Below are 57,671 nucleotides of genomic sequence, written 5' to 3'. Positions count from 1 at the left end.
ATGGCCGCTTACCTATCCTTACAGGAAGGCGGGTTGATGATGGGTCCGGTAAAAAAGCTGCTATGCGAGGAGTGCTGGGAGGAAGTCGATGCGACGTACGAGACGCGTCATCATGTCGAGGATGTCCGAGGCGTGACGGTTGAAGCTGATATCGAGCACTTGATTTGTCCAAAATGCGGGACCTCTATCGGATGGCCTCCTCTGGTTGATAAAGGGCTTGAAAAGCTTTATCGCGCTTATCGCGATAAAGCAGGCATCATGCAGCCCGAGGAAATTGTGGCACTACGGAAGAAGTACGGGTTCTCTCAGCGGGTGTTTGCGGCGGTTCTTGATATCGGCGTAGCTAGTTTGCAGCGCTACGAGCGCGGGTGCCTCGCTTCCGATTCTCATGCTCGGCTGTTGGCCGATGCGCGCGACCCGCGATTCTTGCTGAACTGTCTGGAGCGGGGTGCCCGCAAGCTTTCCGATGGGGAGCGAGCGAAAGCTTTCGATATCGTGCGGGAACGCGGCATATCCCACATCGACTACGCGGTGATTCGGTTCGACGCGATGGACGGGATCGCGCGGAGCGAAGGACTTGATACCGGCATGCGTCTGTTCGACCCCGATCGTGTTCGCGAGACGGTGGTTTACCTTGCCGGGCACGTGCACAGCCTGTACCAAACCAAGTTGAATAAAGTTCTGTTCTACCTTGATTTCGCGGCGTATCGTGAAGTTGAGGTAGGGTTCACGGGCTTGCGCTACGTCAAGGCGCCGTTCGGTCCGACGCCTCATCAATTCGAGCTTTTGATGGCGGGGTTGATCGACGGAGGGGCGCTCTCGTTGCGCGAGCAGGATAACGGGCAGGTTGTTGTCGCTGAGCGCAGGGCGAATCCAGCCTTGTTTTCTGCGTCGGACGTGAGTCTGCTTGAGGGAGTCTGCTCGTTTGCTAACGGGTTCGCTTCCGTCCCCGCATTGTCCGAGTTCTCTCATGGTGAACGCGGTTGGCGCGAAACGGAGGTTGGCGATCTCATATCGTATGAGTTTGCCGCCGATTTGCGATGGGGAGAGGGAGGATCGCGCTGAAGATCGAGGCGTTTCGATCTTGTGGGCTGCCGTTCGTCGCTGCGGTTATGGGAAACGCGCAGGGTTGCCGTCTCCCGGTTTCCGACGTGCTATGATTGCTCCTGATGTAAATTTGTCATCATCCTACGAGGAGGCATTCATGAGCGTCATCATCGATGTGTTCGGTCGCGAGATTCTCGACTCGCGCGGCAATCCGACCGTGGAAGTTGAGGTCGTGCTGGAGGACGGCTCGTTCGGCCGCGCGGCTGTGCCGTCGGGTGCTTCGACTGGCGCGTTCGAGGCTGTTGAGCTGCGAGATTGCGATAAGGGTCGCTATTTGGGCAAGGGGACGCTCGATGCGGTCGCTCATGTGAACGGCGAAATCGCCGACGCCCTGATTGGCGTGGAAGCCGACGACCAGCGATTTGTCGACGACATCATGCTGGAGATCGACGGCACCGACAACAAGGGCGCTCTGGGCGCAAACGCCATCCTGGGCGCGTCCCTGGCCCTGGCGAAGGCTGCTGCGGAATCCGCTGAGCTCCCCCTTTACAAGTACGTCGGCGGCGTGAACGCGCATCTGCTCCCCACGCCCATGATGAACATCCTGAACGGCGGCGCGCACGCTGACAACAACGTGGACTTCCAGGAATTCATGATCATGCCCGTTGGCGCCGACTCGTTCGCAGAGGCCCTGCGCTGGTGCGCCGAGATCTACCATACGCTGAAGAAGGTTCTGCATGACGCCGGCCTTGGTGGCGGCGTGGGCGACGAGGGCGGCTTCGCCCCCAACTTCAAGACGAACGAGGAGCCGCTCGAGTACGTGGTGAAGGCATGCGAGGCCGCTGGCTACAAGCCCGGTTCCGACATCATGTTCGCCATGGACCCCGCCTCGACCGAGCTCTACGATGCCGAGAAGCAGAAGTACGTGCTGGCTGGCGAAGGCCGCGAGCTGACGAGCGCCGAGATGGTCGACTATTGGGAGGCGTTGGTTAACAAGTATCCCATCATCTCCATCGAGGACGGCATGGCTGAAGAGGATTGGGACGGTTGGAAGCAGCTGACCGAGCGCATCGGCGACCGCGTGCAGCTGGTGGGCGACGACCTGTTCGTCACGAACTCCAAGCGTCTTGCCAAGGGCATCGAGATGGGTTGCGCGAACGCCATCCTCATCAAGGTGAACCAGATCGGCAGCCTGACCGAGACGCTTGAAGCCATCGAAATGGCGAAGCAGGCTGGCTATGCGTGCGTCATGAGCCACCGCTCGGGCGAGACCGAGGACACCACCATCGCCGACTTGTCCGTGGCTTGCAACACCGGCCAGATCAAGACGGGCGCGCCGTGTCGCAGCGACCGCGTGGCGAAGTACAACCAGCTGCTCCGCATCGAAGAAGAGCTGGACGCTCAGTCGACGTATGCCGGTATGGCTGCGTTCTACAACATCAAGCGCTAAACCAGGCGTTCGATACCGCGTTGATGGAAGGCCGTCCTTCGGGGCGGCCTTTGTCGTGCGTGCACGTCGAGCAGGGATTGGCCTGTCGATTGGAATTGCTCAAAGACCGGTCATCAGGACGGAATCGCGCCGCTTTTCTATATCCTCTAAGCGCTATAATATGCGTTAGTGAATAAGCGGTTGCACCGAACTCCTGTGCGCGGTCTTCGTGCGGGTTCGACGCGCCTGGTAGGGAGGATGCTCATGCCTGAAATGATCTCGGTTGAGGAAGCGCGCGATCTGGTTCTTTCCCATGTGGAGGCGCTGCCGGCGGAAACGGTTCCCGTTCTGGAAGCTGCAGGGAGGGTTGCGGCGGCCGATCTGAAAAGCGATATCGACATCTCTCCGTTCGCTCACTCTGCCATGGACGGGTTCGCGGTGCGGGCTGCCGAACTTGCCGGTGCGAGTCCGGAATCTCCGGTGGAACTCGATGTTATCGCCGAGGTGGCGGCGGGCGACACGTTCGACGGGGGGATCGAGCCCGGTCAATGCGTGCGCATTATGACCGGCGCCCCTATTCCCGATGCCGTCGATTCCGTGGTGAAGTACGAGATCGTGGGCGTGGTGACGGGTGATGGGAAGCCGGGCAGCCGCGTTGCCTTCACGGCGCCGACCGCTGTGCGCTCGAACGTGCGCGAAGCGGGCGAGGAGGCGCGTGCTGGCGAAGTGATAGTCGAGTGCGGCGAGGTCATCAATTCGGCCGGTGTCGGGTTCCTTGCGGGATGCGGCGTGGTGGAGGCTCCGGTTCATCGGCGCCCTCGCGTGGCCGTGATTGCCATTGGGTCCGAACTGGTGGAGCCAACCCAGACTCCTTCAGCGGGCAAGATCCGCAATTCGAACAGCTATGCTTTGGCCGCCTCGGCGCGCGCGGCTGGCGCGGAGCCTGTTGTGCTGCCCATCGTCGAAGACACGCAGGAGGCCTTGGCGGCGGCGATCAACGCGGCGGTGCGTGACTTCGATTTCGTGGTGACCAGCGGCGGCGCGTCGAACGGCGACTTCGATTTCATCAAGCCGGTGGTGGAGGAGCTGGGCGACCTGCTGATGACCACGGTGAACATGCGCCCGGGCAAGGCGCAGACGTTCGGCTTGGTGAACGGCACGCCTGTGTTCGGCCTGCCGGGGAATCCGGCGGCTGCTTACGTGGGCTTCGAGATGCTCGTTCGCCCTGCGCTGCGCAAAATGCAGGGCTATACGTGCTTCGAGCGCCCGTTCGTGATGGCCAAGCTTACGCGCGATGCCAAGAAGCGGGATCCACGTCGGATTTTCCTGCGCTCCACTTTGTCCAGAAACGAAGCGGGGGAATACGTGGTCGAACCTGCTCGCAATCAGAGTTCCGGGCTGTTCGGGCCCATCCAAAGGAGCAATTGCATGGTCGTGCTTCCCGAAGGCTTGGACGGGCGTACGGAAGGGTCGCTGGTCAAGTGCATTTTGCTGGACGTCAACGAGGAAGTTTGCCTGTAAGGCTCCGTCGCTCCGCCGTTCTGCCGAACGGCGGAGCGGCTCGACGCTGCGAGGGGCCGGTGCACACCGCCTTCGCGCGCTCCCGGAAGCTCGCGTACCCAAGGTACGCTTCGCCTCCGCGATCCCGCGAATTCGGCGCACCCCAGCCCCTCTCGCTGACTGACTACGCCAACCGGTGAGAAAGGTTTACCATGGATCGAAACATCACCTTCGCTATTATCACGTGCTCCGATACGCGCAGCTTGAAGCAAGACACGGCCGGCGCGGCCCTCGAAGCGCTCATCGCCGATAACGGCTGGGAGTGCAAAAGCCACGTCGTAGTGAAGGACGAGCGTGCGGACATTTCGGCCGCCATCGTGCATGCGTGCGACGAGTTTGATGCCGACATCGTTTTGACCTGCGGCGGAAGCGGCCTTTCTTTGCGCGATGTGACGCCGGAGGCCACGATGGACGTGTGTGAGCGCAATGTTCCGGGCATTGCCGAAGCTATGCGCGCGCACAGCTTGGCCATCACGCCGTATGCGATGCTGTCCCGCGCGCTGTGCATGCAGCGGGGCCGTCATTTGGTGATCAACCTGCCCGGTAGCGAAAAAGCCGCTCGCGAGAATTGGGACGGCATCGCGGCTGCTTTGCCGCATGCGGCGAAGATGATGGCGGGCGGCGGGCACTAGACCTGCTGCCAAGGCGCAAGAAACGCGAAGAGGGGCATCAGCGCCCCTCTTCGCGTTTTCACTGGTCTTTCATGCAGTCGCGCAGAAGCTCGACAACGTGCTCGATGTTGGGGTTGTCCTCGCGCGGCCGCCAGACGATGCTTTCGGGCATGTACAGGGTTTCCCCGTCGATGGTTTCATGCACGGCGCAGTCGCTTCTACTTGCGAAAAACTCGTTGATCATGCAGGTTGGGGAGACGAGGAGCATGTCTTTGAGATCGAAGGCTCTCAGATTGTCGGGCGTTTCTACGGGAAAAGGGAAAAATTCCAGCTCAAGGTCGGATCCAAGCGCATCGAGCAGAAACGACTTCCAATATCCGAATTCAACGCTGCTCAGGATGGCGATCTTCGCTCCGCGCAAACGCTGCCTCGTCAACGCCTCCCCTGCAAGAGGGTTGGTGCTTTTCATGGCAATCGAGCAGGGTTCTTTACCAAGCCGAGCATGGTGAAGCCCCATGACTTCCACCTCTTTTTTTAAGCTTGGGAAACGATCCAGCAGATAGGTGCACATGATGTCGGTGGCATTTTGCACGAAGTCGTAAAGGTGGGGTTTTCCCATTTCGTATTTCGTGTAGCGATACGGATAGGGGCAGCGTGTTTCCAGAGCGGAGTATATTTCGTCTCGCGAAACGAAGACAGAGAGGCGTACGGGCGGATAGGCATTCCCCTCTTCTTCGAGCAATCGATGGCAAGCCTCGACGGCTGCATCGATGTTCGCGAGCGCTGCCTGCGTTCCGTCGAGCAAGAGTGAGCCTGCAGCAGTCAACTCGTTGTTGCGCGAGCGGTCGAACAGTTCGAAACCCAATTCGTTCTCGAGCGTTTTGATGTGGTTGCTGAGCGTGGGTTGAGAGATGAAGAGCTTCTCAGCCGCTGCATGGAAATTGCCATAGTTCGCCAAAGTGGCGAATTCCCTGAGGAATTCGGTTCTCATGAAAAGCTACCTCCCCTTTGTTAGCTTTTCTCGTAATTATAAACGCAAACCCCAATAGCTCTCGCTGTATCGTAAAAGGCGGGCAAGGTATTCCAATGGATGGTCTGATTACGTTTTCTCATCGGACGATCAAACTTCTTTCCCGCGCTTCAAAAGCGCAAATCACCTTGCAAAATGATGAATCCAAAACCCCATCTCGAGCAAGCTATCATAACGACGACGTCAGTGAATCGCTGGCGTGTACGGGGGAACCAGGGATGAAAAGAGAATATGCGGCACGTGGAATACGTTTCGGTACTTGCCGTTGCTGCGCGCCGTGGGCGTGCCAGATGCTTGCATCTCTGTTTCATGGTTGAGCGAGGAAGAAGGAGGGTGTGTACATGCGAGAAGACAAAGCCCCTGGCTTCAACAGGCCTTTTGGAAGGCGGAGCTTTCTCAAGGGATCGGCGGCGGTTGCCGTGGCCGCTGGTTCGGGCGCGCTCGTGGCCGGTTGCTCCCCATCGAAGGAGCAAGGAACCGACGGTTCCGGTCAAGGGAGCAATCCCATTGAGGAAGTTGTTTATCCGGGCGTTTGCCGAGGCGGTTGCGGTGCCGGTTGCCAGATGAACGTTCACGTGCGCGACGGCAAGATCGTGAAGACGTCCCGTCGCGAGCAATCGAACCCCGACACGACGAGGTTGTGCAATCGCGGGCTCACGCATGTTTTGCGCGTGTACGACGAGAACCGCCTCAAGCACCCCATGAAGCGCGTCGGAGAACGTGGTGAGGGCAAGTGGGAGCAGATCAGCTGGGACGAGGCCATTACGACCATCACCGACAAGTGGAAAGAGGTCGCTGAAAAGCACGGCCCCGGCGCGAACGCCTTCCTGAAGGGTTCGGGCAACATCACTCCCGATGCGCACAATGGCTTGCTGTTGCGTTCCTTAATGGGCGCTACGCTGCTCGACCCCGCTCAGGACCGGGCGCTGTACGTCGCGGGACCTGCAGCCGCAGGCTACAGCAATCGTTTCTGCGGGAGCGCGTTGGAGGACGTGTTCAACACGAAAAATCTCTTGATCTGGGGATACAATCCAACTGAGTCCACGTCTCATATGACGCATTACATTTTGCGAGCTCAGCAGGAGCACGGTACAAAACTCGTCGTAATCGACACCACGTTCAATGTCATCGCATCGAAGGCCGACTTGTTCGTGCCGGTGCATCCCGGCACCGACGGCGCTCTGGCGTTCGGCATGATGAGCGTGCTGGTGAACGAGAACCTCGTGGACGAGGCGTTCCTGGCGTCCGACACGGTGGCGCCTCTGCTGGTGAAGGACGAGGACGGCACGTATCTGCGCCTGAGCGATCTGGGGAAGGCGGAGGCCGGCACCAAGGAGGACCTGTTCGTGGTGGCCGCTGCCGACGGCTCGTTCGGATCCGTCGCCGAAATCGCAGCGCCCCTCATTCGCGGGTCGTTCGACGTCGAGGGCATCGCGGTGACCACGTCCTACGATCTTCTGCTGGGGCGCGTGGCCGAATGGACGCCCGAATCGGCTTCGGAGATTTGCGACGTTCCGGTCGAGACGATCAGGGAGCTCGCCCATATGATGGTGGACGGCCCCTCTGCCGTTGCGCCCGGCCTGGGGCTCGACCATTACACGAACGGCGTTGCGACGTACGCTGCCATTTTCACTATGACCATGATGGCCGGCCAGCTGGGCAAGCCCGGCACGGGCTTCAAAGGCGCCTTCGCCGCCGAGAGTGCACGAGGGTGGATGCCGTACGGTCTCACCAATCCTCCCGACGCTCCGAAGAGCAACACGTTCTACTCCCCGGCGCTGCTCAATTGCATGGAGTCGGGAAAGTACGGGGACGTCGACATCAATATCAAGACGCTCTACATCTGGAACCACAACCTGTTCGGCACGCAGGTGGGCGGCGTGAAGTGGCGCGAGTTCCTCAAGGACGTCGAGCTTCTGGTGGTTGCCGATGTGGTGATGAACTCGACCGTCAACTATGCCGATATCGTGCTGCCCGCCTGCCATTACTTCGAGTGCGAAAGCGCTTCGGGCGAAGCTACGAAATACGTGTTCTACAATCAAAAAGCGGCAGAGCCTTTGTATGAATCCAAGAGCGACTATGAGATCTTCAAAATGCTCTTCGAGAAGATGGGTCTTCAGGACAAGAACTATAAGACGCTTGATGAGTTGTACAACGCGGTGTTTGACAATGACGTAGCCCGTTCGATCGACCTCACCTGGGATCGCGTGAAGAAGGAAGGCGCGGTTCTTACTTGGCCGCAGGAGAACTACGTATACGGCGAAGACGGCGTTTGGGTTACGCCCACCGGCCGCTTGCAGTTCTACCAGGAGTCCATCCCGCTCGACACCGACTACGGCCAGAAGCTCGACTTCATGAAGGAGCGCCTGCCGTACTGGGAGCAGCCCATCGAGGGCTGGCGCGACAACGAGCTCGCGAAGAAGTACCCCTTCGTGTTCACGTCCGAGCGCAGCAAGTTCAAGGTGCACACGCAGTACACCAAGATCCCGTGGTTCTTCGACTTCGAGGCCGAGCCCTACGTCATGGTCAACCCGGCCGACTGCGAGGCGCGCGGCATAGCCGACGGCGACTACATCCGCCTGTTCAACGACCGCGGCACGTGCACGCTGCGCGCCATGTTCAACGACGGCGTCCGCCCCGGCATGATCGTGATCGACCACGGCTGGGACCAGGACCAGTTCGTCGACGGGTTCTACTGCGACCTGATCGGCTACAACGTCACGCCCGTGGTCGCCAACAGCTACTACTTCGACGCCCTCATCGACATGGAGAAGGCGAACGTCTAGAAAGGAGGCGCGTGAACCATGCATTACGGAATGGCTATCGACCTCAAGCTCTGCTTCGGGTGCACCGCATGCGCGGTGGCCTGCAAGTCGAACAACAACCTGCCCAACGGCATGTGGTGGAACCGCGTGGTCACCGACGGCGGCAAGCACGCGGACACCGCGCGCGGCACCTACCCCGACGTGACGATGGCCCACTATCCCGTGAGCTGCCAGCATTGCGAGAATCCCTCGTGCGCGGCGGCTTGCCCCACGGGCGCGACGTACCGCGACGAGGAGACGGGGATCGTGGTGCAGAACACCGACGAGTGCATCGGGTGCGGCTCCTGCGTGAAGGCGTGCCCGTACGAGGTGCGCACCCTGAACGAGGATGAGCCGGCCTACGCGGTCGACTTCCCCCTGGGCGACGCCGACGCCCCCCGGCACCAGGCGGGCACCGTGGAGAAGTGCACCTTCTGCGGCAACCGCGTCGCCCGCGGCGAAGTGCCCGCCTGCATGGAGCTGTGCCCCGGCCGCGCCCGCCATTGGGGCGACCTCGACGACCCCGAGAGCGACGTCTCCCGCGCCATCGCGGGGCGCAAGACGGTGCGCTTGCTGGAAGAGGAGGGCACGAAGCCCTCGGTCTACTACCTGGCGTAGCCCCGGGCGGGGGCCGGCCGCGGCCCCCGCTCCCCGATCGAACGACCCCCGAGCCGCCTCCCTCCCGCGCGCTCGAGCAAGGCCCCCGGTCACGACCGGGGGCCTTGCTCGTGGTCGGCGCTTTTGCGTGCGCTCGGCCTGATTCGGCGTGAAGGCGGTGCGGGTTTTGGGGTTCTTCGGAGTTAGGGGATGCGGCAAGAAGTTGGACCGCCTGAGGGCGGTCCACGCGTCAGCGTGGCCTTGCGCCGACGCGTCTCTTTCGCAAGCGGGCCTGTGTGCGGGCTGGATCTCCGCCACGCTCACAACGCGCCTTCGTTTAGGCTCGGGCGTCTTAAAACCCGACGGTCATGTGCAGATTGTAGAACACGATGCGCGTCACCAGCACGGCGGCCAGCGCCAGGACGCTCGCCGCCGTGCGCAGGATGAGGGTGAGCCGCGCAGCTTGGCCTCGGCGCAGCGAGAGGCCGGCAGCCGCCACGCCTGCAATGCCAAGGACCAGATGCGCCGCTATGGCCGCTGGATATCGCGGCGCCAGGGAAGTGGCGGCAATCTCGTTGTTGGCTACAAGCGATAGGCTGGCGTCATGCATGGCCAGCACCACGGTGCCAACGATCAAGGCCAGGCAGGCCGCAGCCAGCAAGCCGATTTCCAGGCGGAAGATCCTGGCGCGCGCAATCTCCAGGAACAGCATTCCCAGAATGGGCCCGGCCAACAGGGCGGAAAGCACCAGGTTCGCCGGCGAGTACGGCGTGTCCCAGGTGGGAACCGTGTGCACGGAGTACGCGGTGGACGTGGCCGTTATCAACACGACGCCGGCAACGCACGAAAGCGCAAGCCATGGCTTTGCCACGGCGTCGGGGAAGCGCTGCTTGAACGCCGTCATCCAGTAGGATCCCACAAGAAACAAGAATGCCACAGCCGAGAGCACTTCGTTCGACAGCGGCGACCGTCCGATGCCGGAAAACACGTGCAGCGCGTTCGCCGGCGTTCCCAGGTGCGTTGCCGAGGCGATGAACCCAACAAGCGCCACGGAGAAGGGGAGCGCGATCATGCGATCGATGCGCACGGCGGCGTCGTGGTTTCGTGTGCCCAGCCTTGCGCATGCCAGCACGATGAACGCAACAACGCCCGCAGGGGCGAGCGACGTGAACAACGCGAGCGAGAACGAGTCGAAACCGCTGCTCATGCGAGCCCTGCTTCCGGTCGGTTGGCGATGCGCCCGTTGCCGTCCGCCGCGCGTTCGGCAGCGGGCGAGGGGAGTATGAACAGGTTGGGGTCGGTCGCGCCTTCGGGAGGAAGCGGCATGATGGAGCGCACGGCGTCGGGATGCCGCTCGGCCAATGCGCCCGCCGCTGCGAAGTCGAGCGCCCGCACAGGGCACGCCTCCACGCAGATGGGGGCCTGATCGTTCGCGACGCGTGTGCGGCACCCGTCGCATTTGCTCGATCGTTTCAGCTTCTGGTCGATGTGGGGAGCGTGATAGGGACAGGCCATGGTGCAGTAGCCGCAGCCGATGCACTTGCGCGCATCCGGCCATACCAGGTCCAGGTCGTCTTTGTGCATGGCGCCGGTGGGGCATACCTGCGTGCAAACCGGGCTGTTGCAGTGGTTACACGCGATCGAGATGTGGTAGGCGTAGGCGTCTTGGGAAAGCGTTGCGTCTGCGCTTCGCGTCCAGCTGCCGCCTTCGTAGTCGAGCACCATGCGAAACGCCAGGTCGGGCCCGTGGTCATGATAGTCCTTGCACGCAAGGGCGCACGTTCGGCATCCTGTGCATCGCGTGTTGTCGAAGAAAAATCCCCGTGGCATGGTTTCGCTTCCTGCGTGGCCGGCGGCTGTCGGCGCTTTCTCGTCTGGGTCCATTATAGCGGTAAGCCGGCGCGCTGCATTCAAGCGGCGCGCCGGCTCGGGAGGGCATGCGGTTCGATCGGCCTTACGCCAGCGTCACTTCTTTCTCGTTGGCGATGGCGCCGGTCTTGTCGCCGGGCTCTTTCGCCGCCGGGCAAGGCAGGATGGCGATAGAGGGGTTCGTCGTGTCCGGCGAAGGCATGGGCGCAATGCCGGCTACGGTGCCCTGGTGCTTCGCACGCAGCTCCTCGATGTCGCCGAATTCAAGCGCGCGCAGCGGGCATGCTTCCACGCAGATGGGGCTCTTGCCCTCGGCCACGCGGTCGGCGCAGCCGTCGCACTTCACGCCGCGGCCGATTTCCTTGTTGACGATGGGCACGTTGTAGGGGCAGGTTTCCACGCAGGCTCCCACGCCGGTGCACTTTTCTTGGTCGATGTTCACCAGGCCGTTCTCCGGGTCTTTCACGATGGCGCCCTGCGGGCACTTCGCCATGCAGGCGGGCTTTTCGCAATGCTGGCAGCCCAGGGACACATGGTAGGCGAACGTGTCGGAGGTGTAGGTGCCGTCGCCTGCGTCGGTCCAGTTGCCGCCTTCGTAATCGTATACGCGGCGGTAGGCTATGTTGACGGGCAGGTCCTTGTAGTCCTTGCACGCCATTTCGCAGGTGCGGCAACCCGTGCAGCGCGTGCTGTCGAAGTAAAATCCATACTGAGTCATGTCGTCTTCCCCCCTTTATGCCTTGGTGACTTGAGCGATGATGGAATGCGCAGGACCGTTGCCCTTTGCCAGCGGCGTGGGCTTGTACGTGGTCAGCGTGTTGACGCATGCGCCTTCGTCCACGCGGTCGCCGCCCATGTCGGCCTTGTGCCAAGCGCCCTGCGGAATGCCGATGGTGCCGGGCACGATACGCGGCGTCACCTTGGCTTCGATGCGGATCTCGCCTGCCGGGCTCTTCACGGCCACCTTGTCGCCATCTTTGATGCCGCGCGGATCGGCGTCCATGGGGTTGATCCACAGCTGCTGACGGGCTACGGCCTCAAGCTCGGGGATGAAGCCGAACGAGGAGTGCGTGCGGCTCTTGTGATGGAATCCCGAGCAGTACAGCGGGTACTCGTCGGTGACGGATCCGTATCCCTGGAAGCCAGGCGTGAATACGGGGATGGGGTTGATGACCTCGTCCTCTTTGAGCTCCCACGTAGCGGCGATGGTCGCCAGCTGCTCGGAGTAGATCTCGATCTTTCCGGAAGGCGTGCCCAGCGGGTTTTTCGCCGGATCGTCGCGGAAGTCCTTCAGTCCGATGGACGGCTCGAGCGCGCGCTTGTAAATGCCCTGCGCCTTGATCTCGTCCCACGTGGGCATCTTGCCGTCGGCCTTGGCGCCCTCTTCGTACAGGTGCTGTATCCATTCCTCCTGCGTGCGGCCTTCGGTGTACTCGTCCTTCTTGCCGAATTTGTCGGCGATGTCCGCGCACACGTCGTAGCTGGTGCGGCACTCGCCCGGGGCCTCCTGGGCCGGTCCGCCCACCACGACGGCTGTGTAGTACTCGGAATAGCCCTGCGTCTGCATGTTCAACTGCTCGGAGCGCATGGCGTCGGGCAGCAGGATGTCTGCGTACTTGGCGGAGTCGGTCATCACCGTGTCCCATACCAAGATGAATTCCAGCTTGCTTTCGTCCTGCAGCACTTCGTGCGTGTAGTTGATGTCGCCGTGCTGGTTGGTGATGCAGTTGCCGGCGTAGTTCCACAGGAACTTGATGTCGCTGCCCAGCTTGTCGGCGCCGATGATTCCCGCATTGGTGGCGGTCATGTCCTTGCCGTGGTCGACGGCGTTCACCCACTGGTACACGGGGATGGCGGTCTTGATGGGGTTCTTGAACGGCAGGGAGCCGACCAAGTACGTGGGCGGCTCGGCCTCGCGCTGGCCCGTGTTGGTGCCCGGTAGGCCCAGCTGGCCGATCAGGATAGGCAGCATGCTGATGGCGCGGGCCGTGTCCTCGCCGTTGGTGTGGCGCTGCGATCCCCAGCCCTGGCAGATGAACGGAGCCTTGGCGGCGGCGATGGCAGCGGCCAGCTCGCGGATCTTGTCCGCCGAGATCTGCGTGATGGGGGCGGCCCACTCGGGGGTCTTCTCAACCATGTCGTAGCCGGTGCCCATGATGTAGTCCTTGTAGGACTTGTTCTGGCCCTTGGCGGACTCGGGCATGGTGTCCTCGTCGTAACCGACGCAGTATTTGTCCAGGAACTCCTTGTTCACCTGGCCGTTGGCAATCCACTCGTGCGCGATGGCGGAGCACAGCGCAGCGTCGGTGCCGGGGCGGATGGGCAGCCACTCGTCCGGATGGCCCGATGCAGACTCGTTCAGGCGGTAGTCGATGTTGATGATCTTGCCGCCGCGGCCGTTGACGGCTTCGCGCACCTTGGCGAAGTCCCACACGGCGTTCGCGCCGCCCATGCGGGTTTCGGCGGGGCTGTTTCCGAACATGACCACCAGGTCGGATGCGCGCTCGGCCTCGGAGAACGAGGAGGCGTTCACGTTGTCGTACGGGCTGTAAACGCTGCCCTTCTCCTTGTCGCTGCCGAACATGTACGGCATGACGGCCGACATCATGTGCGTGGAGTAATCGTAGCCCTGGTTGATGAAGCCGCCTAGCAGACTGAGCAGGCGCTTGCTGGGGTTGCGCCCGGTGGTCGAGTACATGCCGGTGGCGTAGTTCACGTAGATGGCTTCGTTGCCGTACGTGTCGATGACGCGCTTGAGCTCGCTTGCAATGGTGTCGATGGCCTCGTCCCAGGAAATCTGCTCGAACTTGCCTTCCCCACGCTTGCCAACGCGCTTCATGGGATACAGCAGGCGGTCAGGGCTGTTGATCCAGCGGCGCATGGAGCGGCCGCGCAGGCAAGCGCGCGCTTGCAGGTCGGCGTCGCCCGTGTTGTCGGATTCCATGTAGACGATCTTGCCGTCGCGGGAATGCCACTGGAAGACGCAGTTGCCGCCGCAGTTCACGTTGCACTGGCTCCAAGCGATCTGGTCGCTTGTCGCGGCGGCGCCGTCTTTCGCGGTTTCCTCGGCCTTAGGTGCGCAGCCGTAAAGCGCAGACCCGGCGGCTCCTGCGAGCGCGACGCCCGCGAGCGACCCTTTGACGAACGTGCGGCGCGACAATGTCGATTCGTGTACGGTCATAGTTCCCTCCCTCTGACTGTGATTGTTCCTCTCGCCGTGTACAAAAGTACCGGAAAGCGACGGGGGAAGAATCACACTCGTCATGTGATTTAAGGGTAAAACCCCAGGTCGCGGTATAACCATCCCATGAAAATCGCCAATGCGTTTCCTTGCGGGGCCGCGCTCGTATGCTACCATGCTTTGCAGTATGGTACCGGAGGGGGTGGCAGCTACATGACGCAATCGGCGGCGCGAACGCACGTGTCCAGTTGGGGCTATGCGTGCTTTCTGACGGTTAATGCGACGTCGATATGGGGCGGCATCTTCCCGTTTTTACCTCTCGAGTTCCAGACCGCTGAAGTTACGCTCACGTTCTTTTTGGCTCAGGCCCTGGCGTTCGGTGGAGCGTTCGTTGCCAGCATGTTCGGCTCCTACTACATTCCCGGCGGTGCGCGCCGCATGCTAGTTGCCCTGAGCGCGCTTTTGGTGTTCAGCGGATCGGCGTGCCTTATCGGCGCCATGTACGCGACGGTGGCGACGTTGGTGCTGGTGGCGGGCGGCGGGGTTTTGCTGGGCGTTGGCTGTGCGGGCATGTTCATGCTGTGGCAGCGGTATTTCGCGTCGCTTTCGGCCGAACAGGGGAACTTGCGGTTGATCGTGGGGACCGCTATAGCGCCGTTCGTTTACTTTGCGTTGTATCTGGTGCCCATTGCGCTGACCGCGTTCTTGATCCCGCTTGTGTTCGTTCCGTTGTGCGGCCTTTGCGTAACCCTTTCGGTGCGCGAAATGTTGGTTGACCAGCCCATGTTCGAAGACGTTCCGCGTCAGCATCCGCGCGTGTACCGGCAGGCGGTGGCGGACTATTGGCGAAGCGCCCTGTGCGTGGGATCGCTCGCTTTGGCCAGCGGCGTTATCCGCGGCATCGCGCTTCTGCACGAAGAGATCGCCGCGGTGGTGAACAGCGCGTCCATGCTGGGTTCCTTCGTTTCGGCGGCGGTGCTGCTGGTTCTGTGGTACCGCATGAGCTTTCGCTTCGGCCTCACGTCGGTGTTTCGCGTGGTGTATCCCGTCATTATCACGGGGTTTTTGCTGCTGCCGTTTCTGGGCCCGGGGTACCTGAACCTGTTCGCGGGCTTTACGTATATGGTGTTCTCGCTTGTGCAGATGCTCATGATGATGCAATGTGCGCAAATCTCGCGCGATCGCGGCATCAATCCCGTGTTCATTTACGGGTTCTTCGGCGGCGTTGCCTACATTATGCAGAGCGTGGGGTTTCTGTTGGGATGGGTGAGTGATTTCGTATCCGTGGACGGGCGCGAGTGGTTGTTCATCGTGGCGATGGCGTCGAGCTACGTGCTGGGCCTTACCCTGCTTGCAGCAACGGGCACGCTGTTCAAGTCGATTGCCTCGAAGGGCACCGTGACGGCGGACCCCATCGAGTTTCTGCCTCTGGGCATTTCCCAGGGATCGGGCCGTGCCGCTCGCAAGGCGACCGCCGGTGCCGACGGACCTGCCGAGGACGCCGATCCGTCGTCGCGCAAGGGCGCGTCGTCCAAGAAGCGGCGCAATCGCCCTTCGGCTTCCGAGGATGCGGGCGCCATTCGCGATCGTACGTCGAAGCAGTGCTTGCAGCTGCAAGAGCGCTACGGCCTGTCCATGCGCGAGACCGAGGTGACGGAGCTTATCGCGCGCGGAAACAGCATGGCGTCTATTGCCGAACGCTTGGTCATCAGCGAGAACACCGTGCGCACGCATGCCAAGCACATATATACGAAGCTCGACATCCACAAGCGCCAGGAACTTTTGGACATGCTGCACGAGCTGGAGGGATAGGCGGGTCGTGCGCTGTCCGGCACCGAGCGCTTCCGGGACGGCCGTGCTCGGGCGCGGCGTTTGCGGCGGCTTGCCATGGCGCCGGCGCTTGTTGCTCGATTTTGCGCCAAATGTTGCGTTTTCGGAGCCGCAAGCTCCCTTCGTCGCCCTTCCCTTAAACGCTCCGCTCCATCATCCCAGCTCATAGGGATGCGGCTTTCGGGATCGCTGGGCCATGCGTAACATTGCTGTTAGAATTGGCCAGTCAGGGATCGTTTTCATGCTGACGTATGAACGTGTGGATGCGCGTGTTCGCTCGCGGCGGTCCCCGGGTCGGTTGAACGTTGCAGTGCTATACTGATGCCCGATCGACTGAAAGGCATGCAGCATGACGGCACAAGAACTTCCCAATGGATTCACCGGCTTTGCGAACCGCAAGCCGCTCGGCTTCGAGTCGGCGCGTTCGGCTATCAACGCGAACGCGCGCGGTGCAGGGTCGTCGGGCGGGCAAAGCGCATACGAAGCGACTTCGGCGGCGTTCAACAGCGGCGCGGAAGGCGCGTTCCAGTACGCGCGCGACCATGCGCGCCCCGATGACGAACCGGCGCAGTTCGATCCCGACAAGCTGCGCTTGATTCCTACCACCGATCGTCGATGGGCCTGGACCGAGATCGACCTCAATGCAATTCGCTACAACGCCACTATGATCAAACAGCGAGTGGGGGCCGGTGTGCGCGTGATGGCCGTGGTCAAGGCCGACGCGTACGGCCATGGTGCGGTGAAGTGCGCCAAAACGGCGCTCAATTCCGGGGTGGACTACCTGGGCGTCGCCACGGTGGATGAGGCGATCGAGCTGCGCGAAGCCCTGGTGAACGCCCCTATTCTAGTGTTATCCCAGCCGCCGCTTTCCGCTATTCCGCTGCTGCTTGCGTACAAGGTCATGCCAAGCGTGTACACGCCCGATTTCGCCATCCAGTATGCGGAAACGGCTGATGCGTACGGTATGAAGGCGCCTTATCATTTGGCGGTGAACACCGGCATGAACCGCATCGGCGTCCGTCACGACGAAGTGGTCGAGTTCATGGGCCAAGTGAGTTTCCACCGGGCGCTTGATCTGGTGGGCACGTTCACGCATTTCGCCACGGCGGATTCCGCCGAAACGCTGGATTTCCAGATCCAGGTCAAGCGTTTCATCGAGGCCGTAACCGCACTGAACGTGGCGGGCTTCAACCCCGGCATCGTGCACGCGGCTAACACGGCGGCTGCCATTCGGTACCCCGACGTGCATTTCGACATGGTGCGCCTGGGCGTGGGCCTGTACGGCCTGCATCCTTCGTCGGTGACGCGCCCCCTGATCGATTTGAAGCCGGTCATGAGCGTGCATGCGCGCATCTCCGACGTGCGCACGGTTCCCATGAGCGAGGGCGTAAGCTACGGAATGAACTACCGCAGCCCCGGCAGCGTGAAGATATGCACGCTGCCTATCGGGTACGCCGACGGCTTGCGCCGCGGGCTTTCCGGCAGGACCGACGTTATCTTGAAGGGACAGCGCTGCCGCCAGGTGGGCAACATTTGCATGGACCAGTGCATGTTCGAAGTGGACATGCGCACGTATGCGAACCGTCTCAAGCTTGACCCGCAAATCGGCGACGAAGTGCTGCTGGTGGGTCGCGAAGGCGATTCCGTTGTGACCATCGACGACATGGCGAACACCCTGGGAACCATCAACTACGAGGTTGCCATCGGGTTCAGCCATCGTATGCCCAGGTACTACGTGTAGATGGGGGATCAGATGACCAAGCCGCACGTCCCTTTGGACGAAATTCGCGCGCAGGTGGAAGCGTGCCGGAAATGCCCGTTGGCCGACGGTCGCACGCAAACCGTGTTCGGGGTGGGCAACCCCGAGGCGCGCGTGCTGATCATCGGGGAGGCGCCCGGTAAGAACGAAGACCTGCAAGGCGAGCCGTTCGTCGGCGCGGCGGGCAAGTACCTCAACGAGCTTCTGGCCGTGGCGGGGTTGACGCGCGAGGACGTGTTCATCGCCAACGTGTTGAAGTGCCGCCCTCCGGGAAACCGGAACCCGCGGCCCGAAGAGATCGAACTGTGCGCATCGTACTTGCGCGAGCAGACGCGCACGATCGACCCGGATTTCATTGTGACGCTGGGCAACTTCTCCACGAAGTTCATCCTGAAAACGGACATCGGCATCACGCGCCTGCATGGCACGCTGCAGCATGCGGGGAAGTTCAAGGTGTTCCCCATCTTCCATCCGGCCGCGGCGCTGTACGACGGCAGCAAACGCGAGGCGCTTGAGAACGACTTCGCAACGTTGGGCGAGCTTTTGCAGGCATCCGGCGCCGAATGACGCGGGTGCGCGACGTGCGCTATCCGCTGCGTCATGCAGCCCCGTCCCCTGGCGAAGAGGCCTTTCGCCAGGGGACGGGCGTTTCTACAGCCATTTCTTTCGCTTGAAAATTGCGAGCTCCACCAAGATGATGCCGATGGACAACGCGATGACCGCTTGATAGCCCCACGACCAGTCTATGCCGGGCATGTGCGCGAAGTTCATGCCGAACCAGCTGGTCAGCAACGTGAGCGGTGCGAAAAGCGTCGTGACTACGGCGAAGAACTTCATGGTGTTGTTCTGCTGGATATCTATTTGGGCTTGGTAGAGCTCGCGCAGTTGCAGGCTGTACTCCTTGAGCGTGAGCGAGCGTTTGAGCAACCGCTCGACCTGCCGTTGCAGCACCAGGAACAGATGCGCTTCCTCGCGGGCGAGCAGCTTGTTCTCGTTCTCTGCCAAACCGCTGGCCATGTCCACCAGCTGCTGATAGTACGTGTCGATGCGCAGCAACATGCGCCGAAACGTCAACATGCGCCGGTTGTTCCCGTTCATGCCGCGGTCGATGATGGCTTCTTCCACATCTTCCATTTGGTCTTCCAGGTTGGCCAAAAACGAAAGATCTCCCTTGATGAACAGCTTCATGCACTCGAACAGGCAGTGAGCCGCAGTGGGCTGCTTGATCACGCCCTGCGCTGCCACGGCGTCAAGGACATCTGCGCACGTGTCGCCTTCGTCCACGAACACGAGCCTTTGCTTGTCCAGATAGAACGTGAAGCATGCGGGGCTCTCAAGAACATGCTCTTTGTCCGGGATGGCGAACGACCCGATCAGGCATGAGGGGAGCACGTCGAGGTACGTGCTTTCGGTGGCGGACAGCAGTCGAAGGGTTTGCCGCGCCTCGGAGCCGAGCTCAAGCGCATCGAGCGCGTCAAGTTCTTGAGGGGCGAGCGCGAGAGCGATTGGGCGATGCTCCGGGGCATCTTGCAGAGAGGGGACGGGCTCCATACGATTGTCGAGTGCGTAAACGCGCGCCATGCTTCCTCCTAGCAGTGTCGGTTCAGGAACGGATCCCATGATTCGAGCCTATCACGCACTCCCGAACAAGGCATGCTTCGTCAAGGGTTCGTTGCCGTTGGCGCGCTGTTTCGACCGGTCGCGCCCGCGGCATTTTCTCGGGATGCTTCTTCGCGCGCGCCACGCGCCTTTGACCGTGCGGAAACACGTCCGAAACAATCCTCGCAAAGGCCGTTTGCTATACTGCCACCTTAGTAAGCGCGAATCGGCACCGACACCCGGTGCTGTTTTTGTTCTAAGACGAGAAGGGTGAGGGCGAGTGTATCCCATCGAACGAGTTGAGGCGTTGAACCCCGAAGTCACCCGCATGGTCGTGCGGGCTCCTGAGATCGCGAAGAAGATCAAGCCGGGCCAGTTCATCATGCTGCGCATCGACGAGCATGGCGAACGCATCCCGCTGACTATGAACGATTGCGACGCTCAGGCGGGTACCGTCACCATCGTGTTCCAGGCGGTGGGGGCGACCACCATGCGTTTGGCGAACATGAAGGCGGGCGACGCGCTGCTTGATTTCGTGGGCCCGCTGGGGAACCCGACGGAACTTGCCGGCGCGCGTCGTGCGTGCGTGATCGGCGGCGGCTTGGGAACCGCGATCGCGTACCCGCAGGCAAAATGGCTGTACGAGCAGGGTTGCGAAGTGGACGTGATCACGGGATTCCGCAACGCCGACCTCATTCTGTTCGAAGACGAGATCAACGCCAGCTCCACGCGTCAGATTGTCATGACCGACGATGGGTCGAACGGCAACAAGGGCTTGGTGACGCAAGCGCTTCAGCAGCGCATCGACGAGGGCGCGAACTACGACTTGGTGCTTGCCGTGGGTCCGGTCATCATGATGAAGTTCGTGGCGGCCACCACGAAGCCTTACGGCATCAAAACGCTCGTTTCCATGAACCCGCTCATGATCGACGGCACGGGCATGTGCGGCGGTTGCCGCGTGAAAGTGGGCGATGAATACCTGCATGCGTGCGTGGACGGTCCCGACTTCGATGGGCATCTGGTCGATTTCGACGACGCTATGCGTCGTGGGGTGATGTACCGCTCGTTTGAATCGGCGGCGCGGGATGCTGCGGCGGGTCGGATAGCCTCCGAAGGCCGCGATTGCGGGTGCGCGTCTGCGCGCGGCGACCGGAAGGGGGCCTAACATGGCGCGGACCAGCTACGAAGTGAACAAGCAGAAGACGATGGTTCCCATGCCCGAGCTGGATCCCGTCGAGCGTGCCAGAACGTTTGACGAGGTCGCGCGCGGGTATTCTGCCGAAGAGGCCATGCTGGAAGCACGTCGCTGCATTCAGTGTCCCACGCGGCCCTGCGTGCATGGCTGCCCCGTGGGCATCCCTATTCCCGATTTCATCGAGCAGGTTGCTTTGGGAAATTTCGCCCGAGCGTACGCCATCGTGAAGAGCGCGAGCGCTTTGCCGGCGGTGTGCGGGCGCGTGTGTCCGCAGGAAACGCAGTGCGAAGGCGTGTGCACGCGCGGCAAGAACGGCGAGCCGGTTGGCATCGGTCGTTTGGAGCGTTTCACGTCTGACTGGGCGTTCGAGCATCCGCAGGAGGCCGCCGCCGCGATTGCCCAGCAGCGCGCCGAGGAAGCCGCCGCTCCTGTTGCGGATGCGGATGGCGAAACCGCCGTTGCGCCCTATGTCGATCTTTCGGGCAAGCGCGTGGCCGTGGTGGGCTCGGGCCCTGCTTCGCTCACGTGCGCAGGCGAGCTGGCCAAGCTTGGCTGCGACGTGACGGTGCTCGAGGCCCTGCACAAGCCGGGCGGCGTGCTGACGTACGGCATCCCCGAATTCCGTCTGCCGAAAGACCTGGTTGAGCGCGAAGTGTCCAAGCTGGGGGACAGCGGCGTTTCGTTCGAGCTGAACACGCTGGTGGGAAAGCTGTACGACATTGACGAACTGCTGGATGAGCGCGGCTTCGACGCCGTGTTCGTGGGAACGGGCGCCGGTTTGCCGGCTTATCTGGGCATCGAGGGCGAAGGCCTCAACGGCTCCATGGTGGCAAGCGAGCTTTTGACGCGCGTGAACCTTATGAAAGCGTATCAGTTCCCCGAGTACGATACGCCGGTGTACGCGGGCAAGCGTTGCGTCGTGGTGGGCGGCGGCAACGTTGCCATGGACGCCGCGCGTACGGCGAAGCGCTTGGGCGCCGACGTCACCGTGGTGTACCGGCGCAGCCGCGACGAGATGCCTGCCCGTGCAGAGGAAGTGCACCATGCCGAGCAGGAGGGCATTCGCTTCCAGATGCTCACGAACCCCAAGCGCGCGCTCGGCAACGACGAAGGTTGGATCACCGGCCTGGAATGCGTGCGCATGGAATTGGGAGAGCCCGATGCCAGCGGTCGCCGTCGCCCGCAGGAGGTGGCGGGCAGCGCGTTCGTCATGGATGTCGACATGCTGGTCATGGCCGTGGGATCGAAGACGAACCCGCTTATCGCAAAGACGACTCCTGGTTTGGAGGTTACCCCTCGCAGCCTTATCGTTGCCGACGAGCGTACCTGCGCTACGTCGAGGCCGGGCGTGTTCGCCGGCGGCGACGCGGTGATAGGCGCGGCGACGGTGATCCTGGCCATGGGCGCGGGGAAGCGCGCGGCTGCGGGTATCGCGGAGTATTTGTCGCAGCAGTAGCGGTTGTCCGGTCGCCGTGCTGTTTGCGGGGTGTTGTGCTATCTTGGGGGCGAGCGTTTCATGCGAAGCGCTCGCTTTCGTTTTGCAGAGGAGCTGATCATGGAATTCGACCCTATCGCCTACATCAACGAACCGCGCTGGCAGGCGTCGCGTCTGGGGCTCGACCGCATTCGCGAGCTGCTGGACCGCTTGGGTCGTCCGCAGGATCGCATGCGGTTCGTCCACGTTGCCGGCACGAACGGGAAGGGGTCGACAAGCGCGTTTCTGTCTTCCATACTGCGCGCTGCCGGGCTGTGCACGGGGCTGTTCACCAGTCCGTTTATCGAGACGTTCGAAGAGCGCATTCGCGTGGATGGGCGTTCGATTTCTCTAGAAGACCTTGCGGCGGTAACGTTGGAGGTCAAAGACCATGCCGAAGCGATGGCTGCCGAAACGGGCGATCATCCTACCGAGTTCGAGCTGATGACCGCTGTTGCCATCGAGCATTTCGCGCGCAGCGGATGCCAGGTTGCCGTGCTTGAAGTGGGGTTGGGCGGTCGTCTTGATTCCACGAACGTCATAGATGCTCCCGAAGTTGCGGTCATCACGCGCATCGGCTTGGACCATACGGCGCTGCTGGGCACCACGCTTGCCGCGATTGCCGGGGAGAAGGCCGGTATCGTGAAAGCGGGATCGACCGTCGTGTCGTGGCCGCAAGGGGCCGAGGCCATGGCCGTGATCGAGCGGGCTGCTTGCGCATGCGGCGATACGTTGGAGAAGCCCGATTTCTCTCAGCTGAACGTGGAGCCGGTCGAGCGCCGCACTGTGGGGGATGCGGGCGCGCAGGTGCATGTGCGGCCGTTTTCCTATCGGGGAGAAGCGTACGAGACGCAGCTTTTGGGCGCCTATCAGCCCATGAACGCTGCGCTTGCCATCGAGGCGGCGTTTGCCCTGCGCGCGCGCGGATGGGATATTTCGAACGAGGCTCTGCGGTCGGGCGTTGCGCGGGCTCAGTGGCCGGGGCGTTTCGAAGTGCTGCCAAGCCGGGACGGCCGACCGACGTTCGTGATAGACGGCGGGCATAACCCGCAAGGCGCGCAGGCGCTTGCCGACTCCCTGCGCGACGTGTTTCCCGGGAGGAAGGCCGTGTTCGTGATCGGGGTCCTGGAGGATAAGGACTACCCGGCCATGTTCGAGTCGATCCTGCCGCTGGGCGGCGCTTTCGTGGCCGTCGCGCCTCCTAATCCGCGTGCCCTTCCGGCAGCGAAGCTGGCGCGCGCCATTCGTTGGACGGGACAGGATTTGCTGGGGTGCTCCGCATGCGTGAGGCCCTACGAGGCGCGCGACTTCGACGACGCGGTGGCGAAGGCATGCGATCTGGCTGGACCCGAAGGGCTGGTGTGCGCATTCGGCAGCCTGTACAGCATAGCCGAGCTGCGCGCAGCGATGCGCCGCGCGGGCTGGTAGGTCGGAGCGGCAAGCCGGCTTAGCGCGAGGATGTTCTGTGCAGCCTCCGTAGAAACGCGAACATCCGAACTTTGAAACAGCAAATTACCGTATCAACGGAAATAGTCCATCGGAGACCGTTGGGGCTTATTGCTATAATTCCTCCCCGATAAATCCCCGATGGAAGGAATCCTCCATGGCCGTGAATGTGACGGAAGGGAACTCTGTATCCGGAGATACGGTAAAGTTCTCGTCGTATGCCCTGCATAAATGCCTCATCGGCTTTGGCGCCATCAACGGCGTGCTGAACGCTGGCATATTTTGGCTCATGCACGGTGGCGATGTGACCATGCAGTTCGATCTCGTCAGCATCGTGGCCGACCTCGTCATCACGGGCCTTATTCTGGGCGCGATCCTGTTTGCGTGCGCGGTTCCGCTTACCAAGAAGGATATGCGGGCGGGCGCGTTCATCGCGCCTGAGACGTTCGGGGGCGTTGCGAGCATCGTTCCGCGCAGCTATGGCGCCGCGATGCTGGTCGTGGGCGTTGTCGCGGGCGCTTTCATGGGGCTGTTGGGCGTTGTCGCCGCGTTCGCGCTTTCCGCGCCCCTTCCCATGGTGGCCATGATGGTGCTCAAAGGCTGCGCGTGCGCCTTCGGCGGCGCGGCGGCGGGCTATTTGTCCCTGGTGTTCACCACGCGCTCTTTTGGCGGCGAATAAGCTTCCTTGCGCAGGGTCGGCTGGCGTTAATCGTGCCGACGCACGAAAAAAGGACCCGTACGGGTCCTTTTTTCGTGGATGGCGAATCGTTACAGCGAGTCTACGTACGTCACGAGGTCGCCTACGGAGTTCAAGCCTTCGGGTTCGCCGAAGTCGACTTCGCACTTCTCTTCAAGGTCGCAGATAAGCTCTACCATGTCGAGCGAATCGATGCCCAAGGAGTCGAACGTGGATTCTTCCGTCACGTCGGCGGGATCGATGTCCAGGTTCTCCTGCAGCACTTCCTTGATGGTGTCGATAGTGGGCATGAATCTTAATCCTCCTTTTGCTTGAGCAGGCCGTACCCGCCGTCGTCGCGGCGATACAGCACGTTGACCAGGCCGCTGTCGCGGTCGGTGTAGGCGTAGAAGTCATGGCCCAGAAGGTCGATCTGGATAAGCGCTTCCTCTTCGGTCAGCGGCGCGAATTCCATTTCCTTCACGCGCACGACCTCGTCGTCTGCAAGTTCCTGCATGAGGCCGTCAACGTCGAGCTCTCCAGCGGCGGCGGGCTGGATGCGAATGGTCTCGTCTTCGGCGCGCAGCTTGCGATCGATGACCTTCGTCTTATATTTGCGCAGCTGGCGGACCACCTTGGCGGCGGCCACGTCGATGGCTGCGTACATGTCTTCTTCGCTCTCTTCGACGCGAATGATGTGGCCCTTCGTGCGCAACGTCACTTCGCAGACGGCAGGGCGGGGGTTCGCGGGGTTTTTCTCGACGAACAGAACAACTTCAGCTACGAGAGGATCGATGTCCATGACTTTCATGGAATTGCCGATCTTTTCTTCGGCGTACTGACGCAGTGCATCGGTTACGGGCATTTTGCGTCCGGTGACGGTAATGCTCATAGCAATCACCTCTTATTTCGTGGCGAATAAAAAAACAGCTCGGTCAAGCGCCTGGCCTGGTCATGCGGGCAAAAATAACGCTTCTTCGTCGCATTGAAAGCCGACTCCTTTCGTCGAACTGATAGGAATAGCATAGCGCAAAACCCTTAGTTATGGAGGGCTATTTTCACCATGTTATGAAATCGGTTTAAAAACGTAGCGTGGATACAAGGAAGTGCCGGACGATGGTGGATAATACGAGGGTGTTTTAGGGGAGCGCCGCGTGCCCGGCTCCCGCGATGACAGGCAAGAGAGGCGCCCCGAAAGGGTCGCGGGCATGCGCTAAGGCAATTATGACTGATACGAACCAAGAAGGCATTCAGCGTATTTTCATCTCGGAGGTTCAGGGCCATCAGGCTCGATATTGGAAGCTCATCCAGTTCACTCATTCGTCTACGAAGGCTGCCGGAGCCATGCTGCTTGCCGCAGTGGTTGCGCTGATCGTGGCGAACACCGGCGCTTACGAGGACTTTTTGCACTTCTGGCACACTGAGGTGGGCTTGTTCTTCGGCGATGCGTTCGCCGGCATGTCCATGGCGCACATCATCAACGACATCTTCATGGCCATCTTCTTCTTGCTGGTGGGCTTGGAGGTCAAGTACGAGCTGACCGTGGGCGAGCTCACGAACATCCGCCAAGCCCTGCTGCCCATCATGGCGGCGCTTGGCGGCGTGATCGTCCCCGTCGGCATCTATCTGCTGTTCAATGCGACGAACCCCGAAACGGCGCACGGTTGGGGCGTTCCCACCGCAACCGACATCGCGTTCGCCCTGGGCATTCTGGCGTTGCTGGGCAACCGCGTTCCCAGCGGCGTCCGCGTGTTCCTGAGCACGCTGGCCGTTGCCGACGACATCATGGCCATCCTGGTCATCGCCATCTTCTACGGTCAGAGTCCTTCGCTGTTCTGGCTGGGGGCCGCTGCGGCGGTGCTGGTGGTGCTGGTTTTGATGAACCGCAGCCACATTTATTCTCTTGTCCCGTATCTGCTGATGGGCGCTGTGCTGTGGTACTGCGTATTCATGTCGGGCGTACACTCCACCATCGCGGGCGTGCTTCTGGCTTTCGCGATTCCTTCGGGGTCGCGGGTTGACCTGAAGAGCTTCACCGATTGGTCGGGCACCAAGGTTCGGCAAGCGCGCGAAGCGTTCGAGCCTGAGATGCCGGTTATCGCGCAGGGCAAGTACATCGAAACCGTTTCGTCGCTCAGCCGCGTGGCGCGCCAGGTGGTGCCGCCGGCGACGCGCTTGGAGCACAAGCTGTACCCGTGGGTGTACTTCGCCATTTTGCCGCTGTTCGCGTTGACGAATGCGGACGTGAGCTTTACCGGCGTGGACGTTGGGGCCATGCTGACCGATCCGGTCCTGTACGGCGTGCTGCTCGGCTTGCTGGTGGGCAAGCCGCTGGGCATCATGGTGATGAGCTTTGCCATCGTGAAGAGCAAGCTGGCATCGCTTCCCGAGAACGTGAACTGGGGCCATATGCTGGGCGCGAGCATCTTGGGCGGCGTCGGCTTCACGATGGCCATCTTCGTGGCCAATCTGGCGTTCGACGACGAGGCCCTGGTCGCCACGGCGAAGCTGGGCATTCTGGCCGCCTCGCTTTTGGCCGGCATCATCGGCTTCTTGTTCCTGCTTTTGCAGGCGCGGCGCGCGCATAAGCGCGGCGTTGCCTACCTGTCCACGGCTCGCGATGACGACGAGAACCTGCAAACGGCCGACCGCGATGCAGCGCGCGAGTGCGAGGAGATGCTTCGCGACATCGAGGACCCGAAGGTGAAGGAAGAGTTCGCCGCCGCCAATGCGCGTGGGCATATGTTCGAGATCGTGGTCGATCTGGGTCCGACCGGCCTTTTGGGCGGCGGGTCCATTGGAGACGTGCGCGAGGCGCTGCGCGAAGAAGTGGCGCGCGTGTTGCGCGAGGAGGGCAAGGAGGACTTGCTGGAACAGGTGCAGGAGGATCTGCACGAGAACCAGAACAAGCCTCCGCTGGTGAGCGTGGAGGAGGCGTTGGTGCGCGAAGGCGGCGAGGCGGCTCGACAGCGCGCGCTGCGGCGCGAGGGGGACGACGCTACCGGCATGTCCGAGAAAGAATAGAAGCCACGTTGCGAAGGAATGACATGGAAGCAGCTGCTATCGTTCTAGCCGCGGGTGCGGGCACCCGCATGAAGTCCAAAAAGCCCAAGGTTGCCCACGAGGTGCTGGGGAAGCCCCTGGTGCGCTGGGTGGTGGACGCCGCTCGCGAAGCGGGCGTCGGCCGCGTGGTGTCCGTGGTCGGGCATGCGCGCGAACAGGTGCTGCCTCTGGTCGAAGGCGATACGCAGCCGGTTGTGCAGGTCGAGCGGAACGGCACGGCGGGAGCCGTGCTGGTGTGTGCCGAGGCGCTTTCCGGCTTCGACGGCTCGCTGGTGGTGCTGTCGGGGGACTGCCCGCTGATCACGTCCCGCACCATCGCGCGCTTGGTGGAGGAACGCGAGCGCAATGCCGCCGCGTGCGTGGTGCTGACCATGGAGCCTGCCGATCCGTTCGGGTACGGGCGCATCGTGCGCGAGGCGGATGGATCCGTGGCGCGCATCGTGGAGCAGAAGGACGCAACGCCCGAAGAGGCCGCTATCCGCGAGTGCAACTCCGGATTCTACTGCTTCGACGCACGCGCTTTGTTCGACGCGCTGGCGCAGGTTGGCAACGACAATGCCCAGGGCGAGTTCTATTTGACCGATGTGCTGGAGATTTGCCGCCGTGCCGGTCGTCCGGTGCTGGCGTTGGCGTGCGACGACGCTTCCGAGTGCTTGGGCGTGAACTCGCGCGCGCAGCTGGCCGAGGCCACGAAGCTGCTGCAGCGCCGCATCAACGCCGCCCACATGGCCAATGGCGTGACCATGACCGATCCCGACCAGGTGTGGATCGGGCCGGACGTGGTTATCGAGCAGGACGTGGAGCTTTTGCCCCAGACGTTCTTGATGGGCTCAACGCGCGTAGGAGAAGACAGCGTGATCGGGCCGAGCTCCCGTTTGACCGACACGACGGTGGGTCGCGGTTGCACGGTTGACGAGACGGTGGCCGTGGAAGCGCGCCTGGACGACGGCGCGACGGCTGGTCCGCGCGCGTATCTGCGTCCCGCCGCCCATCTGTGCGAAGGCGCGAAGGCCGGCACGCATGTGGAGATCAAGAAGTCCACGGTGGGCAAGGGGTCGAAGGTGCCGCACCTGTCCTACATCGGCGATACGACCATCGGCGAAGATGTGAACATCGGCGCGGGCTCGATCACTTGCAATTACGACGGCAAGAAGAAGTGGCCGACGGTTATCGGCGACGGCGCGTTCGTGGGCAGCGACACCATGATGGTCGCTCCGGTCACCATCGGCGCGGGCGCGATCATCGGCGCGGGATCGTGCATTGCCAAGGACGTTGCGGCCGATGCGCTGGCGCTGACGCGGCCCGAACAACGCGAGATTCCCGGTTGGGCCGCCAAGAAGCGCGCAAAGCAAGCGGAAGCCTAAGGAAGCGAAAAGAAGAAGCTGAATCTGCGACGGGGCGAGAGATCGCCCCGTTTTCCGTATGCGCAGCGTCGCCCGAAACGTACGGTTTTTGCGGGAATTCCGTACGTTTCGGGCGACGATGCTCGACGGCGCTCCTGCCGGGAGAGGGGCGTTGCGCCTGCGCGTTCGACGACCCTCTTGCGGTCAATCTGCGAAGAAGCGGGCGTTCCCCCTGTGCGAGCGGACCACCTGCGGATACAATGAGACGAATGGGATAGGGGGCGACGGCTGCGCAGCGCGGCGGCCCATGAAGCGACGCAAAGGAGCGCGTACATGACGGAAGTGCAGAAGAGCATGGCCCTGTTCTCGGGGTCGGTTAACCCCGGGCTCGCTGACGAGATCGCGAAGGACCTGAACGCCTCGCTGGGCAACGTCAAGCTGGAGAAGTTCGCAAACGGCGAGATCTACGCACGTTACCAGGAGAGCGTTCGCGGCGCCGACGTGTTCCTGATCCAGTCGGTATGCGGCGCGGACGGCTACGATGTGAACGATGCCCTCATGGAGCTGCTCATCATGACCGATGCCGCCAAGCGCGCTTCCGCTCGCTCCGTTTCTGCCGTGGTGTCGCATTACGGTTATGCGCGCCAGGACCGCAAGGCCGCTCCCCGCGAGCCCATCACCGCGAAGCTGGTCGCCGACCTGCTGGCTGCGGCCGGCGTGGACAACGTGATCACGGTGGACTTGCACCAGGACGCCATCCAGGGCTTCTTCGATCTTCCGGTGAACCATATGACGGCCATGCCCATCTTCGTGGACTATTACAAGTCCATGGGGTTCAATCCTGAAAAAGTGTGCGTCGTGTCGCCCGATGTGGGTCGTGCCAAGGCTGCCAAGAAGTTCTCCACCATGCTGGGCTGCGACATCGCCATCATGCACAAGGATCGACCGAAGCACAATCAAGCCGAGATCACGGCGCTGATCGGCGACGTGAAGGACAAGATCTGCATCCTCAACGACGACATGATCGATACTGCCGGGTCGCTGGTTGCCGCCGCGGCTACGCTCAAAGCGAAAGGCGCTGCGGAGGTGTACGCATGCGCAACCCACGGCCTGTTCAGCGGCCCGGCCTATGATCGTATCGCGAACTCCGTCATCGAAGAAGTGGTGGTCACGAACGCGGTGCCCGTGCCGTTGGAGCGCCAGACGGGCAAGATCAAGGTGCTGTCCCTGGCGTCGCTGTTCGCCGAGACCATCAACAACGTGTACAACAACGGCTCGGTGGCGTCGCTGTTCGAGTAAGGGTTCCGCCGTTCTGCGAACAGCGGAACGAGCCGACGCTGCGAAAGGCCGTGGCGCCCCATCTTCGCGCAATGGCGAAAGCTCGCGTACCGAAGTGCGCTCCGCCTTCGCCATCCCCGCGAATTTCGGGTGCCGCGGCCTTTCTCGCTGACCTATACGTGTAACTTGCAAGTGGAAAGCTGAGTCTCATGTTCTTAATCGTTGGCCTGGGGAATCCGGGCGAGGAATATGCGCATACCCGGCATAATGCCGGATTCGACACCGTTGATGCGATCGCCGAGGAAGTGGGCGCGCGCTACTGGAAAACCGAATGCGGCGCCCTCACGGCGAAGGGCGTCTACCGCGATTGCGATGTGGTTCTTGCCAAGCCCCAAAGCTACATGAACACCTCGGGAGGTCCCGTCAAGCAGCTCATGAACGCTTACGGCGTGGAAGCGGATCACGTGATCGTGGTGCACGACGAGCTGGACATCGATCCGGGAACGGTGCGCGTGAAGTTCGGCGGCGGCCATGCAGGGCATAACGGGCTGCGTTCCATTTGCGACAAGCTGGGGACGCGCGATTGGCTGCGCGTGCGCGTCGGCATCGGTCGCCCGCCGGGGCGCATGCCGGTGGTCGATTGGGTTTTGGGGCTTCCCAAGAAAGAGGCGGCTGACGATTTCGCTTACGCGGTCGATCGGGGCGCCCAGGCTGCATTGTCGCTCGTGCAGGTTGGTCTGGAGAAGACCCAGCAAGCGTTCAACTAGTGGAGGCTGCTCGGGCGGGGCGGGGCTGGGCCGATGGTTCTCTTCCGTCCCGTTCCGTTCCGCCCCGCCCCATCCCGCTTCGTTCCGCCCTGGCTGGGCGGCGCGGCGTCTCCGAAACGCGCGTATTCGAGCCGCGATGAACGCTGGTAGAAGCGCCTTTTCCCTGTGGCGTCGGCGAATCTCCGAACCTGTCAAAACGGATGAGTTTTGCGGCGATTTTTCGCCTTTCGGCACGGGGTTGCCCAAGGGTGTTTTTTATCGCACCTGGTCACAGGCTTGTCCTTCAAGTTTATCCTTGACCGAGGACCGGCAAAACTCGTCCGTTTTGACAGGTTCGGCGATTCGCCGCGATGCGGTTGGGCTGCGTGCTCGTATTGCGTGCGAAGCCGCATGGCCGAAAGGGCGCGGCTTGCTGCGGATTGTCTGCCGAACGCGAGCAATCCTTCGGGCATGCGAGCGGTCTTGCCCCTATGCCGTCAGGGCGTTTGGGCTATACTGGGGCTTGCGAAGGGCGCGGTTTGGAGCGGAGGCGACATAGTGGGCGATGGCCAGGTGAAGAAGCGCGGCGCGGTGTACGCGTTGTTCGCCATTGTAGTGCTGGCCTCGGCTTCGGGCAATCTGTCGCAAACTGCGGTGAACGCCATGTTGGCCGATATCATGGGCGAGTTCTCTCTTTCTGTTGACCTGGGGCAATGGCTTACAACCAGCTATATGTTGGTTTTGGGCGTAACGGTGCCCGTGGCCACGTTTCTTTCAAGGCGGCTTTCGGTTCGCCGGCATGTGTTCCTGGCGCTCTTGTTTTTCTTGGCGGGCGCGATCGCCGATCTGCTGGCGCCCAGCTTCGCCGTTTTGCTGGCCGGGCGCGTTCTGCAAGCTGTTTCCACCGGTTTGCTCATGCCCCTTATGCAGACCATCGCCATGACCAGCTTCCCGCCGGGCCGCCAAGCTACCGCCATGGGCATTGCGGGCGTGGCCATGGGGTTCGCTCCCAATATCGGGCCGACTATCGGCGGGGCCATGAGCTTCGCATGGGGCTGGCGCAGCTTCTTCGTGCTGCTGGTCGTCATCACCGTTGCGCTTGCGATTGCCGCGGCGGTGGCTATCAAGCCGGCTCCTGCGCGCGATACGGGCGCGCGTTTGGATGTCGTGTCGCTGACGATGTCCACGGTTGGATTTGGCGGGTTGCTGCTGGGGTTCTCGAACGCAAGCAGCTTTGCGCCCAGCAGTCCGTTCATGTGGGCTCCCATCGTGCTGGGCGCGTTGTTCTTGGCGTTGTTCGTTCGTCGGCAAAAGCGGGTCGAGCATCCGCTTATCACCATGGAGATATTCGCGTCGCGCCAGTATGCAGCGGGATTCGTGGCGCAGAACCTGCTGAACGCCTCGTTCATGGGCATCACGCTGATCGTGCCGCTGTACGTGGAAGGCCTGTGCGGAGGAACTGCGCTTGAGGCCGGGGTGGTGCTGTTGCCGGGAACGGTGGCTGCGCTGCTGCTGAATCCGCTTGCCGGCGTGCTGACCGATCGCGTGGGCGTGCGTCCGGTTGCGGTGGCGTCGGGCGTGTTTTTGGCGGCGGGCGCCGTGCTCATGTCGTTTTTGGAGGCCGATACGCCGTTATGGGCGGTGACGTTGTGCCAAGCGGTGCGCGCCGTGGGCGTGTCGGGCCTGGTGGGGCCGTTGACTTCGTGGAGCTTGGCGAAGCTGCCTCGACCTATCGTGGCTGACGGGTCGTCGTTTTGCATTGCTGCGCGGCAAGCGTGCGCGTCCCTGGGGACGTCGATCATGGTGTTCGCCATCACGGCGGTGGGCGTGACGTCGGCGGGCATGGCAGATCCGGCGTTGGCGTATCAGGTCGCCTTCGGTTTCTCGGCCGTTATGGCGGTGGCCACGCTCGGGTTCATTGTGGCGAAGGTGCGCTAGGGCGACCGGCCCGCGTCAGTATACGATGGGATTGTCTTCCAGGCCGTAGCAAGCTAGCTTTTTGGCGTCGTATACCCGTATGCGGCTTCGAGTCCGCTTGAGGACGCCTTCGTTCTCAAGCGCTGCTATCAGCTTCGTGCACGTGGTGATGTGAATGGCTAGCAGCTCGGAAAGTTGATTGAGCGTCAGATTGCATTCGATGTCGAACGTGCCGTCTGGTTCGGGTTTTTGGGTGGCGCACAGCTTTTGCAGCCACATGATCATGCGTTTGGTGGACGATTGGTAACCCGTGTTGCTTATGCGGTGCCCCATCTGGGCAAACGACAGGTGGCATACATCGATGAACTCGTAGAACAGGTCAGGATCCTGCTGGACAAGCTCGTAGAGCTGTCGTTGCGTGAACGCGAACAGGACGGTGTTTTGCGTAGCTACGAAGCGGGCCTTGTATCGTCCGATCGAAGCGTAGTCGTTGTATTCAGCCGAGAAGGCGTTTCCCGCGTTGCGCCAGTACAGCGGCATGCCGCCTCCTGATTCTTGTTCGAACGTGGCGGCTATCTGTCCTTCGTCGATGTAAAAGTAGTACGGGTCGTCTATGGTTTTCGCGCTCGTGCGGATGTATTCACCTTTGAACAGCTTTTTCTTCCGGCCAAGCTCTTTGTATTCGGCTATTTTCAAACGTCGGAACGGCTGCGTTGGTATGAGAATGGAACGATAGTCTTGCTCGGTGGCCATATGACGTCTCCCCAGTGATCATGTGGTTCCGGTACGATAAATCCCCTAGAGCGATACTATCACTTTCATGCGCCCGCGCCAACGGCGGGTGCCGTACGTTCGGCATTGACCGTGTACTATGCCTCCTGATCATAGGTGAAATCTGGTCTGCGCCATGTTGCGGGTGGCGCAGAATCTTAATTCTTCTTGTTGCGGGCGCTTCTGGAACGACTCCTTTCTAGCCCGTAGAGTTTCCCATGACGAAGCACGAAGGGGGGAGGGGCGCTGGCTCCGTTCTTCTCGTGTAGGAAAACAGGAGGAAGGACAAGGGGATGACGAGGTATGGAATGGCCATCGACCTGCGTAGATGCGCAGGTTGCGGCGCTTGCGTCGTGGCGTGCCAGATGCAGAACAACCAAAAGCCCGGCGTGTCATGGAACAGCTTGGACGCGTGCGAATGGGGGCGCACGGTGGGCGAGTCGGGTCGCGCGTACGTGCCGCATGCGTGCATGCAATGCGACGATCCCGAGTGCGTCAACGTGTGCCCTACCGGCGCGAGCGTACGCCGCGAGGACGGCATTACGGTGATCGACTACGAGCAGTGCATCGCATGCGGGTTCTGTATGTCGGCCTGCCCGTACGGTGCGCGCAAGCTCAACAACGCCAAAGGCAACCTGTTCGGCACCGATGTTCCCGCGCCGTACGAATCCTACGGCGTGCAGCGTAGCCTGGTGGCGGAAAAGTGCATCTTCTGCGAAGGTCGCTTGGCCGAGGGCAAGCAGCCTTCCTGCGTGGTGAACTGCCCGGGCCGCGCGCGCTACTTCGGCGACCTGGACGATTCGCAAAGCGCAGTATCCCAGTTCATAGCGGCAAGCGATGCCGTGCGTATTGACGAGACGTCGTTTTATTACGTGCCTGTAGCGGGCATGCCCAACGATGCCTTGCCGTTTGCGGCCTCGTCCCAAGACGTGGTGCGCGAGCAAGCTGCGCCGGGCATCGATCCTGTGGTGCTGGGAGCGGCTGGCGTTGCCGTAGTCGCTGCGGGCGTGGGCGCGGGCGTGGCTGTGGCGAAATCGAAGAAGGGGAAGGAAGGGGCATAGCATGAGCGAGATGACCAACGTCACCCGCCGCACGTTCCTCAAGGGCGCGGGCGCGGTTGCAGGAACGGCCCTGGTGGCCGGCGGCTATAACATCGTGCATCCTGAAGGGGCCGTGGCTGAAGAGGCTCCCGTCGAAGTCAAGTACACGTACTGCGACATGTGCAACCATGTGCCGAAATGCGGTATAGCCGCCTCGATCAAGGACGGCAAAGTGGTGCGCGTCGAGGCGCGCGAAAAGTATCCCGCCGACCCCATCTGCGCGAAGGGCATTTCCAGCTTGCAGGAGCTGTACGACCCGCATCGCATCACGTACCCGATGGTGCGCACGAACGCGAAGGGCGGCGGCGCGCCCGAATGGGAGCCCATTTCCTGGGACGATGCGTACGCGCGCATCGCGCACGAGTTCAATCGTATCAAAGAGGAGAGCGGACCTGAATCCGTGCTGTTCTACTGCGGCGATCCCAAAGAGCCTCGTGGCGCGATGCAGCGCCTTGCCACGCTCTTCGGCTCTCCCACGTACGGATCCGAAAGCTCCACGTGCGCGGCGGCTACCTGGATCTGCTCGCAGCTGGTTACCGGTCAGCTGACCATGGGAAGCGATCCTACCGACGCTACGGCAAGCTGCTTGGTCTGGTCGCTCAATCCTGCCTGGTCGCAGCCCTATCGCTTCGGGGATATGATGAAGCACAAGGAGCGCGGTTGCAAGTTCGTAGTGGTTGATCCGCGCATCACGCCGACCGTGACCGGGTTGGCCGACGTGCATTTGCAGCTGCGTCCCGGCACCGACGGCGCGTTGGCGCTCGGCTTCATCCATGTCATGCTGCGCGACGGTCTCTACGACAGGGAGTTCGTGGAGAAGTGGACGCACGGCTTCGACGAGCTGGCAAGCTACGTGCAGGAGTTCACGCCCGAGCGGGTTGAGGAGATCACCTGGGTGCCTGCTGCCAAACTGGAGGAAGCGGTCAAGATCATCTGCGAAAACTCCCCGGCTACGCTCGTGTCCAGTTCGGCTGGCGCCTGCCATGCCACGAACGTGGGCAATTTCCAGCGCGCGGTGTACTCCATCATCGCCTTGACCGGCGATCTTGACGTGGCGGGCGGCCTTTCCATGGGCCCTGGGCTGCCGTTCGACTATTCGGCGTCCACTGCGGCTTTCCGTTTGGAGAACATGTACGCTGAAAAAGGCTTGCAGGACATTCGCTACGACAAAGACGACTTCCCCGTATGGGCGCACTACTTCAAGATGATCCAGACGGCGCATCTGCCGGAGTTGGTTGCCGACGGCAAGATTCGAGCCGGCTTGCTGCTGGGCGTGAACTCCATGATGTGGCCGCAGACGCCCGAGTACCAAAAGGCTATCAAGGACATGGAGTTCACGGTGGCCATCGACTATTACATGCGGCCTTGGACTCACGATTTGGTGGACATGCTGCTGCCTGCCGCCATGTGTTACGAGCGCATGGCCCCGCCGGCCGTTTTCGGGCGCAAGATATTTCATCGTGATCCGGTGGTGGAGCCGATGGGGCAGTGCCGCGAGGATTGGCAGATCATCCTGGAGATTGGTTGCGCGCTGGGCTTTGAGCAGGAATGCTTCGGCGGCAGCGTTGAGGCGGCGCTCGACGACATGTATCGAGGTGCGGGCATCGACATTTCTCTGGACCTGCTGCGCGCGCACCCCGAAGGCTATGAAGTGCCTGGTGGCGTGAAGGGCGAGCGAAAGTACGTCGACGGCCTTTTGCGAAAGGACGGCAAACCAGGATTCAATACTCCGACGGGCAAGATAGAGTTCGTGTCGGAGATTCTCAAGCGGTACGGCTTCGAGGGCCTGCCGGTGTTCGAGGAGCCGGTGCACAGCCCTGTGAGCACGCCCGACGAGGCGAAGGATTACTCGCTGGTGTTGAACAGCGGATCGCGCGTGCCGTATTACACGCACTCGAAGCTGCGCGATCTTCCCTGGCTCAACCAGTTCATGCCCGATCCCGTGATTCGTCTTCATCCGGACGATGCGGAAAAACGGGGTATCGCCGAGGGCGACCAGGTACGCGTGTTCAACCAGTTTGGCGAAGTTGTCATGAACGCGGAGATCACGAATCTTGTGCTGCCGGGCGTCGTGGACGTGTTCCACGGGTGGCATCAGGCGGACATCAACCTGCTGACTACGCGCGACTTCGATCCCATCACCGGGTTCCCGCCGTTCAGATCGGGATTGTGTGAGGTCGAGCGCACGGGCAAGGGCCGCATCGTCGCCTAGAGGAGGAACTGACATGACGCAAGAACAAGATCGGGAGGCTTCGGCTGTTCCGGCGGCGAAGGGGTCGGCGGTAAGTGCCGACGCGGCGAGTGCTGGCGCGAAGGATGCTTCCCGGGGTGATGGGGCGAGCGGTTTCGAGCGGCGTCGCGCGCGCCCGCGCCGATGGATTGCCGTGGGCGTGACGGCGGCGGTTCTGGCTGTGGCCGGGGCAGGGTTTTGGGTGTGGCACGAGCAGCCGAGCTTCTGCAACGCTATTTGCCATACGCCGATGGACCCGTACGTGGAAGGATATTACTCGCAGGATCCGGCTCTTCTGTCGGCAGTGCATCAGGGCGCCGATGTTACGTGCATGGGATGTCATGTGCCTACGCTGAGCGAGCAGTTGGCCGAAGGCGCCGTCTGGGTGGCCGGCGGGTACGATTTACCCCTTGAGCAACGAAGGTTCGACGACGGATTCTGTCTGAACGAGGCGTGCCACGACACGTCGCGCGAGGGTCTTGCGGCCGCCACGCAGGATCGAGCGTACAATCCGCACGAAGAGTACCATGGCGAGCAGTTGGCTTGCGGCGATTGCCACAAGGTTCACGAACCGTCGGTCAATGCTTGCACGCAGTGCCATGCCGACGCCGACGTTCCGGATAACTGGAAGGCTTACGGTTCTCGTTAGCCCGCGCTCTAGCTGCGAAAGGCCGCGATTCCGTGCTGCAACGGGTCGCGGCCTTTCGCGTTGCGCGAAACCCTAGCTCTCGGGTGCGTTGCGGGCGATATCCGCCTTCGTCACGTTGTCGGGCAGACCTGCCTTCGGCATGTCGAGCGCGCCGGCTTTTTCGCGACGGTGCAGATCCCACAGCATGAGCGCCGCGACAACGACGAAGGCGCTGCCTCCGATGGCGCCGGTTGCCAACGGCCCCACGAAGGGGTTGCCGCCCGTTGCCGAGAACAACAGCACGGCGCTCAGGAATCCGTTGATGGCGCCGTGGCCGATGGCTGCGGCCAGGCAGCTTCCCGTGCGCACGGTGACGTACGTCAGGAAGATGCCTACGACGATGCAGAAGACGCACATGGCGGCAATGCCTGCGAACGGCCAGCCGGGATAGTCCATGCCGTAGTTGTGCCCGATCGCGGTGAGCGGCGCGTGCCAAAGTCCCCAGACCACGCCAGTGACCAGCAACGTCGGCACGATGCCCAGGCGTTCGGACACCTTTGGCACCAGATAGCCGCGCCAGCCCCATTCCTCGCCGAACGTTGTGACGATGTTGAGCGCGGGGGCCAGGAACACGGCCACGGGCAGTTGAACCAGCAGCATGGTGCGCAGCTGATCGGCGGGAATGTTCCCCGCGCCCGCCGTTGCGGCTGCCTGCTGTTGAGAGGCGATCATGGTGGACATGCTGGGGTCGAAGTCGTGCGGGAATGCCAGGTAGTACGCGCCTGCGCCGACGATGGCCAGCGCCGCCGGCGCGAACCATGCGACAACGAACCAGAGCGCGGATTTCTTGAACCGCTTAGGCTTGATAACGCTGTTCTTGAAGCCTTCGCGCGTGACCAGGCGCGTGATGAGCACGCCCAAAGCGGGGAAGAACATAGCCGCGCCAACAACAAGCTGCGTGGCCATGGCGGGAACGCCCTCGATGCCGCCCAGTGCTATCGGGTAGACGATGGCAAATTCGTATGCCCAGGTCAGAGCAAAGGTAACAACAAGAAATACCACGATTCGCTTCATGGTGCCTCCTTTCGATAGGCAAAGTGCGCCGGTGTCGTTCAGGCGCTGCAGCCTGCTTCGCGACGCGCTCTGTTCGCGTTGGCTTCGCAGGCTTGCATCTTTGTTCCATCTGTTATAGCATAAATATAACAAAGAAGAAAGACGGTTTACGGCAAGAAGAAGGCGGGGTGCGATCGAAATGATCTTGCGCATCGACCAGAAGGCGGAAGAGCCGCTGTACCTGCAAATACGCAGCCAGATTATCGGCGCCATCGCCCGTGGCGAACTGGTTCCCGGCCAGTCGCTGCCCAGCGTGCGGTCGCTGGCAAGCGATCTGGGCATCAACCTTCATACCGTGAACAAGGCGTATGCGGTGCTGCGCGACGAGGGGTACGTGCTCATGCGCGGCCGGTCAGGGGCGTTCATCGCCGACCCATGCGAGGAGGATCGGGTCGACCGCGCGCAGGTGGAGCTGGCGAAAATGGAAGGCGAGCTGTTCGAGTTGGCGCTGGCCCATCGCGCACGCGGCGGCAGCTGGGGCGAGTTTCTGGAATGTGCGAGCGCGCAGGCGGCGCGCGCGTACGGGGCGGGCGAGTGCGCGGATGGTCCGGCTGCGTCGTCGTCAACGCTGAACGGCAGGTCGGGCGTTTCGCGGTGCGCCGATGCGCTCGGAGGTTCTCGGGTTTTCGGGAAGGAAGCGTGATCGGGCTATGGGGGCACCTGCAACTGAATTCGCATCGGCGATGCTTGTTCTCACGATATCGCTGATTCCGCTGACCGGCCTTATGACGGTGGTGACGCCGTTTCTCATGCGGCGCGGCGAGGTGTTCGCGGTTACCGTGCCCGATGCGGCCGCTCGCGATCCGTACCTGCGGTCGCTCAAGCGCCAATACGCGATTGCCATGCTGGGGCTTACTACGATTCTGACGGCTGCTGGCGCATGGGGTGCATGCACGCAAAACCCGAGCCTTGTCCTTGCGACGCTTTGCGCGGGCACGCTGCTGATCTGCGCTTGCAGCTACGGGCTGATGCTGTTCTTCCGCGCCAAGGTGAACGCCTATAAAAAGGAGCGCGGCTGGAAGGCCGAAGCGCAGGAATCCGTGGCGGTGGTGGGCGACGCGCCGGTGCCTCGCGCGGTGTCGTTCAAGTGGAACCTGCTGTACATACCGGTCATGGCCGTTACGCTGCTCATCGGCGCGGTAGGCTATGCACAGATGCCCGATCTGATTCCGCAGCATGTTAACTTCCAGGGCGAGGTGACGGACTACATGGAGAAATCCCCGTTCGTGATCCTGGCGCCCGTGCTCATAGTGGCTTTCATGGCGGCTTGCATGGCGTTTTCCCATTGGACTATCCTGCGGTCGAAGAAGCCGTCCGATCCGGGTGCGCCCGCCACGTCTGCACTGGCGTACGGCATGTTCGCGCGCGCTCAGAGCATTCTCCTGGTGGCGGGCGGCTTGATTCTCAGTTTGCTGGGGCCGGTTATGGAGCTTGCGTTCATCGGCGTGATCGGCATAGCTGAAGCGGGCGTGTTCGTGGTGGTGCTGGCGTTGGCGTTGGTGGCGGGGTCCATCGTGATCAGCGTGGTGTACGGGCAAGGCGGCGCGCGCGTGTTCGCGCGCATGGGCGGCTCGGAAAAGCTTTTGGCCGACGATGACGAGCATTGGAAGCTGGGCGTGTTCTACTTCAACCCCGATGATCCCAGCCTGTTCTTGCCCGAACGATTCGGCATCGGCTGGACTATGAACTGGGGACGTCCCGCGGTTTGGGCCATCATGGCGGGCGGGTTCGCGTTGACGGTGGCTTTCGTGGTTGCCGTCATGGTCATGATGTGACGCCTGCTGCACCGTGCGGCGCTTTCCGGAGGCGCCGAAGTCCGATTTCGCTGTGGGCGATGCCGGTTTCGCTGGCAGCCGTAAAGGCATCGTGCTGATTGCTAGAATCAAACTTCCTGAAAAGTCGCTGCGGCGGCAAGATGCTCATAGGAGGACGATTCGTGACGACGGTATCGATCGGACGCGCGCAGGACGACGCAAGGGATTGCGGCACGCGGAGCTTCGCGTGCATGATGGGCGCAGTGGCTGGACTTCTTTGCGCAGTATTGCTGGCTTGTCCTGCAACGGCGTGGGCTGACGACCCCACTGGCCCTTTTCATGTTGAAGGCGGCACGACGGGTGCGGATTATCCGGCACGCTACAACATCGCCGACAACGGATCAGGTAACTCCCTTGTTAACGCGGGTGTGGAACTTGGCGATTTTGTTGTGATCGGCGGCGAGTTGGATACTGACTTCACCTGGTACAACGGTGTCCTTACCGTGAAAACCTCCACGCCGATTGAGATACTCATGAAAGATGGCGTTAACCAAACCACCAATAGGATTTCGATTAGCCTGAATTCCGATAAGGAGTTGGCCCATGTCACGCTGGCTGGCGTAAGCATCAAGCAGACCGGCTCTTTTGCTGCGATGAGAATTGCGATGGGGAGCGTTAGCCTCGTGCTCAAAGACGGAACGCAGAATGAGCTGGCATCGGGACCGAACAGAGCGGGGCTGCAAAAGGAGACGGGTGCTTTTGTTCCTTTGACTATTTCGGGTGGCGGCAAGCTTACGGCAACGGGTGGTTCCTATGGCGCCGGCATTGGAGGAGGCTTCGCTGGAGAGGTTTCGAGCGTTGTCATAGCCGGTGGCGAAATTGTCGCAACGGGCGGAAGCTACGGTGCTGGCATCGGCGGCGGAAACGGCGCGAAGGGCAACGATATAACCATAGACGGCGGTTCGGTTATCGCAACGGGCGGTTCCCGTGCTGCCGGCATTGGCGGTGGAGACGGAGGGCTCGGCAACGGCGTGACCATAACGGGAGGCGACGTTACCGCGAAGGGCGGTTCCATGGCCGCTGGCATTGGCAGCGGTTCTCTCGTATATGGTTCTAACGCGAATGACATCGCCATTAAAGGTGGCGTGGTCAAGGCGGAAAGCGGAGGTCAAGGCGCAGCTTGCATCGGCAGTGGGTATTCGGGGGCGTACGCCTCGATTGCGATCACCGGCGGTGCGCTTTCTCTTACTAAAGTAGGGGCTGGGCCCTACCTGGGCGGCAGCGATGGTGCGTATGTAGACATCAAAGGAGGCCTGTTCGCCGACAGCACGCCTGTGATCGACAACAAGGTGTACGGCGTTGCGCCTGACAGTGGATACAAGACGATGGCGAACGAAGACCCGGCCACCAAAGACGCGTATCCCCTGACCGTTGTGAAAGCGCCGGAACCCAGCACCCTCACGCTCAAGCCGGCAGGCACAAGCCTGGTCTACGACGGCGCAGCACTCGAGGCGGCTGACGTGGTGGCCACGGCTCGCTACGGTTCAACGCCAGCCGATATGGCTGCGGATGTGGCGTTCACGCATAAGACCGCATCGGGCGCCCAGCAGGCGGGCCTGCCCAAGGATGCGGGCATCTATACCATCGAAGCCATCCTCAAAGCCAAAGACGTGGGCGGCGTACATTACGAACAAAGCAAGGTTGAAGGCCAGATCACCATTGCGAAAGCGCCCCTTACCATCACGGCCAACAGCAGCGCTATCACGTACGGCCAAAAGCCGGCAGGTGCCGGGGTGTCCTGCAGCGGCTTCGTGAACGGCGAAACGGAAGCCGTGCTGACGGGTGCGCTCGACTACGATTTCACGTATAGCCAGTATGGCAATGCGGGCGACTACTACCTCACGCCCAAGGGTCTGACCAGCAACAACTACAACATTTGCTTCGAGTCCAACAGGCTGATCGTGAACCCGGCACCAGCGCCGCAGGTGACGGGCGCCTCCTTGGACGTGAAGTTGGGCGTTGCGTTTGACTACACGTATACGCTTGATGCGCTGCTTCCTGTTTTAGAGGACGCGTGCTCGTACGGGACGCTTGCGTATTCGCTTGCGGATGACAGCGGTATGCCTGCCGAACTGTACACGCCAGGCACGGCGACCATCGCGCAGAGTGAGCTGACGCTGCCTATTCTTGAGGCCGCTGACGTGAGCGTTGGCCCCGTCGGGCTGCTTGTCATCCAGATTGAATCGCAGAACTACCGGACGTTCTCCAACGCCATTATGGTGAACGCGGTGGAGCGCGAGGTTCTAAGCGCTGCGGTAAGCGCCACTCCTTCGACCTACGAATACGACGGCAGGACGCTGGGCGACGCGGTTGCGCTTTCCGGCGAGGCCAAGAATGCAGCCGGCGAGGTGGTGGCCGGTACGTTTGCCTGGAGCAACCCTGACGCCGTGCCGACTCCGGGAGATCATCTTGCTGCATGGACGTTCACGCCTGAAGACGCCTTCAACTACCAGTCTCTGACGGGCGTCGTGCGTGTCACGGTGACGCCCCGGGTTGTTGACCTGGCGTGGAGCAACACCGAAGGGCGCTTCTTCGGGGACGGCAAGCAGGTTGAAGCGGTCATCAAGGACGGTTGCATTCTGTCTGGCGACGAGGTGGGCGTGACAGTGGGCGGCGGCGACGCGCGCGACGCCGGGGAGCATACGGCAACGGCAACGCTGACGGGCGCGCAGGCGAGCCGGTACGTGCTGGCGGACGATATCGCGCGCGCTTCTTACGCCATCGCGCAGTCCGGATCCGAGTTCAAACCGGGAAGCGTGCAGGTTCTTGACGCGCAGGGCAACGTTGTCGAAGGTGCTGCTTCTTTCTCGTACGGCCAGAAGGTGAAGGTGACGGCGAAGCCGACGCCTACCGGCGAAAGCGCTCCGACGCGTGTTCGCACGCTTAGCGCGGCGAATTCCGCTCCCGCCTCATCGGGGCAGATGGCGTTGTTCTATGGCGCCGTGCAGGTGAGCGAAGCGGTCGATGCGGACGCCGAGGGCGTGTATACGCTGGAGTACGACACGGCGAGCGGCTGCATTCCCGTTGGTGCTGCGGTAACCTTGACGGCGCGCTACGTTGCTTCGGGCAACATGGCCGAAGCGAGCGCAGTCATTGAGCTCACGGTGCATCCCAAGGCGGTGGGCCTGGAGTGGTCCAACATCGAAGGGCGCGTCGAGGGCGACGGCAAGCAGGTCATGGCCAAGGCGCTGGGCGTTTTGGCGGGCGAGGACGTTGCGGTGACCGTCGAAGGCGCAGACGCGGCCACGGCGGGGAAGCATACGGCCACGGCGGTAAGCTTGACGGGTGCGCATGCGGCCAACTACGCGCTGCCCGATTCCGCCAGCGTATCGTACGAAGTGGCTGCAAAGGGTCCCGCTGGCGGTGGGGACGTTCCGTCTGCTGACGAAACGAACAGCGCAGGTGGCGCAGGCGGCAAAGCGGCGAAGCCCCTCGTCTCTACGGGCGACGGTGCAGCCGGAGCCGCCTTTGCGATGATTGCGATCGCCTTTGCTGCGGTGGCGACTGCGGTTGCGGCGGTTGCGCGATGCCGTCGAGGACGCACGCAGTTTTAAGAATGGGAACGTCGTGTCCGTGCTGTTTCGCTATCATGGGGAGTGGAACGTAGGCGAAGAAGGATGGACACATGGCGTTTTTGCTTGGCTGCGAGAAGGTTCGGGTTGAGTTTCCGACCAAAGAGGTATTTGAAAGCATATCGCTTGGCGTCGACGAGGGCGATCGTGTTGGCATCGTCGGACGCAATGGCGACGGGAAGTCGACGCTGCTCGCATTGCTGGCCGGCATGCAAGAGCCCGACGAGGGGCGCGTCCTGAGGAACGGGACCGTGCATGTGGGCGTGCTGGCGCAGTCCGACGCCCTGCGCGACGAAGACACCGTCGAGCGCGCGGTTGTGGGAGACCGTGCTGAATACGAATGGGCGGGCGATGCGCGCATCCGCGAGATCATCGCCGGTTTGGCATCCGACATTCCTTGGGATGCGCAGGTGGGCACGCTGTCCGGCGGGCAGCGCCGCCGGGTCGACCTGGTTCGCTTGCTCATCGGCGATTGGGATGTGCTGGCGCTCGACGAGCCCACGAACCACCTGGACGTGCGCGCCATCACCTGGTTGGCCGACCATCTCAAGCGGCGGTGGCGCCAGGGGCAAGGCGCCCTTCTGGTGGTCACGCATGATCGCTGGTTCCTCGATGAAGTGTGCACGAGCATGTGGGAAGTGCATGACAAGGTGGTCGAGCCGTTCGAGGGCGGGTATTCGGCGTACATCATGCAGCGCGTCGAGCGGGATAGGCTGGCGGCATTGGCCGAGCAGAAGCGGCAGAACGCGCTGCGCCGCGAGCTGGCTTGGCTGTCGCGCGGTGCCCGCGCTCGCGCAACGAAGCCGAAGTTCCACGTGGCCGCGGCTCAGGAGCTGATCGCCGACGTTCCTCCCTTGCGCAACGAGCTGGAGCTCAAGCGCATGGCAATGGCGCGCCTGGGCAAGCAGGTGGTGGATCTGGAGCACGTGACCGTGCGCTTCGACGGCGCCGACCAGCCGATTCTCGACGATGTGGAATGGATTATCGGGCCGGGCGACCGCTACGGCATCGTGGGCGCGAACGGCGCAGGTAAAACTACGCTTCTACGCACCATTCAAGGACTGCAAGCGCCTACGTCCGGTTTGGTGAAGATTGGCAAGACCGTGCGTTTCGCCGTGCTGTCCCAGCACTTGGACGATCTGTCCAGTTTGGGCGACGATCGCGTGCGTCAGGTTATCGGGCGTTACAATCGCCGCACGATGCTCGACGGCAAGGAAATGACACCCGGTCAGCTGCTGGAGCGCTTGGGCTTCACGAACGCCGATCTGAATGAGCCGGTGTGCGATTTGTCGGGCGGCCAGAAGCGCCGCCTTGCCTTGATGCTGATTCTGCTGGATGAGCCGAACGTGCTCATCCTGGACGAGCCGGGCAACGATCTGGATACGGATATGCTTGCCGCAGTGGAGGACTTGCTGGATGCGTGGCCCGGCACGTTGCTGCTGGTCACGCACGATCGCTACCTTATGGAGCGCGTGACCGACCATCAGTTTGCCGTCATCGACGGCAAAATCCGTCATCTGCCTGGCGGAGTCGAGGAGTACCTGCGAATGACGGACGGCGGCCCGACCGGCAGCGGCGGTGCTCAAGCGTCCAAGCAGGCTTCGTCTGGCGGCGAACGCGGATCGGCGGGCGCCGCGGGCCGACCGGACGGGAACGGGGAGCCTGCTTCGGATTCTGCTTCCGCGGGCGCTTCTCTTTCGGGTGGGGAGATTCGCACGTTGCGCAAGCTGATGCAGTCGAACGAGCGGAAGATGGACACGCTGCGCAGCAAGGTCGAAGGAGTGCGGGCGGAGATGTCGACGGCGGATCCCTCCGACTTCATGGCGCTCGGTGATTTGCAGGCGCGTATCAACGATCTAGAGGCGCAGGTCGACGCGCTTGAGGAAGAGTGGCTCGAAGCAGCGGAAAAGCTCGGCGAATAGGGCGCCGGGCCGCCGCACCGGCGACAGCCAGGGGCTGCGTGCAGTAAGCGAGGGGCATTGTCGCCCCAAACGGACGCTTTGGCACTGAAAAGCGTGCGTTTGGGGCGACAATGCCCCTCTGGCGTGCACCCGCGCGGGCCGGCAGTCGGCGCGGGTGCACGCCGACCAGGGATGTGGGCTAGCGCCAGCTGGTTCCCGTGCGGTCGTGGTCGTTTGCCGCGGGCGCAGGCTTCGGCGCCGGGGGCGGCACGGGCGCTCCGGACGCAGGCGGTTGCGGGGTCTCGTTTTTCTGCGAGGCATGATTCGTCCCGCGCGACCAGGGATCGTTCTGCTGCTCGTTGGCGTGCGCGATCTTCATCCAGGCGTCTTCTTGACGCGCTTCGGCAATCCAGTCTTCCTTCGACTTGGTGAACACGCTGCCGATCAGACAAACGATGCCGCACAGGATTCCGCCCACCACAAATGCGATCCAACTAATGTAGAACCCGCCTTGGCCGTCTCGGATGGCATCTTTGAGCGCGTTTTTGTCCAGGCCGTTCCAGGTGCCGATCTGATCGAACAGCGGCACGAAGCCCCACACCAGGAACACGATGGTCGCCAGCATCATGATGCATCCGCAGATAACGCCCATGATGCGGTCGGCGCGCACTTGCTCAGGCGTTTTGACGATGGCGGAAGGCGGCAGATCGGCTCCCAGGTCTTGACGATGCGCAATGTAGGTAAGCTCGGACAGGTCGTACTTCGACTTTTGCATGCCGGCCCAAATGAGGATCCCCACGGCCAGGGCCATTGCGAACATGAACGGGCCCATCAGGAGCTCTTCCATGTGAATCCCGCGCACGACGTCGAAAGAGGCGTCTTCCGGAGATAGCCCTACCAGGAAAATCACGTCAAGTAGAATGAGCCCTACGCCTCCGGCGATCATGACGGGATAGCGCCGTCCGAATCGCTCGAGCACGTCGGGGGAATAACGCGGCTCGATGGAGGGGTTGCGGCGTTTGAACTCCGCGTGATTCATCCCGCCGACGATGAGAAGCATCACGCCCACGACCACGAACGACAGCAATACGACGGTTTGCAGGTTGCTCGGCCATCCGAAGGTCTCCAGCAGCGCGATCACGCCGACGCCTACCAAAATGAGCCCCACGCCCATCGCTATGGACAGGTTGTAGCGGTTCATGTGGCGGTCGTAGCTCTCGGTGTCGTTTTCCTTTACCACGTGCACGCTTCCGCGCATGAGGTCGTCGAGGTTCGTGTGGAACAGGTCGCACAGCGCAAGCAGCTTGTCCATTTCGGGGTAGTTCGTGCCTGCTTCCCATTTCGATACGGTTTGGCGCGACACGCCGAGCTGTTCGGCGAGCCCTTCTTGGGTCACGCCGTAGTGTTGGCGAAGGTAGACGAGGTTGTCGGCGAAGCTCATAGCGGTGGGTTCCTTCCGTTCGTTGCGGTTCATGATACCCGAAGCGCGGCGCCGTGCGCTGGGGTAGCTCGTATGATGCGATTGCGGGCTTGCCCGTTCCACCACCTTGGTGTTGCGTTTTACTATTTTTCGCGCACGTTCAGGTTGCGCGGCATCTGACCTGGTGAGACGAAGGGACGGGGTCAATGACTCATGTTCGGTCGCAGACCAGAACATGAGTCATTGACCCCGTCCCTTCGTCTCACGCTTCGTCTCACGCAACATCAACATCTTGCAAACTCTTCACGGAGAAACGGTGGGGTGCGGGAGCGGGCCTTACAATGGGGCGCAGAACGTGTAAAGGAAAAGGATCGGGCTCACAGGGGGCCCGCAGAGAAGGAGATCGTCATGATCAAGCTTATCGCCAGCGACATGGACGGCACGTTTCTGGATGGAAACGAGCGCGTTCCCGAAGGCTCGTACGACCTTATCCTGCGCTTGCAGGATGCGGGCGTTCGGTTCGTAGCCTCGTCGGGAAGGCGGTTCGACACGCTGCATGAACTGTTCGAGCCGGTAGCCGACTGCATGGACTTCGTGGCATCGAACGGCGCGCAGGTGATCGTCGGGGGAGAGCTGGTCGATCTGGAGGTGTTCTCGCATGCTGCCGTTCGGCGTTTGGCGCGCATGGTAAACCTGTTCGACACCATGCATCTGGCCCTGTTCGACGAGACGCGCAGCTACCTGCTTGACGACGAGGCGCGTTTCGAGCGCGAGGTTGACAAGAACTTGCCGAACCCAACGTGCGTGACGGACGTGCCTTCTCCTAAAACGAGCATTCTGAAAGCATCGGTGTACTGCGACGAAGACGTTATGGACATGGCGTACATTCTCACGCGCGAGTTGGACGACGACTTCGTGTTCGCTCCGTCGGGGCGCAAGTGGATCGACGTCATGCAACGCGGCGTGAGCAAGGCAACGGGCATCCAGCAAGTGCTCGATGCGCACGGGCTTTCGGCGGATCAGATGATGGCGTTCGGCGATTCCATGAACGATTACGAGATTCTTCGCATGGCGGGCATGAGCGTGGCCATGGGCAACGGTCGTTCCGCCATCAAGCAGATCGCGTCGAAGACCATCGGGACCAATGTGGACAACAGCGTGCAGAAGGAGCTGCGTGCGTTGCTGGAGGGCGTGCAGTAAAGCGACTTCGCGTTTGCGCAGGCGTCGTCTGCGCAAACGCGCTGGATTCACGGTGTGCGCGAGGTGCTTGCGAAGCGAGCGCAGCCCCGTTACAGCTCGGCTTGCGCGGAGCTGCTCACCCGCGCTTCGGGATCGCTGAACGTTTCGCGGTCGAGCTTGCCCACGGCGTTCGACGCGGTTACGCCGGCAACCATGGAATCGCTTACGTTGAGCGCGGTGCGCCCCATATCGATCAGCGGCTCGACCGATGCCAGCAAGCCCACGATCTCGATGGGCAGCCCCATGGTTCCCAAAACGATGAGCGAGGCGAACGTCGCGCCGCCGCCCACGCCCGCCACGCCGAACGAGCTGATGACCACCACGGCTATCAAGCCGATGATGAACGTAGGCGAGAACACGTCGATGCCTACCGTGGGCGCGATGATGGTGGCCAGCATGGCCGGGTAGATGCCCGCGCATCCGTTTTGGCCGATAGACAGCCCGAAGCTGCCGGAGAAGTTGGCCGTGGCGGGATCGACGCCCAAAGCGCGCGTTTGCGTCTCTATGTTGAGGGGCAGCGCGCCGGCGCTCGTGCGCGCCACGAAGGCGAAGCTGAGCACGGGGAAGGCCTTCTTCAGGTACATGAAGGGATTGGTGCGGTTCGCCAGCAGGATCAGGCAGTGCACCGCGAACATGAACGCGATGGCCGCGTAGGACACCAGCACGAATTTCCCCAGGTCGAGGATGGCGTTGTAGTCGCTGGTGGCCATGACGTGCGCGATGAGCGCCATCACGCCGTACGGGGCAAGCCCCAGCACCATGGACACGATGCGCATGACGATGCCGTACAGGCTGTCGATGAGCTGCTTGAAAAACGTCGCCTGGTCGGAGTCCTTGTCGCGCAGTTTGAGATAGGCGATGCCGACGATGGCGGAGAAGATCACCACGGCGATGGTGGAGGTGGAGCGCGTGCCGGCAAGGTCGGCGAACACGTTCGTGGGGATGAACGAAAGGATTTCCTGCGGCAGGGTGAGGTTGGCCACCTGTTCTTGACGGCCTTGCAGGATATCCATTTTCGCAGCGTCGACGCTTCCGTTGGCGAAGCTGGCTCCGGCAAGCCCTGTGAACGCGACCGAAGCCCAGCCGACCAGGGCCGATATCGCCACGGTTCCCAGCAGCACGGCCAGCACGATAGCGCCGATGCGGCCGAGGTTCAGCGTGTCTTCGGTGCGGGTGAACGCGCCTACGATGGCCACGAACACAAGCGGCATGACCAGCATTTTCAAAAGCCCGATGTATCCTTGGCCGACGATCGACATCCAATCAAGCGCCACGGTGGCGGCTTCGGTGCCGCGGCCTGCGCCAAGCTGGATGCCGATTCCCAGCACGACGCCCATGCCTAAGGCGGCGAACACGCGCGGCGTGAATGCGACGCCTTTGCTTTTCAGGAACTTGAGGGCTGCCAAAAGCGCGACGAACGCGCCGAGGATGATGAAAGTTGGTACTGCTGCTTCTGCGGACACGGGGACTCCCTTGCTGAGGGCCGCGCGCCGCACGGCCGATTGCGCGTAATTGCTTGCGTCATGCTAGCATACGCGGTCGGGTTGCGGCGCGCGTTTTTTGTCTACCGCTTGTTGAACGGCGTCAGCGTGGCGGGAAGGCCGCCGTCCATGATCAGCTTCGGCTCGCCTTCGATGAGCGGGCGGAAATAGGCGATCGCTTCTTCCGTGACGCCCTGGTAGTCCGGCAGGATCCACTCTGCCGGGAATTGCTTCACGAAGTTCGCGAACTCGCTGGCGGGGCCGGCGAAGAATTCGGTATCGTAGCGACCCTCCGCTGCCGCCGCGACGTTGCGGCGCACGCCCACCACCTGGCCGGTGAACGTGGGATCAGCGCTGCGCATGTGCGCGCTCAATCCCAGGTCATAGGCTTCGTTCACGTCAACAAGGCTTTGCGAGAAGTTGCTCGAACGCGCTGCTCGCGACAGGTCCTGCACCACGCCGCGCGGGACGATGCCCGCATCGATGATCATCTGCTTGAGCGTGGCGGCGGCTCCGCCCAGCACCGCGTGCGCAAAACCGTCGTTGGCCGCTTCGCCAGCTGACAGGTAAGCGCCGTCAGCGTAGCGGGCGCCCTCCGATACGACGATGTAGCATTCGCCTTTCTGGTCGAACTTCTTTTGAACCTCGGCCAAGAACGCATCCTTGTTGAACGACGTTTCCGGCAAGATCAGCAGGTCGACGTCGCCGGTGACGCAAGTGCTTGCGGCCAGCCATCCCGCATCGCGGCCCATGACCTCGAGAACGAACGCCTCCGGACGGGTGTACGCGGCGTAGTCCAGGTACGTGGCGTGCGCAATCTGGCACGCCACCTTTGCCGCACTGGGGAAGCCGGGGCAGTGGTCTACGGGCACCAGGTCGTTGTCGACGGTTTTGGGTATGCCGATGAAGCGCTTGCTCGGCGCGTGCTCCTGCGCCCATGAGGCCAGCGCGTCCACGGTGTCCATGGAGTCGTTGCCGCCGATGTAGAACATGGTGCTGATGTCGCGCGCATCCATGATGTCGACGAGGCGACGGTAATCGGCGTCGTTTCCGCGCTTGAGCTTGTAGCGACACGTGCCAAGCGCCGACGAGGGGGTTTGCTTGAGAACGTCGATATCACGGCTGGGCAGATCGGTCAGGTCGTAGAGCTTGCCCTCGAGCGTGCCCTCGATGCCGTGCAGGCCGCCGAATACGCGGTCGTACACGGGATTCAGCTGATTGGCGCGGATGACGCCGGCCAGACTGGCGTTGATGACGGCGGTGGGCCCGCCGGACTGCGCAACAAGACAATTCGCCATGGTGCATGCTCCTGTTCTGCGGTGGTGCGGACGTGCGTCCCCGGCCGGTGCGCGGGGCAGCGTCATAGTATGATCGTATGAGGGCAGAATACCAGCGTTTCCTTGGGCTCTCCATGGGGAGCGCTCGTGCTGTGGCAGAACGGCCGGTTGGATGCCCGCATCGGTCTGCCGTTTTGCGCGAGCGGCCAATCCGGTTGTCGTCCTTGGCGAAGCGCGGTGCAAGGCGGGGGGATGCTTCCCTTGTTGCGCTGCCCGTTCCGACCCGACACGAAGTCGAAATTCCGCCGAGGAGCGTATTTCTGCTGAAAAAGTACGTTTGCGAATGATCTTTTCTCGGAATAATCAAAAGGACGGGGTTGTGACCTGGGCCGATATTTTGCGGCTCGGCGAACTCCTGCGTTTGTGTGTTTCAAATCGTTCGCAAACGAAAAAATCAACAGAATATAGCCTACGCGAGGATTTACGGGTGGCGTCCCGAAGCGTCTTGCTGCGCGCTTGCGCTTATCCTCGCAGCCGCACGGCGGGCACGTGCCCGCGCAGATCGGGCAGAAGCGCTTCAAGTTCGTCGACGTCCCATGCATGGAAACGTCCCGGACCCGCAAGAACGCTTTCCGCATCCAAGTAGTTTTGCAGGAACCAACGGGGAGCGCCCTCGATCCAGCAAGCGATAGCGCGCAGATCATCGGCCGCGTGCAGTTCCCTCATCACCGTGGTGCGGAACTCGAACGGCACGCGTTCCTCCATCAAGAACCCGATCGAGGCATGCACGGGCGCAAGGTCGAAGCCTGGCACGCCCACGGTTTCCGCGTATCGCTGCGGCGCGTTCTTCACGTCCATGGCAACGTAATCCACGAGATCGGCCTGGACGAGGTCGCGCAGGCGATCGGGAAAGCTGCCGTTGGTGTCCAGCTTCGTGGCGAATCCCCGTTCGCGCACGCGCAACAAAAAATTCTCGATGCCCGGCTGCAAAAGCGGCTCGCCGCCCGTGACGCACACGCCGTCGAGCAATCCTTGGCGCTTGTCCAGAAACGCGAAGAACTCGTCGAGGGAAACGGCGTCGGGCATGCGCGCCGCGCCGATCACCAGGTCGGCGTTGTGGCAGAATGGGCAACGGTAGTTGCACCCTGGAGTGAACACGGTGGCGGCCGTTTTGCCGGGGAAGTCCAGCAGCGTGAGCTTCTGCAATCCTGCGATGCGCATGGGCTAGCGCGCCTGTCCTGTATTGGGGCTGGCAAGCGCGGCACTCGACGGGGGAAGGGGCTGGGCTTTGCCGGTCACGCGCCGGATGTCCAGCGCCCACACCGAAGTGTTCGGCCCCTCGCAGCGCATGGCTTCGCCGATGTGCGCTTTGGCCTCGGGCACGTACTTCGTGCACAGATCCACCAACGCGCGCTTGAACTCGACCCCCGGCTCCACTTCGCGCATGAACCCGAACGCCATGGCGGATCGGTAGTACGTGGAGAAATCGCCGTTCGCGAAAAACGGGACCACGTCGGTTACGGCGGTGGCGCACGCGCGCGCGTCGTGCCGGAAGCAATCGAACTTGAGGCCGTTCTGGTTCGTGGCATGCACGTAGAGCGTGCTTTCGCGGCGCACGAACGAAAGCGGCACGCCGTAGGGATGACCTTCTTCATCGACGGTCGACAGCGTGACGAACGCCGCATCGTCGAGCACGGCGAGCGCTTCGTCGGGGGAGAGGGCGCGGTCGGAGCGCCGCATGGGGTGGTCGGTCATAAAGGCTCCTTCGCTTGGGCCGGGCCCCGCGTCAAAGGGAAGCGGATCGCCTTCATCATAGACCGCCGCTTCCTTGGACGCAAATGCCGCGAGCCTCTTTCCGCTTGCCGAAATCCACGATGTCTGCTGAGTTGTGTTTTTTGCCGCCAGCGTTGGCGTTTGGGGCAGTTTGTTCTATTTTTGCAGGTCGCTTTTCATAGAGCGTCAAAATCCTCATTTCTAAAACCCCAGGTGGAAAACCACAATATATTGATGCGTACTATGGTTCTGTATTCAACATATTGGTGACTTCCCATTGACGATGACGATTCTCGCGGGTATGGTGAAGCGGTTACCCGATACCCGATTGCCTTATTCCCACCGGCTCCGAAACCAGCCCCTCCAAAGGCCTCGCGGACCGATCGAAGCAGATACGAAACGTACAGCAAAAGGAGCAGAGCATGTACCAGGTTCAAAAGCGTGACGGCATGATCGCGGAATTCGATATCGCCAAGATTTCGTCTGCAATCGCCAAAGCTTTCGATGCGCTGGAGAAGCAGTACCACCCGTCCACCATCGATCTTTTGGCCCTTAACGTCACCGCTCATTTCGAGCCGAAGATCAAGGACGGCATCATTTCGGTCGAAGACGTCCAGGACAGCGTGGAGGAGGTCCTTTCCACCGCCGGGTACGCCGACGTGGCGAAGTCCTACATCCTGTACCGTCGTCAGCGCGAGAAGGTGCGCAACGCCAACGCCACGCTTCTTGACTACAAGGACCTGGTCGATCAGTACGTGAAGGTGGAAGACTGGCGCGTGAAGGAGAACTCTACGGTCACGTATTCCGTCGGCGGCCTCATCCTATCCAACTCGGGCGCCATTACGGCGAATTACTGGCTGTCGGAGATTTACGACGACGAGGTGGCGAACGCCCACCGCAACGCCGAGATCCATCTGCACGACCTGTCCATGCTGACCGGCTACTGCGCCGGCTGGTCGCTCAAGCAGCTCATTCAGGAGGGCCTTGGCGGCGTACCCGGCAAGATCACGTCGAAGCCGGCCAGCCACTTGTCCAGCCTGTGCAACCAGATGGTGAACTTTTTGGGCATCATGCAGAACGAATGGGCGGGCGCCCAGGCGTTCTCCAGCTTCGATACCTATTTGGCTCCGTTCGTGAAGGCCGACGACCTGACGTACGAGGAGACGAAACAGTGCGTCGAGTCGTTCGTGTTCGGCGTGAACACGCCCTCGCGCTGGGGCACGCAGGCCCCGTTCAGCAACATCACGCTGGATTGGGTGTGCCCTGCCGACTTGCGCGATCAGCCGGCCATCGTGGGCGGGCGCGAGCAGGCGTTCACCTACGGCGATTGCCAGCATGAAATGGACCTGGTCAACAAAGCGTTCATCGAGATCATGATCGAGGGCGACGCGAACGGCCGCGGCTTCCAGTACCCCATTCCCACGTATTCCATCACGCGGGACTTCGACTGGAGCGATACCGAGAACAACCGCCTGCTGTTCGAGATGACGTCGAAGTACGGCACGCCGTATTTCAGCAACTACATCAACTCGGACATGGAGCCGTCCGACGTGCGTTCCATGTGCTGCCGCCTGCGCCTTGACCTGCGAGAGCTGCGTAAGAAGTCCGGCGGTTTCTTCGGATCGGGCGAGTCTACGGGCTCCATCGGCGTGGTGACCATCAACATGCCCCGCATCGCCTACCTGGCAAGCAGCGAGGCCGATTTCTACCGTCGCCTCGATCACCTCATGGACGTTTCCGCGCGCTCGTTGCATACGAAGCGCCAAGTCATCGCCAAACTGCTGGACGCGGGCCTGTATCCGTACACGAAGCGCTACCTGGGCACGTTCGAAAACCATTTCAGCACCATCGGTTTGGTGGGCATGAACGAAGCATGTCTGAACGCCGCATGGCTGCGCGCCGACATGACGCAGGACTCTGCTCAAGCGTTCACGAAGGGCGTGCTCAACCACATGCGCGATCGCCTGGCCGATTACCAGGAGGAATACGGGGACCTGTACAACTTGGAGGCGACGCCCGCCGAGTCCACCACGTATCGCTTCGCTAAGCACGACAAGGCTCGCTTCCCCGAGATCATCACGGCAAACGACCAGGGTACGCCGTACTACACGAACTCGTCGCACCTGCCGGTCGATTTCTCCGACGACATCTTCAGCGCGCTCGACGTGCAGGATGAGCTGCAAACGCTGTATACGTCGGGAACCGTGTTCCATGCGTTTTTGGGCGAGAAGCTGCCCGACTGGCAGAGCACGGCCACGCTGGTTCGCAAGATCGCGCAGAACTACAAGCTGCCGTATTACACCATGTCGCCGACGTATTCCGTGTGCAAGAACCACGGCTACATTGCGGGCGAAGTGTACGAGTGCCCGTGCTGCCACGAGGAAACGGAAGTGTACTCGCGCATCACCGGCTACTATCGTCCGGTGAAGAACTGGAACGACGGCAAAGCGCAGGAGTTCGCCGATCGCGTCGAATACGACTTGGGACATTCTCGCCTGACGCACGAGGGCGTGCAGATGACGGCAGCGGCCGAGAAGGCGGGCCAGGCGGGATCGCATGTGACGGTGGCGGACGTTGCGTCCCGGGCTGCGGCGGTAGCGGATGCCGCAAGCGTCGAAGCGACCGCGACCGTGCCGGCGCATAGCTCCCTGCCTGCGGGTTTGTACCTGGTGGCCACGCGCACGTGCCCGAACTGCAAGTTCGCTGCAGCGCAGATGGACGAAGCCGGCATCGCGTACGAGGAGTTGCTGGCCGAAGAGAACGTGGAGCTTGCGCAGCGCTACCGCATCATGCAGGCGCCGACGTTGCTGGAGGTTGCGGCCGACGGATCCGTGGACGTTGTCGCGGGAGCCGCCTCGGTGTTCCAGCGCATCAACGCCATGAAAGCGCAGGTGCTCGCGTAACGTTTGAAAGCTGATTCCCGGCGGCTTCGCCGGTTCGAGGAGAGGGCGCGCGTCGAGCATACACGTGCAACGTAATGGCATATTCGCAGCAGGCACCCGGCAAGTCGAAAGGGCCCGGATCGGATCGATCCGGGCCCTTTTGGGTGTGCGTGGAGTTCGGGAGAGGGGCTACGACGCGTCCACTTCGGTGATGGTGTACAACCGGGGCATGTCGGGGTGGGTGATTCCGCTCGAATTCCCCTGTTCGCGTTCCTGCTTGGCGGCCTCGTTTCGCGCGTCCCGAAAGGTTGAATATACTTCGGCGAAGGTGTCGATGGGCGCGATGACGTATGTTTTCGATTGGGATGTGCCGTCGGAGAACGTGGCGGTTACGGTAAGGCGCGACGCGTTGATCTCGCGCGCGGCGCCGGTTTCTCTGGCCATATCGAGAAGCTTGGCTAGGTCGTCGGTGTACTCTACCGTGGTGATGTGGTACATGGCGTCGATGGCGTCTTGCGGCAAGGGGAATCCCACGTACAGGTGGACGATCTGATTCTTGTAGAGGTGTTTGAACTCTCCGCTGGGATCCCATTGCTCGTCGTATCCTACGGTGAACGACTTGTCATAGCGATAGTTTTCGCCCTTTCCCCATCGTTCTTCAAGAGGAACGGGTGTGGGGGGATCCATGAATTCGAAATACGAACGATCCCCTTCTATTTCGTACGTGAGGGATTCAATGTTCTGTCCGGAGCACTTGAGGTTGAAGGCGAACTTGTAGCCCGCCCATTCGGGTCCCCAGAACGTGCCGTCTGCTGGGTTGTACCAAGACCCGCTGTAGCCCCCGCCGCCGCGAAATAAAGACGAGTCCAAAAGCACTGCGTCTCCTCCTCCTTCGGAGCCTTCGGCCGCGCACGCTTCGAGCGTGAACGAGTTGGGCTTGTCGGACAGCTGGCTGAACGGGAATAGCTGCTCGGGAAGCTCGACCATTCCGCTGGCGAATGCGACGCCGGTGGTAAGGGCCACTGCGCAGAATGCTGCGACGGCGGCCTTGAACGCGAAGCTCGGCTGCGTTCGACAAGCCCTTGGGCGCGGTCGCGGTTTCGGGCCGGTTTCCGCAGCGTGCTCCTTTCGCACCTCTCGCATCACGCGAGCGTGCACGCGATCAGGGAGCTCAACGTCGTTCATCAGCGAGCGATACTCGTCCCAGTTCGATTGCTTCACGTTCCGCCTCCTGTTCCAGATCGAGTTTGAGCCGTTTGCGCGCGCGATGCAGGCGCGTGCGTATGGTGGTTGGCTTGCAGTCCAGCATGCGGGCGATATCTTCGAGGGAGTATCCCTCGTAATAGTGCAGGTGCACGATAAGGCGCAGGTGCTCGGGCAGTTGTCCAACGGCCGTCCACGTTTCGCTTGCGAACAGCTCCTGCTCAGGCGCTTCGAGGTTTGCGAACGCGGGGTCGTCGGAATCCGTAGCGAACACGCGTCGTCGCCAGGCGGATCGGTGAAGTTCCCGGCACCGGTTGATGGTGACCCGGATGAGCCAGGCTTTCAAGTGCTCGTCGCTGCGGAAGCGGGTGCCGTCTTTGAACAGCTTCAAGAACACATCTTGCACCACGTCGTCGGCATCGCAGGTTGAACGCGTCTGGCTGAGCGCAAGGCGATACGCCATGGGCCCCCATGCGCCCATGGCGTGTTCCATAAACGATTCCGATCGGCAGTTCTCATCCATCCGCATCACCTTTCCATGGTTCTAACATGCAACGGGAAGGTGAAGCGTTTCAATTGGTTGAGAATTCGGTGAGATTTTTTACAACTTGTTTGGAAACGAGGCGAAGGGAACTTGCGGCGGCCCAATCCCGCTCGCGCGGCGCTCCCCTCGCTGTCAAAACGGACGAGTTTGGGGGTGCGGCAGGATTCTTGGACTGCTCAGGCTGCCAGCCCGAGTCTTTTGCGACGACCTTCGATGGTCTCGTAAGACGTCTTCTTCCCATTGGTCTTGAACGCCTTGAGACGACCGTC

The 57,671-nt window shown here is 61.9% G+C and carries 45 protein-coding genes (1 of these 45 running past the window's edge); 28 read left to right on the top strand and 17 right to left on the bottom strand.

Going from position 1 to position 57,671, the window contains the following annotated elements:
* The 5 genes from DMP08_RS06620 to DMP08_RS06600 all read left to right on the top strand — a co-directional run.
* On the top strand, positions 1–37 hold the 3' end of the coding sequence (locus tag DMP08_RS06620; protein ID WP_123192163.1) for a toxin. The gene continues 341 nt to the left of window position 1, outside the view; only the last 37 of its 378 coding nucleotides appear in the window; its start codon lies off the left edge, out of view; the stop codon is at positions 35–37.
* Positions 37–1,065: a type II TA system antitoxin MqsA family protein gene (locus DMP08_RS06615; RefSeq protein WP_244596845.1), complete on the top strand. Its 1,029-nt coding sequence runs from the start codon at positions 37–39 to the stop codon at positions 1,063–1,065. Before DMP08_RS06620 ends, DMP08_RS06615 begins: the two co-directional genes overlap by 1 nt.
* A gap of 139 nt (positions 1,066–1,204) precedes the next feature.
* Complete coding sequence (eno, locus tag DMP08_RS06610) at positions 1,205–2,497, top strand: phosphopyruvate hydratase (RefSeq protein WP_123192162.1); 1,293 nt, start codon at positions 1,205–1,207, stop codon at positions 2,495–2,497.
* A 243-nt stretch (positions 2,498–2,740) separates the two neighbouring features.
* Positions 2,741–3,997, top strand: coding sequence for a molybdopterin molybdotransferase MoeA (locus tag DMP08_RS06605; protein WP_123192161.1), 1,257 nt, complete (start codon positions 2,741–2,743; stop codon positions 3,995–3,997).
* Between the two features lie 191 nt (positions 3,998–4,188).
* The gene (locus DMP08_RS06600; RefSeq protein WP_123192160.1) at positions 4,189–4,668 is read left to right on the top strand and encodes a MogA/MoaB family molybdenum cofactor biosynthesis protein; all 480 of its coding nucleotides are present in this window, start codon (positions 4,189–4,191) and stop codon (positions 4,666–4,668) included.
* A gap of 58 nt (positions 4,669–4,726) precedes the next feature.
* On the opposite strand, the gene DMP08_RS12735 is transcribed toward DMP08_RS06600, so the two are convergent.
* Positions 4,727–5,638, bottom strand: a complete 912-nt coding sequence (locus tag DMP08_RS12735; RefSeq protein WP_123192159.1) for a LysR family transcriptional regulator — start codon at positions 5,636–5,638, stop codon at positions 4,727–4,729.
* A gap of 380 nt (positions 5,639–6,018) precedes the next feature.
* Here DMP08_RS12735 and DMP08_RS06590 point away from each other — a divergent pair, with 380 nt between their 5' ends.
* Together DMP08_RS06590 and DMP08_RS06585 are read left to right on the top strand one after the other, a co-directional pair.
* Positions 6,019–8,463 (top strand): molybdopterin-containing oxidoreductase family protein, encoded by a 2,445-nt coding sequence (locus DMP08_RS06590; RefSeq protein ID WP_123192158.1) that lies wholly within the window; start codon positions 6,019–6,021, stop codon positions 8,461–8,463.
* 18 nt (positions 8,464–8,481) lie between these two features.
* Positions 8,482–9,099, top strand: a complete 618-nt coding sequence (locus DMP08_RS06585) for a 4Fe-4S dicluster domain-containing protein (RefSeq protein ID WP_123192157.1) — start codon at positions 8,482–8,484, stop codon at positions 9,097–9,099.
* A 331-nt stretch (positions 9,100–9,430) separates the two neighbouring features.
* Here DMP08_RS06585 and DMP08_RS06580 read toward each other — a convergent pair whose 3' ends face one another.
* The 4 genes from DMP08_RS06580 to DMP08_RS06565 form a co-directional block, all read right to left on the bottom strand.
* Positions 9,431–10,285 (bottom strand): dimethyl sulfoxide reductase anchor subunit family protein, encoded by an 855-nt coding sequence (locus DMP08_RS06580; RefSeq protein WP_123192156.1) that lies wholly within the window; start codon positions 10,283–10,285, stop codon positions 9,431–9,433.
* Positions 10,282–10,908 (bottom strand): 4Fe-4S dicluster domain-containing protein, encoded by a 627-nt coding sequence (locus DMP08_RS06575; protein ID WP_123192155.1) that lies wholly within the window; start codon positions 10,906–10,908, stop codon positions 10,282–10,284. Before DMP08_RS06575 ends, DMP08_RS06580 begins: the two co-directional genes overlap by 4 nt.
* Positions 10,909–11,032: 124 nt before the next feature.
* The gene (locus DMP08_RS06570) at positions 11,033–11,665 is read right to left on the bottom strand and encodes a DMSO/selenate family reductase complex B subunit (RefSeq protein WP_123192154.1); all 633 of its coding nucleotides are present in this window, start codon (positions 11,663–11,665) and stop codon (positions 11,033–11,035) included.
* A gap of 15 nt (positions 11,666–11,680) precedes the next feature.
* Complete coding sequence (locus DMP08_RS06565; protein WP_123192153.1) at positions 11,681–14,128, bottom strand: DMSO/selenate family reductase complex A subunit; 2,448 nt, start codon at positions 14,126–14,128, stop codon at positions 11,681–11,683.
* A 213-nt stretch (positions 14,129–14,341) separates the two neighbouring features.
* Here DMP08_RS06565 and DMP08_RS06560 point away from each other — a divergent pair, with 213 nt between their 5' ends.
* The 3 genes from DMP08_RS06560 to DMP08_RS06550 all read left to right on the top strand — a co-directional run bounded on the left by DMP08_RS06560 (position 14,342) and on the right by DMP08_RS06550 (position 18,284).
* Positions 14,342–15,940 carry a response regulator transcription factor gene (locus DMP08_RS06560; RefSeq protein WP_123192152.1) on the top strand — a complete coding sequence of 533 codons (1,599 nt, stop codon included), beginning with the start codon at positions 14,342–14,344 and terminating at the stop codon, positions 15,938–15,940.
* 367 nt (positions 15,941–16,307) lie between these two features.
* The gene (gene alr / locus DMP08_RS06555) at positions 16,308–17,699 is read left to right on the top strand and encodes an alanine racemase (RefSeq protein ID WP_123192151.1); all 1,392 of its coding nucleotides are present in this window, start codon (positions 16,308–16,310) and stop codon (positions 17,697–17,699) included.
* 12 nt (positions 17,700–17,711) lie between these two features.
* Positions 17,712–18,284, top strand: a complete 573-nt coding sequence (locus DMP08_RS06550; protein WP_123192150.1) for a uracil-DNA glycosylase — start codon at positions 17,712–17,714, stop codon at positions 18,282–18,284.
* A gap of 84 nt (positions 18,285–18,368) precedes the next feature.
* On the opposite strand, the gene DMP08_RS06545 is transcribed toward DMP08_RS06550, so the two are convergent.
* Positions 18,369–19,298, bottom strand: a complete 930-nt coding sequence (locus DMP08_RS06545) for a magnesium transporter CorA family protein (RefSeq protein ID WP_123192149.1) — start codon at positions 19,296–19,298, stop codon at positions 18,369–18,371.
* Positions 19,299–19,596: 298 nt separating this feature from the next.
* Here DMP08_RS06545 and DMP08_RS06540 point away from each other — a divergent pair, with 298 nt between their 5' ends.
* The 4 genes from DMP08_RS06540 to DMP08_RS06525 all read left to right on the top strand — a co-directional run bounded on the left by DMP08_RS06540 (position 19,597) and on the right by DMP08_RS06525 (position 24,110).
* Complete coding sequence (locus DMP08_RS06540) at positions 19,597–20,481, top strand: sulfide/dihydroorotate dehydrogenase-like FAD/NAD-binding protein (protein ID WP_123192148.1); 885 nt, start codon at positions 19,597–19,599, stop codon at positions 20,479–20,481.
* Position 20,482: 1 nt separating this feature from the next.
* Positions 20,483–21,967 (top strand): NADPH-dependent glutamate synthase, encoded by a 1,485-nt coding sequence (gltA, locus tag DMP08_RS06535; RefSeq protein ID WP_123192147.1) that lies wholly within the window; start codon positions 20,483–20,485, stop codon positions 21,965–21,967.
* Positions 21,968–22,066: 99 nt separating this feature from the next.
* The gene (locus DMP08_RS06530) at positions 22,067–23,413 is read left to right on the top strand and encodes a bifunctional folylpolyglutamate synthase/dihydrofolate synthase (protein WP_123192146.1); all 1,347 of its coding nucleotides are present in this window, start codon (positions 22,067–22,069) and stop codon (positions 23,411–23,413) included.
* 175 nt (positions 23,414–23,588) lie between these two features.
* Complete coding sequence (locus tag DMP08_RS06525) at positions 23,589–24,110, top strand: hypothetical protein (RefSeq protein ID WP_123192145.1); 522 nt, start codon at positions 23,589–23,591, stop codon at positions 24,108–24,110.
* Between the two features lie 89 nt (positions 24,111–24,199).
* On the opposite strand, the gene DMP08_RS06520 is transcribed toward DMP08_RS06525, so the two are convergent.
* Both DMP08_RS06520 and hpf read right to left on the bottom strand, forming a co-directional pair.
* Positions 24,200–24,418, bottom strand: a complete 219-nt coding sequence (locus DMP08_RS06520; protein WP_123192144.1) for an acyl carrier protein — start codon at positions 24,416–24,418, stop codon at positions 24,200–24,202.
* A gap of 5 nt (positions 24,419–24,423) precedes the next feature.
* Positions 24,424–24,999 (bottom strand): ribosome hibernation-promoting factor, HPF/YfiA family, encoded by a 576-nt coding sequence (gene hpf / locus DMP08_RS06515; RefSeq protein WP_123192143.1) that lies wholly within the window; start codon positions 24,997–24,999, stop codon positions 24,424–24,426.
* A gap of 332 nt (positions 25,000–25,331) precedes the next feature.
* On the opposite strand from hpf, the gene nhaA reads away from it, so the two are divergent.
* The 5 genes from nhaA to DMP08_RS06490 all read left to right on the top strand — a co-directional run bounded on the left by nhaA (position 25,332) and on the right by DMP08_RS06490 (position 32,475).
* Positions 25,332–27,131, top strand: a complete 1,800-nt coding sequence (gene nhaA / locus DMP08_RS06510) for a Na+/H+ antiporter NhaA (RefSeq protein WP_123192142.1) — start codon at positions 25,332–25,334, stop codon at positions 27,129–27,131.
* A gap of 23 nt (positions 27,132–27,154) precedes the next feature.
* Positions 27,155–28,534 carry a bifunctional UDP-N-acetylglucosamine diphosphorylase/glucosamine-1-phosphate N-acetyltransferase GlmU gene (gene glmU, locus DMP08_RS06505; protein ID WP_123192141.1) on the top strand — a complete coding sequence of 460 codons (1,380 nt, stop codon included), beginning with the start codon at positions 27,155–27,157 and terminating at the stop codon, positions 28,532–28,534.
* Positions 28,535–28,846: 312 nt separating this feature from the next.
* On the top strand, positions 28,847–29,812 hold the full coding sequence (locus DMP08_RS06500) for a ribose-phosphate diphosphokinase (protein WP_123192140.1): 966 nt from the start codon (positions 28,847–28,849) through the stop codon (positions 29,810–29,812).
* Between the two features lie 188 nt (positions 29,813–30,000).
* The gene (pth, locus tag DMP08_RS06495; protein WP_123192139.1) at positions 30,001–30,558 is read left to right on the top strand and encodes an aminoacyl-tRNA hydrolase; all 558 of its coding nucleotides are present in this window, start codon (positions 30,001–30,003) and stop codon (positions 30,556–30,558) included.
* Positions 30,559–30,948: 390 nt separating this feature from the next.
* Positions 30,949–32,475 (top strand): DHA2 family efflux MFS transporter permease subunit, encoded by a 1,527-nt coding sequence (locus DMP08_RS06490; protein WP_244596844.1) that lies wholly within the window; start codon positions 30,949–30,951, stop codon positions 32,473–32,475.
* 15 nt (positions 32,476–32,490) lie between these two features.
* Here DMP08_RS06490 and DMP08_RS06485 read toward each other — a convergent pair whose 3' ends face one another.
* Positions 32,491–33,207 carry a Crp/Fnr family transcriptional regulator gene (locus DMP08_RS06485; protein WP_123192138.1) on the bottom strand — a complete coding sequence of 239 codons (717 nt, stop codon included), beginning with the start codon at positions 33,205–33,207 and terminating at the stop codon, positions 32,491–32,493.
* A gap of 311 nt (positions 33,208–33,518) precedes the next feature.
* Here DMP08_RS06485 and DMP08_RS06480 point away from each other — a divergent pair, with 311 nt between their 5' ends.
* Genes DMP08_RS06480 through DMP08_RS06470 form a run of 3 tightly spaced genes read left to right on the top strand, consistent with a single transcriptional unit; the run spans position 33,519 to position 37,204 of the window.
* Entirely contained in the window at positions 33,519–34,286 is a 768-nt protein-coding gene (locus tag DMP08_RS06480) for a 4Fe-4S dicluster domain-containing protein (protein WP_123192137.1), read from the top strand.
* A 1-nt stretch (position 34,287) separates the two neighbouring features.
* On the top strand, positions 34,288–36,537 hold the full coding sequence (locus tag DMP08_RS06475; RefSeq protein ID WP_123192136.1) for a molybdopterin-dependent oxidoreductase: 2,250 nt from the start codon (positions 34,288–34,290) through the stop codon (positions 36,535–36,537).
* A 13-nt stretch (positions 36,538–36,550) separates the two neighbouring features.
* Positions 36,551–37,204 (top strand): cytochrome c3 family protein, encoded by a 654-nt coding sequence (locus DMP08_RS06470; RefSeq protein WP_123192135.1) that lies wholly within the window; start codon positions 36,551–36,553, stop codon positions 37,202–37,204.
* A 72-nt stretch (positions 37,205–37,276) separates the two neighbouring features.
* On the opposite strand, the gene DMP08_RS06465 is transcribed toward DMP08_RS06470, so the two are convergent.
* Entirely contained in the window at positions 37,277–38,257 is a 981-nt protein-coding gene (locus tag DMP08_RS06465; RefSeq protein ID WP_123192134.1) for a CPBP family intramembrane glutamic endopeptidase, read from the bottom strand.
* Positions 38,258–38,435: 178 nt separating this feature from the next.
* Here DMP08_RS06465 and DMP08_RS06460 point away from each other — a divergent pair, with 178 nt between their 5' ends.
* From DMP08_RS06460 to DMP08_RS06445, 4 genes are all read left to right on the top strand, one after another.
* Complete coding sequence (locus tag DMP08_RS06460; RefSeq protein ID WP_123192133.1) at positions 38,436–38,939, top strand: GntR family transcriptional regulator; 504 nt, start codon at positions 38,436–38,438, stop codon at positions 38,937–38,939.
* 7 nt (positions 38,940–38,946) lie between these two features.
* On the top strand, positions 38,947–40,071 hold the full coding sequence (locus tag DMP08_RS06455; protein WP_123192132.1) for a DUF1648 domain-containing protein: 1,125 nt from the start codon (positions 38,947–38,949) through the stop codon (positions 40,069–40,071).
* A gap of 161 nt (positions 40,072–40,232) precedes the next feature.
* Complete coding sequence (locus tag DMP08_RS06450; RefSeq protein ID WP_161555434.1) at positions 40,233–43,664, top strand: MBG domain-containing protein; 3,432 nt, start codon at positions 40,233–40,235, stop codon at positions 43,662–43,664.
* A gap of 71 nt (positions 43,665–43,735) precedes the next feature.
* Positions 43,736–45,604, top strand: a complete 1,869-nt coding sequence (locus DMP08_RS06445; RefSeq protein ID WP_123192130.1) for an ABC-F family ATP-binding cassette domain-containing protein — start codon at positions 43,736–43,738, stop codon at positions 45,602–45,604.
* A 178-nt stretch (positions 45,605–45,782) separates the two neighbouring features.
* On the opposite strand, the gene DMP08_RS06440 is transcribed toward DMP08_RS06445, so the two are convergent.
* On the bottom strand, positions 45,783–47,024 hold the full coding sequence (locus DMP08_RS06440) for a helix-turn-helix domain-containing protein (RefSeq protein ID WP_123192129.1): 1,242 nt from the start codon (positions 47,022–47,024) through the stop codon (positions 45,783–45,785).
* Between the two features lie 387 nt (positions 47,025–47,411).
* Between DMP08_RS06440 and DMP08_RS06435 the strand changes: the two genes are divergently transcribed.
* Positions 47,412–48,203 (top strand): HAD family hydrolase, encoded by a 792-nt coding sequence (locus DMP08_RS06435; protein ID WP_123192128.1) that lies wholly within the window; start codon positions 47,412–47,414, stop codon positions 48,201–48,203.
* An 89-nt stretch (positions 48,204–48,292) separates the two neighbouring features.
* Here the strand turns inward: DMP08_RS06435 and DMP08_RS06430 are convergent, their stop codons facing one another.
* From DMP08_RS06430 to DMP08_RS06415, 4 genes are all read right to left on the bottom strand, one after another.
* A complete protein-coding gene (locus DMP08_RS06430; protein ID WP_123192127.1) occupies positions 48,293–49,705 on the bottom strand; it encodes an L-cystine transporter in 1,413 nt (470 codons plus the stop codon).
* Between the two features lie 101 nt (positions 49,706–49,806).
* On the bottom strand, positions 49,807–51,021 hold the full coding sequence (locus DMP08_RS06425; protein WP_123192126.1) for a diphosphate--fructose-6-phosphate 1-phosphotransferase: 1,215 nt from the start codon (positions 51,019–51,021) through the stop codon (positions 49,807–49,809).
* A 501-nt stretch (positions 51,022–51,522) separates the two neighbouring features.
* A complete protein-coding gene (locus DMP08_RS06420) occupies positions 51,523–52,221 on the bottom strand; it encodes an anaerobic ribonucleoside-triphosphate reductase activating protein (RefSeq protein ID WP_123192125.1) in 699 nt (232 codons plus the stop codon).
* Positions 52,222–52,224: 3 nt separating this feature from the next.
* Positions 52,225–52,755 (bottom strand): pyridoxamine 5'-phosphate oxidase family protein, encoded by a 531-nt coding sequence (locus tag DMP08_RS06415; protein ID WP_123192124.1) that lies wholly within the window; start codon positions 52,753–52,755, stop codon positions 52,225–52,227.
* 440 nt (positions 52,756–53,195) lie between these two features.
* On the opposite strand from DMP08_RS06415, the gene DMP08_RS06410 reads away from it, so the two are divergent.
* Positions 53,196–55,676 carry a ribonucleoside triphosphate reductase gene (locus DMP08_RS06410; RefSeq protein ID WP_123192123.1) on the top strand — a complete coding sequence of 827 codons (2,481 nt, stop codon included), beginning with the start codon at positions 53,196–53,198 and terminating at the stop codon, positions 55,674–55,676.
* A 168-nt stretch (positions 55,677–55,844) separates the two neighbouring features.
* Here the strand turns inward: DMP08_RS06410 and DMP08_RS06405 are convergent, their stop codons facing one another.
* Positions 55,845–56,876 (bottom strand): hypothetical protein, encoded by a 1,032-nt coding sequence (locus DMP08_RS06405; protein WP_148042334.1) that lies wholly within the window; start codon positions 56,874–56,876, stop codon positions 55,845–55,847.
* Entirely contained in the window at positions 56,827–57,381 is a 555-nt protein-coding gene (locus tag DMP08_RS06400) for an RNA polymerase sigma factor (RefSeq protein ID WP_123192121.1), read from the bottom strand. Before DMP08_RS06400 ends, DMP08_RS06405 begins: the two co-directional genes overlap by 50 nt.
* Between the last annotated feature and the right edge of the window lie 290 nt (positions 57,382–57,671).

The sequence above is a fragment of the Paraeggerthella hongkongensis genome (assembly GCF_003726035.1).
GTDB classification, from domain to species: domain Bacteria; phylum Actinomycetota; class Coriobacteriia; order Coriobacteriales; family Eggerthellaceae; genus Paraeggerthella; species Paraeggerthella hongkongensis.
This window is presented reverse-complemented; position numbering and strand designations above follow the sequence as displayed.

Coding starts and splice junctions, on each gene's coding strand:
- DMP08_RS06440 (WP_123192129.1), bottom strand. CDS start 47,024: ATGAGCTTCGCCGACAACCTCGTCTACCTTCGCCAACACTACGGCGTG.
- DMP08_RS06445 (WP_123192130.1), top strand. CDS start 43,736: ATGGCGTTTTTGCTTGGCTGCGAGAAGGTTCGGGTTGAGTTTCCGACC.
- DMP08_RS06550 (WP_123192150.1), top strand. CDS start 17,712: ATGACCAAGCCGCACGTCCCTTTGGACGAAATTCGCGCGCAGGTGGAA.
- DMP08_RS06560 (WP_123192152.1), top strand. CDS start 14,342: ATGACGCAATCGGCGGCGCGAACGCACGTGTCCAGTTGGGGCTATGCG.
- DMP08_RS12735 (WP_123192159.1), bottom strand. CDS start 5,638: ATGAGAACCGAATTCCTCAGGGAATTCGCCACTTTGGCGAACTATGGC.
- DMP08_RS06435 (WP_123192128.1), top strand. CDS start 47,412: ATGATCAAGCTTATCGCCAGCGACATGGACGGCACGTTTCTGGATGGA.
- DMP08_RS06400 (WP_123192121.1), bottom strand. CDS start 57,381: ATGGATGAGAACTGCCGATCGGAATCGTTTATGGAACACGCCATGGGC.
- DMP08_RS06490 (WP_244596844.1), top strand. CDS start 30,949: ATGGCCGAAAGGGCGCGGCTTGCTGCGGATTGTCTGCCGAACGCGAGC.
- eno (WP_123192162.1), top strand. CDS start 1,205: ATGAGCGTCATCATCGATGTGTTCGGTCGCGAGATTCTCGACTCGCGC.
- DMP08_RS06420 (WP_123192125.1), bottom strand. CDS start 52,221: ATGCGCATCGCAGGATTGCAGAAGCTCACGCTGCTGGACTTCCCCGGC.
- DMP08_RS06425 (WP_123192126.1), bottom strand. CDS start 51,021: ATGGCGAATTGTCTTGTTGCGCAGTCCGGCGGGCCCACCGCCGTCATC.
- DMP08_RS06460 (WP_123192133.1), top strand. CDS start 38,436: ATGATCTTGCGCATCGACCAGAAGGCGGAAGAGCCGCTGTACCTGCAA.
- DMP08_RS06580 (WP_123192156.1), bottom strand. CDS start 10,285: ATGAGCAGCGGTTTCGACTCGTTCTCGCTCGCGTTGTTCACGTCGCTC.
- DMP08_RS06485 (WP_123192138.1), bottom strand. CDS start 33,207: ATGGCCACCGAGCAAGACTATCGTTCCATTCTCATACCAACGCAGCCG.
- DMP08_RS06615 (WP_244596845.1), top strand. CDS start 37: ATGATGGGTCCGGTAAAAAAGCTGCTATGCGAGGAGTGCTGGGAGGAA.
- nhaA (WP_123192142.1), top strand. CDS start 25,332: ATGACTGATACGAACCAAGAAGGCATTCAGCGTATTTTCATCTCGGAG.
- DMP08_RS06530 (WP_123192146.1), top strand. CDS start 22,067: ATGGAATTCGACCCTATCGCCTACATCAACGAACCGCGCTGGCAGGCG.
- hpf (WP_123192143.1), bottom strand. CDS start 24,999: ATGAGCATTACCGTCACCGGACGCAAAATGCCCGTAACCGATGCACTG.
- DMP08_RS06605 (WP_123192161.1), top strand. CDS start 2,741: ATGCCTGAAATGATCTCGGTTGAGGAAGCGCGCGATCTGGTTCTTTCC.
- pth (WP_123192139.1), top strand. CDS start 30,001: ATGTTCTTAATCGTTGGCCTGGGGAATCCGGGCGAGGAATATGCGCAT.
- alr (WP_123192151.1), top strand. CDS start 16,308: ATGACGGCACAAGAACTTCCCAATGGATTCACCGGCTTTGCGAACCGC.
- DMP08_RS06525 (WP_123192145.1), top strand. CDS start 23,589: ATGGCCGTGAATGTGACGGAAGGGAACTCTGTATCCGGAGATACGGTA.
- DMP08_RS06520 (WP_123192144.1), bottom strand. CDS start 24,418: ATGCCCACTATCGACACCATCAAGGAAGTGCTGCAGGAGAACCTGGAC.
- DMP08_RS06500 (WP_123192140.1), top strand. CDS start 28,847: ATGACGGAAGTGCAGAAGAGCATGGCCCTGTTCTCGGGGTCGGTTAAC.
- gltA (WP_123192147.1), top strand. CDS start 20,483: ATGGCGCGGACCAGCTACGAAGTGAACAAGCAGAAGACGATGGTTCCC.
- DMP08_RS06480 (WP_123192137.1), top strand. CDS start 33,519: ATGACGAGGTATGGAATGGCCATCGACCTGCGTAGATGCGCAGGTTGC.
- DMP08_RS06585 (WP_123192157.1), top strand. CDS start 8,482: ATGCATTACGGAATGGCTATCGACCTCAAGCTCTGCTTCGGGTGCACC.
- DMP08_RS06600 (WP_123192160.1), top strand. CDS start 4,189: ATGGATCGAAACATCACCTTCGCTATTATCACGTGCTCCGATACGCGC.
- DMP08_RS06410 (WP_123192123.1), top strand. CDS start 53,196: ATGTACCAGGTTCAAAAGCGTGACGGCATGATCGCGGAATTCGATATC.
- DMP08_RS06455 (WP_123192132.1), top strand. CDS start 38,947: ATGGGGGCACCTGCAACTGAATTCGCATCGGCGATGCTTGTTCTCACG.
- DMP08_RS06575 (WP_123192155.1), bottom strand. CDS start 10,908: ATGCCACGGGGATTTTTCTTCGACAACACGCGATGCACAGGATGCCGA.
- DMP08_RS06565 (WP_123192153.1), bottom strand. CDS start 14,128: ATGACCGTACACGAATCGACATTGTCGCGCCGCACGTTCGTCAAAGGG.
- DMP08_RS06470 (WP_123192135.1), top strand. CDS start 36,551: ATGACGCAAGAACAAGATCGGGAGGCTTCGGCTGTTCCGGCGGCGAAG.
- DMP08_RS06545 (WP_123192149.1), bottom strand. CDS start 19,298: ATGGCGCGCGTTTACGCACTCGACAATCGTATGGAGCCCGTCCCCTCT.
- DMP08_RS06465 (WP_123192134.1), bottom strand. CDS start 38,257: ATGAAGCGAATCGTGGTATTTCTTGTTGTTACCTTTGCTCTGACCTGG.
- DMP08_RS06475 (WP_123192136.1), top strand. CDS start 34,288: ATGAGCGAGATGACCAACGTCACCCGCCGCACGTTCCTCAAGGGCGCG.
- DMP08_RS06415 (WP_123192124.1), bottom strand. CDS start 52,755: ATGACCGACCACCCCATGCGGCGCTCCGACCGCGCCCTCTCCCCCGAC.
- DMP08_RS06570 (WP_123192154.1), bottom strand. CDS start 11,665: ATGACTCAGTATGGATTTTACTTCGACAGCACGCGCTGCACGGGTTGC.
- DMP08_RS06590 (WP_123192158.1), top strand. CDS start 6,019: ATGCGAGAAGACAAAGCCCCTGGCTTCAACAGGCCTTTTGGAAGGCGG.
- glmU (WP_123192141.1), top strand. CDS start 27,155: ATGGAAGCAGCTGCTATCGTTCTAGCCGCGGGTGCGGGCACCCGCATG.